Consider the following 57,671-nt stretch of genomic DNA (forward strand, 5'->3'; position numbering starts at 1 on the left):
TTATTTAAAATTATAAGACCGAGCTTGATTAAGATCGGTCTGAGTATTTATGATAAAATTATAAGTTATATATATTATTAGTACATTCGCATATGTTTAGCATTTTCTCTAAATAATTTTTTAGTTAGACGTTTAACAGCTGATGCTTTTGCTCTTTTTCTTTTTGTTGTTGGTTTTTCATAAAATTCACGTCTTCTAATTTCTGATAAGATCCCTGCTTTTTCACAAGATCTTTTAAATCTTCTTAATGCTACATCAAATGGTTCATTTTCACGAATTTTAATTATGGGCATAATTAAACCTTTAAAATATTTATATTAATATTTATATTTTATTAATTTTAAAGTAATAATATACATTATATTTTAAAAAATAAAAATATTAATTAACAAATCTATATTATTCTTTATTTTAAAAATATTTTTAATTTTTAATGATTTAATTTAAATTAATTTATTTTATTTTTTTTATATTTTTGAGATTTGACTTTTTAAATATTTCTAATTATGTATTTCATCAATATAAAATTAGAAATATAAAAATTATAGGACATTTACATGCGTATATTAGGTATAGAAACTTCTTGTGATGATACAGGAATTGCGATATATGATTTTCGATCTGGGATTTTGATAAATAGTGTATATAATCAAGATTATATTCATAATAATTATGGAGGGGTAGTTCCAGAACTAGCTGCTAGATATCATGCTAACAATATTGCTTGTTTAATAAAAGATGCTTTAAAACAATCAAATTGTTGTTTAAGTTCAATCCATGCTATTGCATATACTGCTGGTCCTGGATTAATTGGTTCATTATTAGTAGGAGCTACTGTTGGAACAGCATTGGCTTTTTCTTTAAATATACCAACAATTCCAATACATCATATGGAAGGACATTTGTTATCTCCAATGTTAAATAATCCTATTTTAAATTTTCCATTTTTAGCTTTATTGATTTCCGGTGGTAATACTCAATTAGTTTATGCTAAAAAACTAGGAGAATATAATTTATTAGGAATGTCTTTAGATTCTTCTGTAGGTAATACATTCGATAAAGTAGCCAAGTCATTAGGATTAAAATATCCTGGAGGACCTGAAATTTCTAATTTAGCTAAAAAAGGCAATATCAATAGATTTTATTTTCCTCGTCCTATGATTAAATCTCCAGGTTTAAATTTTAGTTTTTCTGGCTTGCGTACATTTACAGAAAAAACTATTAATAATAATGATAAAGATTTTCAAACTAAAGCGGATATTGCTTTAGCTTTTGAAGAAGCAGTATCTGATACTTTAACTATTAAATGTCATCGGGCGTTAAAAATGATTAATGTAAACAATTTAATTATAGCTGGAGGTGTTAGTGCTAATGATAGAATTAAAAAAAAATTAAAAAATTTAATGTCAAAACTCAATGGAAATTTTTATTATCCAAAATTAGAATTTTGTACTGACAATGGTGCTATGATAGCATATGCTGGATTATTAAGGTTTAAATCTGGAGAACATTATTCTAATTTAAATATTCATGTTTTTCCAAAATGGTTATTGTCGGATTTGAGTTTTTTAAAAAAAAAATAATTGTTTTGATATTTTTATATAAATAATAATTTTATTTAAATTCTATGAAATATATAATTAGTTAAATATTTTAATTATATAAATATTGAATTAAATCTTTTATTGTTAATACACACATATTATGTATTTTTGCAAATTGAACTACTTCATTAATACGTGCCATAGAACCGTCTTGGTTGGTTAATTCGCATAAAACACCTGTTGGTTGAAATCCTGCTAATTTTGTTAGTTCAATTGTGGCTTCAGTATGACCAGATCTAGCTAAAATACCTTCTGAATGAGCGCATAATGGAAAAACATGCCCAGGTTGATTAAGATCACTAGGTTTTGCTTGTTCTGCTATGGCAGTTTTAATGGTTGTTATTCTATCTGAAGCAGATACTCCAGTTGATATTCCTTTTGATGCTTCAATAGTAATAGTAAAAGGAGTAGTATATTTACTGGTATTTTTTTTAACCATCATAGACAATTCTAATTGTTTTCTACGTGATTCTGTAATACATAAACAAACAATTCCACTGCCATGTCTAATAGTGAAAGCCATTTGTTCTATTGTCATAGTTTCTGCTGGAAAAATTAAATCACCTTCATTTTCACGATTTTCATCGTCTAATAGTATTATTCCTTGTCCTTGTTTGAACGCTTTAATAGCATTTGTTATTCTTTGATTAGAATTTCCAAATTTAGATAAAATATTTTTCTTCATGATATTCCTAAATTGTTATTTTTATTACTCATGGTATGTAATATTAATCATATAATATTTTTAAATTTATTTTTAGTTATATTTTTCATTGATAGATATATTTTAATATAAAAATTTCATTTTGATTACAATATAAATTATTTTTTATTTTATTAATTCAAAAAATTATTTATTAATTAAAATTATTGATTATTTTAAAAAATTAAAAAAGTATATATCATAATATGATATATAATAATATTTAATATTATATGATTCAATACATATAATATATTATTTGATATGATATGTTATTTTTTTATATTTTTATATTTATTCTATAATTCTTTTTGATTTATTTTTGAATACTAATTTTAATTAGTTTATTTTTATAAAATGTTTTGATCAATGATAATATTAATTAAATGATTAAAAATTGATATAATTTTATTTTTTTATTTTTAATAGTTATATTTATATTTTTAATGAAAATATATTCAAATAGGAATAATATTTTATGGAAATATATTTAGTTGGTGGAGCTGTTCGGGATAGTTTATTAAATTTACCTATAAAAGATAAGGACTGGGTTGTTGTTGGAGCTACTATAGAGATATTATTAAAACTTAATTTTCAACAAGTAGGAAAAGAATTTCCGGTTTTTTTACATCCAGTCAGTCATGAAGAATATGCTTTGGCCAGAACTGAATATAAATCAGGTAAAGGATATTACGGATTTAAAACAAATTTTTCTCCAGAAGTAACGTTATATGATGATTTAATGCGAAGAGATTTAACTATAAATGCTATTGCTAAAAATATGTTTGGTGATTTCATAGATCCATATTTTGGTAGATTGGATTTAAAAAATAGAATTTTAAGACATGTATCACCTGCTTTTGTAGATGATCCTTTACGAGTTTTAAGAGTGGCTCGTTTTGCTGCTACTTTATCTCATCTAGGTTTTTCTATTGCAGAAGAAACGTTATTGCTAATGGAATCAATAGTAAAAAAAAGAGAATTATTATTTTTACAGTCAAATAGAATTTGGAAGGAAACAGAAAAAGCATTAATAACTAATAATCCTCATGTATATTTTCAGGTATTATATGCATGTAATGCTTTAATGATTATATTTCCAGAAATTAATCAATTATTTAATGTTGGAATGTTTCATTTTTTATCTGATATTATTGTACTAAATATTGATTTGTTTAAACATGTATCTTTAGTATCAAAAAAAACAACAGATTTAGATGTAAGATTTTCCTGTTTGTTTCAATGTATATATTTTAAAAATAATGTTATAAATTTGTTTGATGAAAATAAGAATTTATATATTTATAATTATATTTTATTAATTAAAAAATTTTTTAAACGTTTTAATATCCCTATTTATATTCGAGATTTAGTATTATTAATTATTAAATATCATTCTTTTATGATAAATATTATATATTTTAATTCTTATGATATTGTATTATTTTTAAGTAAAATTGACTCATGGAGAAAACCGATTAGAATTAAAAAATTATCTGTATTGATAAATTCATATTGCAAATTAAATGTGAATAATAGATCTAAAAATATATTACCAGGAGATTTTTTAACTATTGCATATTCTATTACATCAACTATATCTGCTAAATCAATTTTACATTTAGGATTAAAAGGCATTCAAATAAGAAACGAATTAATTCGTTTAAGATCTATAAAATTAAATTTATGGAGAAAACAGTTTTTATTAAAATGATAAAAAATATTTTTTATCATTTTTGAACATAAAAATATATTAATTAAATTTTTTTAATAAAAAATTTTATTTAATTTTAGTCCTAATCATTATTTATTGTTGATTGTTTATACACATTTAATAAATTAAATTAATTCAAGCAGTTAAATGATATTATATAATTCGTTTAACTGCTTAAAACTCTATTATTTTTTTACATACATTATAATAGTTATGCCAGCAATAACTTTTCCTTTCACTTTTTTTAATTCTATAATTTCATCCATATTTGAAATAATTACAGGTGTAATAGTTGATTTTGCATTTTTTTCTAAAAATGATAGATTGTATTTTAGTATTAAATCTCCTTTTTTTACTTTTTGTCCTTCTTCTGCAATTTGAGTAAATCCTTCACCTTTTAATTTGATTGTATCAATTCCGAAATGCACAAACATTTCAAGATCACTATTTTCAGATTCTATAGAAAATGCATGTTTAGTTTTAAAAATTTTTCCGATAGTTCCATTTATGGGTGCTAAAATTTGATCACCAGATGGTTTGATAGCTATTCCATCTCCAGCAATTTTTTCTGAAAAAACAGGATCTGGAACTGTTTCAAGATCTACAATATAACCTGATATTGGAGATATAATTTCTAATTGCTTAAAGGTATTGTTTTTTTTTTTACCAAATAAATTAGAAAATATGCCCATTTTTTTGCTCCTGGTAATAATTTTGTAGAGTTATTATATCAATAAAATTGTTAAATATAATTTGCATTAAATTGATGGATTAAATTAATAATATCTTTTGAAGTAGATAAAGATAATACTTTATTTGCTAATTCAATAGCAGAGGAATATCGGCTATTACGAATTATTTTTTTTACAATAGGTATAGAAGAAGGACTCATACTAAACTCATCTAATCCCATTCCAAATAAAATCATTGTAGCGTGAGGATCTCCTGCTAATTCTCCACACATTCCAGTCCATTTTCCTTCATTATGTGAAGCATCAATAACTTGTTTAATTAATTTTAAAACAGATGGGCTCATTGGATCATATAAATTTGAAATTAATTTATTCCCTCTATCAACTGCTAGAGTGTATTGTGTTAAATCATTTGTTCCTATACTAAAAAAATCAACTTCTTTAGCTAAATAATTAGAAATGATAGCAGAAGCAGGAGTTTCAATCATTATTCCGATTTCTATTTTTTCGTCAAATAATATATTTTCTTCATATAATTGTTGTTTTATTATATTTAATTCTTTTTTTAGAATTTGAATTTCTTCTACTGAAATAATCATAGGGAAAAGTATTTTTAATTTACCAAAAAATGAAGCTCTAAGAATAGCTTTTAATTGTGTATACAAAATTTCCTTTCTGTCCATTAATATTCTAATCGCTCTCCATCCTAAAAATGGATTTTCTTCTTTAGGAAGATTCATATATGGTAAATTTTTATCTCCTCCAATATCCATAGTACGAATTATGACTGATTTATTTTTCATTGCTTTAGCAATATTTTTATAAGCTATAAATTGTTCTTCTTCGTCAGGTAGTTTATCACGTTCCATAAATAAAAATTCAGTTCTATATAAACCAATAGATTCTGATCCGTATTTTTTAGCATTCACAATATCACGAATATCTCCGATATTAGAACTAATTTCTATTTTATGTCCATCTAAACTAATAGCTGGTAAAAATTTTATTTTTTTTAATTCATTTTTTTCTTGTAAATATTTTTTTTTAAATTTTTCACTATTTAGAATTTCTTCTTTGGACGGGTTAATGAATATTTTATTATTAATAGCATCAATTATTACAAAGTCACCATTTTTAACTTGACTGGTAATGTTACCAGTGCCTACTATAGCAGGAATTTCTAAGGAACGAGCCATAATTGATGTATGAGATGTTTTACCTCCTAAATCTGTGATGAATCCTAGTATGTATTTTAAGTTTATTTGTATTGTTTCTGAAGGTGTTAAATCTTGAGCAATTAAAATTACATTTTTGTTAATTTTATCAATCATGATATTATTTATATTAAAAATATTTTTAAGTAATTGATTTCCTAAGTCACGAATATCTGTTGCACGATTTTTTAAATATTCATCATTTAAATTTTCAATAATTTGAGCTTGTCTTTCAATAACAATATGAATGGCAGCGTCCGCTGTTTTTTTTTGTTTTTTTATTAACTGTATAATGTCTTGTTCAAATTCTGTATCTTCAATTAAAAGAATATATCCTTCAAATATATCTGATTTTTCTTTTCCTAGTTTTTTTTCTGTTGTTTGTTTGATGGTTTCTAGTTGTTTTATTGTTATTTTTTTAGCTCTTAAAAATTTTTTGATTTCTTGATCAATGGATTCATAAGAAATTTGATTTTTATTAATAATAATTTTTGGTTTGATAAACAATAAAACTTTTCCAAATGCAATACCTGGTGATGCTAAAATCCCTGAAATCATAACATTACCTTAAAATATAACAATAATTAATTAAAAAATGAAAATTATTTCATTAGTAAAATACTATATTAATTTTTATAAAAAAAATAAATTACTTTTTTTAGTAATTTTTTAAATAATATTTATTAAAATAATTATTTTAATATTGATAATAATTTTTCTAAATGTTCTACAGCTATTTTTTCATCTTTGCCTTCTGCAGATAAAATAATTTGACTTCCTTGTGTTAATCCTAATGTTTGTAGTTTAAATAAACTTTTTGCATTCACAGTCTTTCCATTAGCTTCTATATTAATTTCGGAATGAAAATTTTTAGCTTCTTTTACAAATTGCGCAGCAGGACGGATATGTAGTCCATGGGGTGATAATATTGTTATAGTTTTTTGAAACATTATTTATCCTTTTATATTCATATATTTAAAATTTATTAATACTTAATAAATTTATTAAAATTAATTTAAAATAATAAAATGAAGTAAAATATTTTTTTAAAATTATATACATTTTTTTTCAGTCTACAATATTTATATATATTAATTATTTTTTTATATTTGTATTTCTGAAAATAAATTTGTACTTAAATATCGTTCTCCAGAAGAAGGAAGAATCACAACAATTTTTTTATTCATAAATTTTTCATTTTGATTTTGTAATTTTATTGCAGCAGCAACAGCAGCTCCAGAAGAAATACCAACTAAAATACCTTCTTCTTTTATTATTTGTTTTGCAGTAGCAATTGCTTTTTCACTAGAAATACAAATTACTTTATCAATTAATGTTAAATCTAAATTTTTAGGAATAAATCCAGCTCCAATACCTTGTATTTGATGAGGTCCAGGAGTAAGTGTTTTCCCTGATAATTTTTGTGTAATGACTGGTGATTCACTAGGTTCTACTACTATACTGATTAATTCTATTTTTTTTTTATTTTTTTTTAAATATCTTGTTACACCTGTAAATGTACCTCCAGTTCCAACAGCAGAAACAAAAATATCAAATTCTCCGTTGGTATCTTTCCATATTTCTGGACCAGTAGTTTTTTCATGTATTTCTGGATTGGATGGATTGTTAAATTGTTCTAATAAAATATATTTTTTAGTATTTGTTGATGCAATTTTTTTAGCTATTTCTATTGCTCCTTTCATTCCTTGGTTGCTATCTGTTAATTCTAATTTAGCTCCTAATGCTAGTAGTAATTTTTTTCTTTCTGTTGACATATTTTCAGGCATTGCAAGAGTAATTTTATAATTTCTGGCAGCTGCTACAAATGCTAAAGCAATACCAGTATTGCCACTAGTAGCTTCAATAATTTCCATATTTTCTTTTAACAATCCATTTTTTTCTGCATTCCATACCATATTTGCTCCAATTCGACATTTTACGCTAAAACTAGGATTTTGAGATTCTATTTTTACAAAAATATTTCCATGTCCAATTTTATTAAGACGTACTAATGGTGTATTACCAATCGTTAAAGAGTTATCTGGATAAATTTGATTCATTAGATTTCCATTTTTATTTAATTATATTTATTTATATTTAGTTTTTATTAATTTATTCTTTTTAATAATTCTCTTTTTTTAAAATAATAGATATTAAAATGTAATTGCTTATTTATTAATTTTTAATAAAACATTTTTATATACAAATGAATGTCTGAATTAATTATTTTACACATAAGTTTTTATTTATACATTTATTATATTCATGTATATTATTTTTTATATATTATTTTAGAACAATATTCTAATAATAATATATAAATATTAATTATATAATTTTTATATAATTTTTTAAAATATATATTTTTATTTTTCTATTATATTTTTTTTTAAAATTAATTTTAGTTTTAATTTTCATATTTGACTAATTTTATATTGATAAGCTATTTTTATATTAATTAATATTTTTTGTATTATTCATAAATTTTAAATGACAATATTTTTATAACTATTGTATATATTATTATTTTGTATACATAAAAAATAATAATATATACAATAGTTATAAAAATATTGTCATTTAAAATTTATGAATAATACAAAAAAAAATATAGATAAATTAAAGAAAAAAATTTTTTATCATAATTATTTATATTATACATTAGATAATCCAAAAATTTCTGACTATGAATATGATTTATTAGTACAAAAATTACAATTATTAGAAAAAAAAAAATCAACTCTCATAGATCATGATTCTCCTAGTCAAATTATTGGATCTGATTTATTAATTGATTTAGGAACTATAAAACATTTTTCGCCTATGTTATCATTAAATAACATTAATGATATTAGTCAATATATTCATTTTGAAAAAAAAATTAGATCTAATTTTAATTCACAACAAGAAATTTCTTTTTGTTGTGAATTAAAATTAGATGGTATAGCTGTTAATTTAATATACAAAAATGGTTTATTATTAAAAGCAGGAACAAGAGGTAATGGTTTAATTGGAGAAAACGTAACTGATAATATTAAAACGATTAAGTCTATCCCTATGGTTTTGAATGGTAATAATATACCAGAATTATTAGAAGTACGTGGTGAAGTAATTATGTCACATCAAGATTTTTTGAATTTAAATGAAATTTCTAAAAATTCTGGTGGTAAAGTTTTTGCTAACCCTAGAAACGCAGCAGCTGGTTCTTTAAGACATATAAATAAAAATATTACCAAAGAAAGAAATTTAATGTTTTTTTGTCATGGTTTAGGTATATATAAAAGTAATATAATTAAATTTAATAGTCATTTTAATATTTTTAAGCATTTTAAAGAATGGGGTTTACCAGTACCGAATGATGTAACATTGTGTTTTAATTATGAAGAAATTTTGTCATATTACAATTATGTGAAAAAAAATCGTTTGTTATTTAATTTTGATATTGATGGTATAGTTATTAAATTGGATTCTATTATTTTACAAAATCAATTAGGGAATAATGCCCGTGCTCCACGTTGGGCTATAGCATGTAAGTTTATTTCAAAAAAAAATATAACAAAAATATTAAATATTCAATTTCAAGTGGGACGAACTGGTATAATTACTCCGGTAGCTGAATTAATTCCTGTTTTTTTATCTGGGGTCATTATAAAAAAAGTTTCATTATATAATAAAAATGAAATGTATAAACTTGGTGTTTGTATTGGAGATATTGTTACTATTACTCGATCTGGGGATGTAATTCCAAAAATATTATCTGTAGATTTATCAAATCGGAAAAAAAATCAATTGAAATTTGTTTCATTTCCTATTCATTGTCCTATTTGTTTTTCATTGTTAACAGAAACTGAAACAAAAGTGATTCGTTGCATTGCAGGTTTTTCATGCATAGCACAAAGGAAGAAAAAAATAGTTCATTTTTTTTCTAAAAAAGCATTATATATAAAAGGATTGGGTTCATTTATTATAAATCAATTAGTTGATAAAAATCATATTAATAATCCTGTTGATATATTTTTTTTAAAGAAAAATAATTTTTTGAATTTATCTAGATTAGGTAATAAATCAATTTCAAAAATTTTGAATGCTATTGAGCATTCTAAAAAAACAACTTTATATAGATTGTTATATGGATTGGGTATACAGGATATTGGTGAAAGTATAGCTAAAAAATTATCATATTATTTTAAAAATATTGATAATATTATGAATGCTAATATAAAAGATTTAATGTCTGTAAATACTATAGGTAATAAATTAGCTGTAAATATATTTAGTTTTATGCAAGAAAAAAATAATATAATTTTACTTGATAAATTAAAAAGAATTTATTTAATTTATGAAGATAATTTTTAATAAAATATAAATTTTAATGTTTTTATTGTAATTAAAAATATTTTAATTTTTTCTTTTATAAAAAAACAACGATCTTAATGTTTTATTTCAAAAATGATTTTAAAAATTTTTAATTATCTATTGATTTTATTTATTTAATTATTTTTGATTGACTTACTATAGCTAAAAATTTAAATTTTATTTTTATAATAATTTGTTTTTATGGGTTGTGCAGGATTTGAACCTGCGACCAATTGATTAAAAGTCAACTGCTCTACCAACTGAGCTAACAACCCATATGATTTTTATAGGTGATGACGGATTTGAACCGCCGACATCCTCCGTGTAAAGGAGGCGCTCTGCCAACTGAGCTAATCACCTAAATATTTTTGAAATTAAAAATATAAAATATTATTTAAATTTAACTCGGTATATTATTTTATTTTTTTAATTTTTCTATTTTTAAATAATTTTAAAATTCATTCTATATTTTTTTTAAAAAAAAATCAAATAGTTATTTATTTTTAATTTATTTATTATAATTATACTATATTAATTATATTCGTTAATTTGAATACATATGAAAATTAAAACTCGTTTTTCACCTAGTCCTACTGGTAATTTACATATTGGAAGTGTACGTACTGCTTTATATGCTTGGTTATTTGCTAAAAAAAATAAAGGTAGTTTTGTATTACGTATAGAAGATACTGATTTAGAACGATCAAATTTAAAATCAGTAAAATCAATTATTGATGGTTTAAAATGGTTAGGTTTAAATTGGGACGAAGGTCCTTATTTTCAAAGTCAACGTTTAATTCGTTATCAAAAAGTAATTGATTTTATGTTGCATGAAAAATTAGCATATCGATGTTATTGTTCTGTGAATAGATTAGATAGATTAAGATCAAAACAATTATCTAAAGGATTAAAACCTAGATATGATCATCATTGTCGAAATTTAAATAATAAAGATAATCACAAACTTCAACATGTAGTGCGATTTCGTAATCCTTTAACAGGATCAGTAACTTTTAATGATTTGATCAGAGGTAAGATTATTCATTATAATAATGAATTAGATGATTTAATAATACAACGTAGTAATGGAATGCCAACTTATAATTTTGTTGTAGTTATTGATGATGTTGATATGGATATTACACATGTTATTCGAGGAGAAGACCATGTTAGTAATACTCCTAGACAAATTAATATTTTTAATGCTTTATCAAAAAAAGAACCTGTATATGCTCATGTTTCAATGATTTTAAATCATGAAGGTAAAAAATTATCTAAACGAGATGTTAATGTTAGTAATATTATACATTTTCGTGAATTAGGATTTTTACCTGAATCTATTTTGAATTATTTAGTACGGTTAGGCTGGTCTTATGGTAATCAAGAATTGTTTACTATGAATGAAATGATAGAATTTTTTTCTTTTGATAATATTAACAATTCAGCTAGTATTTTTAATATTGATAAAATGTTATGGTATAATAATTATTACATCAATAATTTACCAAAAGAATATATTATTAATTTATTGCATAAATGTTTTGAAAAAGAAAAAATAGATACTCATTCAGGACCTAATATGATTGATTTAATAACTATAATGGGCCCTAGATGTAATACTTTAAAAAAGATTGTTGATGATTCTATATATTTTTATGTACAAGAGATTGATTATGATTTAAATCAAATTAAATTATATTTAGATAAATATTCTATCTTGATTTTAAAAATGATGTATAAAAAAATTTTTTTAATGGTAGATTGGAATTTAAATAATTTATCTGGTGTTATTAAAGAATGTACAATACAATTAAAAATATCGTTTAAAAAAGCAGCAACAATTTTAAGGTTAGCTCTTTCTGGAAAAATATATACACCTAGTATAAGTTTAGTATTATACTACATTGGAAAAAAAAGATCTTTAATTCGTATTAAAGATTTTTTGTTAAAAATTAATGATTTAAATTTTTAAATAATTTCATATTTTGATAATGAACATGTTTATTTATTAATTCTTTGTGTAAATATTTTAATAATAATTTATTAATTTAATTAAAATATTTATATTTTATATATTTTAATATTATTTTTCATCATGGGGTTGTAGCTTATTTTGGAAAAGCATTTGCATGGCATGCAAAAGATTAGCGGTTCGAATCCGCTCAACTCCACAATTTATTAGAATAATAATATTTTAAAATATATTTGTTTTTTTTTAAAATTTTTACTCAAAACTCATTTTTTAATCCAATATTTTATTATTGATAGATTTTTATCAAAAATAGATAATCTATAATTTTTTTTATTATTCATCATTTATTTATTAATAATTAAATTATTTTTTTAAATTTATGATTATTAATTTTTATGTATTATATTTTCAATTAAACATATTTAATAATTAGTATCAATGAATTTAATTATTAATAAATGATTCACTGATATTGAAATATCAGTGAATCATTTAATGAGTATATAACAGCAAGAATTTAAATGATATCAAAGATTACTTTATAATTGTAAATTCATGATATCTTGATAAGCGGAAAGGAGTTTGTTTCGAATTTGTACAGCTAATTGTATTGATAATGATGACTTTTCTATATCTAACATAATGTTATGTAGTGATTGTCCTTCATGATTTAGTAAAAATTTTTCAGCATTGTTTTGTGTTTTTTTTTGAAAATCAATTATTTTTTCTAGTTCCAATTTAAATTTAGGAAGTTTAACAGATGGTTCAGTAAGAGTAAAATTATTATTGATAATTGAGTTTTGTGAATTTATTTTATCTATATTATCGTTTATTTTTAGACCTGCAATTAACATAATTTCCTCTTTAATGTTTTGATTGATTTTTTTATTTAGATGCATAGTAACATATTTATATATAAAAAATCTTTATTTTAATATTAAAAAAAAATAAATTTTATATTAATTCATTTTTGTAAAATATATAAAAATTGATAATATATGATTTTTAAAAAAATTGGTTATAGATATTATTTTTTAATTAGTATCTTAGTAAATTTAAAATATATTGTTATTGTTATCGATAGGGAGATTTCATGAATGTTGGTCAAGTTAAAAATTCTAGTGTAAATAAATTAGGCATGAACGGTTTTTTTAGTCAATTTTTTAGTTCTTTTCGTACTTTTTTTATATTGACAATAATTTTTTTAATGATTTCAGTTTATTTTTGTTTTTTTAAAAAATCGCAATCTTATCGTTTGTTATATAATCATTTATCTAGTTTTGATGGAGGTGCTATTGTAACACAATTAAAGCAAATGCATATTCCATATCAATTTACAAAAAATTCTGGATTGTTATTGGTGCCTTCTGATCAAATCTATGAAATTAGATATCATTTAGCTGAACAAGGGTTGCCTAAAGGTAATGGAGTTGGTTTTGAACTTTTAGATAAAGATAAATTAGGTAGTAGTCAATTTTCAGAACAAATTAATTATCAAAGAGCATTAGAAGGTGAGTTAGCACGCAGTATTTTGAAAATTAATATTATTGAAGATGTCAGAGTTCATATATCTTTACCTAAAGAATCCTTGTTTCTTTATGAAAAAAAAGAGCCTTCAGCTTCTGTTGTAGTTAGCATGCACCATGGAAAAATTTTAGATATGGGTCAAATTAATGCTATTGTTCATTTAGTATCTAGTAGTATTGCTGGATTATCTACACATAATGTTACAATTATTGATGAATTAGGTCATTTATTAACTGGTTCTAATAATAATTATAGTAATTTAAATAATGAGCAGTTAAATTATACTAAATTAATTGAAGATCATTATAGTTCAAGAATAGAAAAAATTTTAACTCCATTGGTAGGTTTTGGAAATGTTCATGCTGAAGTGACAGCTAAGATTAATTTTAATATTGTAGATCGTCATGAAGATAAATATAATCCAAATTATGATAATAAAAACAAATCTATTCGTTCTGAACAAAGTATGAATAATTCTCAAACGATAACAGAAAATATGAAGCAATTTCAACAAGAACAGGTTTTTTCTAATAATCAAAATAATAAAATTATTCATAATAAACAAAAATCGCATTTAAATCATGCAAAAAAAATTGAAAAAAATATTATTAATAAAAATCAATCTTTTTTTATCCCATTTCCTTCAGATTCTAATCATAAAAAAGAAAACACTATTAATTATGAATTAGATCATATTATTTCTCATATAAAAATACATACTGGTGATATAAAACAATTGTCAGCAGCTGTAATTGTAAATTATTTTGAAAATAATAAAGGAAAAATGATTCCTTTAAATCATGATTTATTAAAAAAAATGCATAGTTTAATTCATGAAAGTATAGGTTATTCTAAAGATAGAAAAGATACAATTAAATTAGTAAATGCACCATTTGTTCAACATAAAAAAGTTTTAATTAAATATATCAAAACTCCATATATTAAAGAACCTGAGAATAATTTGTTTTTTTATTTAGTTAGTATTATAGTTTTTATGTTGTTTTTTATTTTTTATTATCAATATCAAATTTCAAAATATAAAAAAGAAAATATAAAATTTCTTTCTAAAAAAAATTTAAAAGATAATCAATTAAAATCTAATTTTGATTCTATTTTAGAGAAAAAAAATAACAATCAGATAAAAAAACATTTGTCTAATGATATTAAAAAAAATCAGTCTGATATTATTAATGAAAACAAAGATAATTCCCATATGACTGCTATAATGATTAAAAAATGGATGAGTGGTGAATAATTCATGATAAATTTAAATGGAATAGAAAAAAGTGCTTTATTATTAATGTCTATGGATTCTGATCAAGTATCTCAGGTATTGAAACATTTTACATCATCAGAAATTCAATTATTAATTAGTACTATTTTAAAAATCACTGAAAAAGAATCTCAACATGTAAATTTAGTTTTAGATGAATTTCATGGTTTTTGTAAAACAAACAATTTTTTAAATGAAAATTATTCTCAAAAATATTTGTTATCTATGTTAAAAAAAGTATTAGAAAACAAGACAGCTGATTGTTTTTTAGAAGAAGAATTAATTATACAAAATAGAAAAAAAAAATTAACTATATTAAATAGTTTTAGTGCGAAAGAATTAGCAATTTTGATACACAAAGAACATATACAAATTATTACTATTTTGTTGTCATATATTAATCGTGATCTTGCTTCTCAAACACTAGTTTTATTAGAAAAAAAAATACAAATTGAAGTGATTTTTCGTATTTCAAAATTAAATAAATTAAATCGTAAAGTTATGGTAGAATTTTTAAGATTTATTGATTATTTATTAGATTCTAAAACACATTTATTTAAAAATATTAATGGTATCAAAATTAGTTCAGAACTATTACAGAAATTAAAAGAAAAAAATAGAAAAATAATATTAGATGAAATAAAAATATCTAATAAAGATATTGTGCATCAAATTAATTATGAAAGTTTTTCATTTGATAATATTCTTGATTTAGATGATTTACATATAAAATTTTTAATAAAAAAAATAAGTCAAAATAAAATTTTTAATGTCTTAAAATATTGTCATAAGTCATTCCAAGAAAAATTTTTAAAAAATATGTCTAAAATAGATTCTGATGCATTTTATAAATTTTCTAATAAAAAAACATCTATTCCAAATGTTTTAATAGAAGAAGATAAAAAAGAGATAGTGATGTTAATTAAAAAATATTTATATGATGGAAAAATATCATTTCATACATTAGGGTAATTAAATGTCTCATACTACTGTTATAAAAAAATGGAAAAAATGGTATCCGGATAAATTAAATGAATCTAAAAATATTAAACAACAATTAGTTTCATCAAATGATGATTTAGATATCATTAATAGTAGCAATCAGAATAAATTATTTATCCCAGTTCTTGAAAAAACAGTATCAATGTCTGAAAATTTTGATCAGAATATGCTAAATGATTCAAGTAAAAAAAATGTTACTCATGCTGATGGTCAATGTAATATGACAGATGGTTTAAAATTAAAAGAAGAATTTTTAAATTTTGAAAAAGAAAAAAAAATATTTTTTATAACAATCAAAGAATTTTTACATAACTTTCAATTATCTATGAATACTTTAGATGAATTAATTTCTTCTCGTTTAGAACAATTAGTATTAAAGGTGACTGAAAAAATTATTGAATCTATTCCAATAATAGAAAAAAATATTATATTGAACAAAATAAATTTTTTTTTAAATCAAGATATTTTTTGTTTTAAAAAAATACGATTACATATTCATCCTGATAACAAATTATTAATTGAAAAAGAGTTTGGAAAAATTTTTAATGATTATGGATGGATAATATTTTCTGATTCTGAAATAGATAAAAATGGTTGTAAATTTTCATCATTAGTTGATGGTAGTGAATTTGATTGTAATTTATCGTCTCGTTTTAAAGCATTATCTCGAATAACTTTCTTAGAGGAATGAAAGTGATAAATTTGCAAATTGAACGGTGGTTGAAAAAGATTAATTTAATGGAATCTAAGTTAAATAAAATTCCTAATTTGATTTGTTCTGGTTCTTTAGTGGGATTAAATGGTATAGTATTTGAAGTTAGTGGATTAATATTACCTATTGGTGCAATTTGTATTATTGAAACACATTTGTCTTCTAAATACCAGTGTTATAAGAAATGTGAAGTAATAGGTTTTAAAGACAATATTATATTCATTATACCATTAGATGGTATTGTAGATGGTGTTAGTTATGGAGATCGTGTTTTTAGTAATATTAATTTGAGTTGTTTGGATTCAAATTTCGAGTTTAATAATGTACCATTAGGTAATGATTTATTAGGTCGAGTACTAGATAGTCAAGGTGTTCCTTTAGATAAATTAGAATCTATTAAACCAGAATTTTATGGACCATTGTTTACGCCATTAATTAATCCTTTAGATCGTCAACCTATTAAAAAAATTTTAGATTTAGGAATTCGTTCAATAAACTCGTTATTAACTATTGGTGTAGGGCAAAGAATAGGGTTATTTTCTAGTTCAGGATTAGGTAAAAGTGTGTTATTAGGCATGATTGCAAAATATAGTTCTGCTGATGTGATTGTTTTAGGTTTAATTGGTGAAAGAGGAAGAGAAGTTAAAGAATTTATCGATAATATTTTAGGAAAGGAAGGTTTATCTCGTTCAGTAATTGTTGCAGTTCCAGCTGATGTTTCTGCATTATCTAGAATTAAAGGTACTATTTATGCAACTAGAATAGCTGAATATTTTAGAGAACAAAAAAAACATGTATTATTAATTATTGATTCTTTAACTCGTTATGCTATGTCATTACGTGAAGTATCTTTATCTTTAGGTGAATTACCAGTTACTAAAGGTTATCCATCCTCTGTTTTTTCTAAGTTACCAATGTTAATCGAACGAGCTGGTAATTCAAATAACCATTCTGGATCCATTAGTGCAATATATACAATATTAACAGAACAAGATACAGAAAATGATCCTATTTCAGATATTGCTAAATCTGTGTTAGATGGTCATATAGTGTTATCGAAAAATTTAGCTGAAAGTGGTAGATATCCTGCTATTGATGTTTCTGTTTCGATTAGTAGATTAATGACTAATTTGATTAGTGATAGTCAATATAATCAAGTTATTTTTTTAAAGCAATTAATTTCTATATATAATAAAAATGAAGATTTAATTAATATAGGGGCATATGTAGCTGGTAGTAATAAATTACTTGATAAAGCTATTTTGTTTAAACCTAAATTAGATGCTTTTTTACAACAGGATATGCATCAACGTATTAATTATGGTGATTCTTGTTTGGAATTAGAAAAATTATTTAATGAAGTTCATTTAAGTAATTAAATATTTTTATTTTTATATGGTAAAATTATGTTAACAATTAAAAAAATGAAATTATTAAAGATAAAAGAACAATTCAAAATAAAATTAATCATGGGTCATTTTAAAAATATTTTTTTTAAAAAAAAATGTATTTTAAATCAATTTAATCAACTTGATCAATACCATAAAGAATATTATAAGTCTTTACATTTGGATCTTTTATCTGGTATTAATAGTATTAGTATAAAATGTTATTTAGATTTTTTAAATCTTTTAGAAAATAATATAAAATTACAAATTGAACAATTATCAAAATGTAATAAAAAATTAGAATTAATTTCAATTGATTTAAAAAGTATGCAAGAAAAAATTAATATTTATAAAAATTTAGAATTGAAAATTCATCAAAATAAAATTTTAAAAGAAGAAACTAATCAACAAAAATATAATGATGAATTTTCTTCTTTATTGTTCTTAAAAAAGGTATAACATTATTATGTTATTAAAAGTTAGTGGTGAATTATTTAATAATATGATGATTAATCATCATATTATTAAAAATATATTTTTTAATATTTTTAAAAAAAAATTAAGTTTTTTGATTTTTAAAAAACAAAATCATTTTAATAATGTGAAACGCATTCCTAAAAAGATTATATATCGTAAATTAGATAAAAAAGACAATATTATTAATACATCTTTTCATAATTTTTTTTTAAATTATTTTCATCAATCTTATAATAATATTATTATTTCTAAAAATAATTTTTCAAAACATAAATGTATTAGTTCATCTATTTTAAAAAAACATATTTTTAAAAATACTATTATTTTTGCAGTTCCTCATAATGCAATGAATAATATTAATATAAAAAAACAAAATATTAATAATACAATATCTAAAATCACAAATAACATTAAATTAAATTTTAAAAACATATTATTGAATTTTAACTATTTTATAAAAAAATTTTTTAGTGTATCATTTAATTTTAATTATATTAAAAATTTTTATAACCAACGGATTAATAATGATTTTTTGTCAAATAAAAATTGTTTTTTTAATTTTTTAAAGATATCACTATTTGATATCAGTTGGATTCAACAAAATGCATTATTAAGTTATTTTAATAATATCTTTTGTATCAATAATTTAAAAATTTTAGATAATAATCAAAAATTATATCAAAATATTTCACTTAATGATTGTAATTTGCAAACATTTTATAATGTAAAAAATAGTAATTTGTTTTTAAATAAATTTTTATTAATAGAAGAATTAAGAAATAAGATAGCACAACAAATATTAATATTAAAATTCAATCAAATGAATCAAGTTAAATTATATCTTTATCCAAAAAACAAGGGATTATTGTGTATTGAGTTGAATATGAGTAACAATAAAAATGTTTTAAATTTTATATCTCAAGATAGTCGAATTTGTTTTGCATTAAATGCTGCTGTTCATGATTTAAGAAAAAAAATGAAAAAAAATGGTATAATATTAGATTCAATCACTATTTATGATCATAGTTTGTTTTTACAAAAGGATCATAATGCTAATTATATTAAATATTATAATCGTAATAAAAATTATAATTATAACAAATATTCTAGCAATAGAACCAAACCATTATTAAAAGGTTATAAAAATTGTATTTTAAATGATAATTTTATTCATGTTTATGTTTAAATATAATTTTTATTAATATAATTTATAATATTAAAAATAAAATTTTTTAAATTAATTTTTAATATTATAAATTATTATTGTATTTTATAATTATATATTGATAACTATTTTAATTATTAAGGTATTTTGAATGGATAAAAAAATAATTTCCGATATTAACTTAAAAAATTTTTTTTTGGATACTCAAAAAGATAAATATAAAAATATTATAGATGTTAATGAAAATATAAATTGTCTCAACAAAAATATCATAGATACAGAACAATACAACAGTATTTTAAATGATGTAAATCAATTATTTTTGCATCATTTTCAGAAAAATTTATCTAAATTTATTAATATAGAAGATATGATTTTTCGTTGTACAAATATAAAAAATATATCTTATCAAGACTATATAAAAAATTTTAACATGCCTATTAAATTTAATATTTTAGAATCTTTTTCTAATAATAATATTGCTTTTATTGGTTTTTCCTCTCAATTTATTTTTTTTGTAATAGATTTGTTATTTGGGAATACAGGTTTATTACCACCATTTGTTCTTAAAAAAAATGAATTTACATCATATGAATATAATTTGATAAAAAAAATATATTTAATTATTATTCAATCATATGTTTTTTCTTGGAAAAAAATTTATTCAATAGATTTAAAATATAGTTCTATTGATAATATGTATGTAAATACTGATATTGTTGGCTGTAAAGATAATAATAATTTGTTTTTTTCAGAATTTTCTGTTAATTCTAATAATAGTGATATAAAATTTAATATTTGTATTTCATCATCTATAATTCAGACTTGGAATAATAAATTATTTAATCACAAAAAATTATCTGATGATTTGAATGGTGATATTAATTATGATTTGTTAAATATAATAAATAAAATTGAATTAGATATTAAAATTCAATTTTTAGAATTTATGATACCTTTATCTAATATTTTGAAATTAAAAATTGGTGATGTTTTTAATATTTCACAACCCGATCAAGTTATAGCTCATATAGATGATATGTTTTTATTTTCTGGAAAATATGGATCATGTGAAGGTAAACATGCATTGTCTATCATTAATATAAAACAATCTAATATTGAAAATAGTATTATAAAAGGATAATTTAATTATGGTAAATGATAATCAGGATAGTCAAAAAAATAATATTTTAAAAGATAATATCGAATTATTAGATAAAAAATCTTTAATTAAAGATATTAATTTAAAACATGACAATGTATTATCTGAATATAATATTGATTTTATTGGACAAATTCCTGTAAAAGTATTAGTAGAATTAGGTAGAATTAAAATTACGATTAAAGAATTTTTAAAATTATCTGTGGGATCTATATTGTCTTTAGAAAATGATCTGAATCAACCTTTAAATATTTTTGTGAATAATTTTTTAATTGCTCAGGGTGAAATAGTCGTTATTGAAAATAAATATGGAATTCGAATTACTAAGATAATAGAAAAATCTGAATTTATTAATACTGTTCATAATTAATTTTTGCACGGAATTAATTTTTTTAAATTTTTTTTTGATTAATTGATAATTTATTTTAAATTTATTTTATATGTATTGTTTTTTTATATATTTTTTTTTAATATAATATATAATAATAAAATGATTTCTATTTGTATTTATAGATAGCATATGAAAAATTTTACTTAAAGATTTTGGAAAAAACGATGGTTAATCAGATATTATTATTTTTATCTTTATTTTTATTTTCTCCAGAAATTTATGCATCAATACCTGGATTAACTACTCATTATTTGAGTGATGGAGGTCAAAGTTGGTCTCTTCCCATTCAAACTTTAGTATTCTTGACTTCATTGACTTTTCTTCCAGCTATTCTATTGATGATGACTAGTTTTACAAGAATTATTATTGTTTTTGGTTTATTGAGAAATGCCATTGGAACTCCTTACGCTCCACCAAATCAAGTATTACTTGGTCTGGCGTTATTTTTAACTTTTTTTATTATGAGTCCAGTATTAGATAAAGTATATACAGAAGCATATTTACCTTTTTCTCAGGATAAAATATCTATGGATGTAGCTTTGAAAAAAGGAGCTGAACCATTAAAACAATTTATGATAAAACAAATTAGAAAACCTGATTTAGAATTATTTTCTAAATTAGCACATATTTCTTCATTTTCTAATTTGAAAGATGTTCCAATGAGAGTAATATTACCTGCTTTTATTACAAGTGAATTAAAAACTGCTTTTCAAATAGGATTTACTATATTTATTCCTTTTTTAATTATTGATTTAGTGGTTTCAAGTGTTTTAATGGCATTAGGAATGATGATGGTTCCACCTTCTAGTATTTCATTGCCTTTTAAATTAATGTTATTTGTTTTAGTTGATGGTTGGAAATTGTTAGTAAATTCATTAGCTCAAAGTTTCTATTTTTAATAATTTATTTTTAATTATGAAAATATTTATTTTTTAAAATATTTTATTTCAAAAAATGAGGTTTTATGACTCCAGAATTAGTAATGACTATGTTTCATGAAGCGATTAAAGTTTCATTACTTTTATCATTTCCTTTATTATTATCTGCTTTGATAACAGGATTAGTAATCAGTTTATTACAAGCTTCAACTCAAATTAATGAACAAACTTTATCTTTTATTCCTAAAATAATATCTGTTTTTAGTTCAATTGTGTTTTTTGGTCCATGGATGTTAAACGTTTTAATTGATTATGTACAAAATTTATTTAATAATTTACCTTTAATAATACACTAATGTTAACGGTTAATAGTATTGATTTTTTTTATTTTTTAAATAATATTTTACTTCCTTCTATACGGATTTTATCATTATTTTATACTGCTCCTATATTTAGTGAAAATTGTATTTCATATAAGATAAAAATATTTTTATCTATTATAATTAGTTTTTTAATTTTTCCTTTTTTACCTGAATCACATATAAATTTTTTTTCTTATCATTATTGTTTAATTTTTATTCAACAAATTATTATTGGGGGTTTTTTAGGATTTATCATCAAAATTGTTTTTTCATCTGTTAATATGGCAGGAGAAATTATTTCGGCTTTAATAGGTTTATCTTTTTCTAATTATTTTGATATCAATAGTCGTAATAATTTATCTTCTATTTCTAGGTTTTTAAATATATTAATATTATTTATATTTTTAACTTTTAATGGTCATCTTTGGTTAATTTCTATTTTATCTGATAGTTTCCATCAGATACCTATAGATCATTCTGTTTTTAATGTAAAAATATTTTTTATATTAGTTCAATTTTCTAGTCTATTATTTTTGAATAGTTTAAAGTTAGCTTTGCCTGTTATTATTTTATTATTGATATTAAATTGTATTATGGCTTTTTTAAATCGAATTTCTCCTCAGATTTCAATTTTTTCTGTTGGTTTTCCTATTACTTTAGTTGTAGGTATATTTACTTTAAATGCATTAATTCCAATTTCTATATCTTTTTTTAAAGATATTTTTATTAATGTTCAAAATTTTTTATTTTATATTACGTGATTGATTTTTTTAGATATTTTATAATAATAATGTTTTATTTTAAAAATATAATTTTTTGTTTTTATTAATATAATTAATTAATTATTAAATATAATTAATTAATTATATTAATTGTTTATAATAATGTTATTTTATTTTTTTTTCTTTATATAAAATATGTTTTTGAATAATAGGATCGTATTTTTTTAATTCTAATTTTGTTGATTTGTTTTTTTTATTTTTAGTAGTCGTGTAATAATGTTTACTTCCTGAAGTAGAAAATAATTTTATTTTTTCTCTAGAACTTTTTGCCATTTTTGTCTCTTATAGTAATTTGTTTTTTTTATTTTTAATAAAAGATTTTTTTAATGTTTCTTGGATTCCATTTTTATCTATGATTCTCATACCTTTAGCTGAAATATTTAATTTGATAAATTTTTTTTCTTCAGGTATCCAAAATTTATGATTATGTAAATTTAAGAAAAAACGTCTTTTAGTTGCGTTCATAGCATGTGATCTATGGTTTCCTACCATGGGTTTTTTAAAAGTTATATCACATATTTTAGCCATTTTTATATTTTCCTACATGAATTAATTTTTTATATAAAATTTTTTATTGTTAAATAATATCATTATAAATAAAAATATTTTTATAATTTGAAATCATATATCATATAATGAATATTGTTAATTATTTATATCATCTTAAAATAAATATATTTTTTTATAATTTCAAAATATTTTTGATCTTATTTTTTTTAAAAATATTAAAATAAATATTTTATATATATATAATATTTTTGAATTAAAAAAAATTAATATATATATTATATTTTTAATATAAAGATAAAAATATTAATTTTTTTATAATTATTTTTTAGATATTTGAATTATTTTACAGTGATTTTATTTATATAGCTATGTTATAAAAAATTATATTTAATTGATTACAATTAATAAAAATATTTTATTAAAAAATAATTTTAAATTAAAAATAATTATGAACTTTAAAAATTTTTTTTAGTATTATTAGTATAAAATATTATTGTTATTTAAATATGAATATTATTATTTTTTTATTTTTTCATATCTTTTTATTGAATTTTTTATTTCCAAAATTGCATTTTTTTTATTTTGCCATTCAATAATTTTAACCCATTTATTTTTTTCTAAATTTTTATAATTTTCAAAAAAATTTTGAATTTGATTTTTTAATAATATAGGAAAATCTATTATGTCTTGTATAGAATTATATTCTTGGGAAATATTATTATGAGGAACTGCTATAATTTTAGAATCGTCACCAGATTCATCTTGCATCATTAATATCCCTACAGGACGACATTGAATAACGGATGGGGCTAATAATGGATATGGAGTAGGAATTAATATATCTAGTGGGTCTCCATCTAAAGATTGTGTATTATTAATATAACCGTAATTACATGGATAGATCATAGCACTAGATATAAATCTATCTACAAATAATTCGTTATAAGTTTTGTTCATTTCATATTTAATTGGATTAGAAAATGCTGATATTTCAATAATAGCATATATATCTTCAGGAAAATTATTTCCAACAGGTATTTTTTTAAAAGACATAATTAGTCCATGGTTTGAATTTATTAAAATATATATTATGTTAATGTTTTTGTAAATATAATTTTTATGATTGTTGCTAAAGTAATATTATTTTTTTATTAAAATGAATACAAATAAAATATTTTTATATTTATTTAATTATTTTTATTGATTTATGATACAATTATTCATAATATTAACTAATTTAAATAAAATTAAATTTAATATTTAATTTATTTTTATTATTTATTAATAGATTTTATAAAATAATACTAAGAATTATGTTTTATTTTCATATTTTTAAAAATAATATATTTTAAAAATTAATCTAGGAATAATATATGGAAATATATAGAAATAATATTTTATCAGAAACTATATTAAAGGAATTAGTTTCATATGCTTTAGAATTAATAAAAAGTTATAATAAAAATTATTTATGTTTTGTTTCTATTCATCAGAATAATGGAATTAATATTACAGTGAGATCCGGTTTATTAGAATATTTAGAATTTAATAATGATTTAATTTTATCTATTACAGTATATCATAATTATAAAAAAAGTACTGTTTCTTCTAGTGATCTTAGTTTGCATTCAGTAAAATTAACTATTGAAAAAGCGGTAGAATTAGTAAAATATACTTCTGAAGATGATTGTCATATTTTACCAGATATAAATCTAATAGCTACCGATCATCATGATTTACAATTATATTATCCATGTACAATCAATATAGCAGATGTTATTTTTTATACTAAAAATTTAGAAAAAATAGCTTTAAAACAAGATAATCGTATTATAAATTCTGAAGGTGCTTCTTTTTGTAGTCATATTCATACAATAGTTTTAGGAAATAATTATGGATTATTCAATTCTTATAAACATAGTATACATTCTCTATCTGTTTCTGTCATTGCACAAGATAAAAAAAATACAAATGTAATGGAAAGAGATTATTGTTATACGACTGCAAGAGAATTTAATGATTTAAAAGATATTAAAATTGTAGGAAAGATGGCATCAGAACGAGCAATATCTCGATTAAATGCACAAAAAATATTAACTAAAAAAGTTCCTATTTTATTTTCTTCAGAATTATCTTCTAGTTTTTTTTCACATTTTATTTATTCCATTACAGGTTCTAATATACATCGTCAAAATACTTGTTTATTAAATTGTTTGGGTAAAAAAATCTTTCCTTCTTGGTTAAATATTGTTGATAATCCTCATATTAATAAAGGTCTCGGTTCTAAACCGTTTGATTTTGAAGGAGTAAAAACTAAAAAATATAATATTATCAAAGATGGAATATTAAAAACTTGGTTGCTGGATACTTATTTTTCTAAGAAATTGAATCTTTATAGTACAGGACATTCTGGAGGGATTCATAATTGGATTATATCAGGTGCTCGTCAATCAATATTTTCTTTAAAAGCATTGTTAAAATTCATGTATCGCGGTGTATATATTACAGAACTGATGGGTGATGGAGTGAATTTAATTACAGGAGATTATTCTAGAGGAGCTGTTGGTTTTTGGGTTGAAAATGGAAGTATTCAATATCCTATTAGTGAAATTACTATCTCTAGTAATTTAAAAGATATGTGGAAAAATATTATTGCAATTGGTACTGATAGTGATCTTGATAAACAAATAAGATGTGGATCTATTTTATTATCAGAAATACAGGTTTCTGGTAAATAACAATTGTTATTAATTTATAATTAAATAAAATAGTAAAAAATATCATATATATTCAGTTAACTTATAAGCCGGGTTCTGTATTTGATAGTCATTTATCTAGATTAATAATCACTTATTAATTCAAGCGGCCTACCCAGATTTAGTGCGGGATACACAATATATTAATCTTTATTTGGCTTTGCTCCAGGTGGAGTTTACCTTGCCGAATACTATTACTAGATTCGCGGTGTGCTTTTACCACGCCTTTTCACCCTTACCAATTTTTTATATATAAAATATTTTTATTGGCGGTATTTTTTCTGTGGCACTAGTCGTAAAATATTTCCCAGATGTTATCTGGCACCTTACCCTATGGAGCCCGGACTTTCCTCTACTGTTATTAATAACACAGCAGCGACTATCTAGTTAACTGATTATTTATAAATATATATCATTATTATTTATTTTTGTCATCTATTAATTTATTTATTGCATATTTATATAATAATTTGTTTTTTATATTGTGTATTTTTGAAGTTAATAATACTGCTTGTTTAAGTGGTAATATTTTTTTTAATAGAATTAAAGTATTAATATGTTTTTCTTTAATATTATCTAATTTTGTTTTTTTATAACCGTTAATTAAAATAACCATTTCTCCTTTACAACTATTTTTATTTTCTTTTAAAAAATTTAATATATTTAATGATGTATTATAATAAATTGATTCCCAATATTTAGTTAATTCTCTAGCAATGGTAATATTTCTATTTTCTCCTATTTCATCTACAATATCTGTTACAGATTCAATAATTCTATGAGATGATTCAAAAAAAATTGTAGTTCTTAATTCTTTTGAAGTTTTTTTTAATAAAGTTTTTCTAGCATTTTTTTTTGAAGGAAGAAATCCTTCAAAACAAAATTTATTTGCTGGTAATCCTGAAGCAATAAGAGCAGTAATTATTGCACATGCTCCAGGTAATGGTATTACTTGAATATTTTGTTTGTGACATTGTTGTACTAAATAAAAACCTGGATCATTTATAATAGGTGTTCCAGCATTAGAAACTAAAGCGATATTTTGACCTTGTTTGATTTTTTCTATTAAATATATTGTTTTTTTGATTTCATTGTGTTGATGCAGAGATGTTAAAGAATTTTTTATATTAAATTTTTTAAGTAATTGGTAAGTATGTATGGTGTTTTCTGATGCAATAATGTCTACTTGATTTAATATTTTTAAAGCACGATGAGTAATATCTAATAAATTTCCAATAGGTGTTGGTATAATATATAAACATCCAATTTTTTTTTTATATTTAAAATATGCATTTTTTTATTTTTTCTTTTTATATGTTATTTATATAAAATATTTATATAAAATTTTTTTATTATATTGCATTTTATCCAAATTATAACAAAAAAAATAATTATTTTTTTTATTTTTATTAGTACAAAAATATTTTTTTATTTATATATTATGAATAAAATAATTTTATATTGAATATATATCTTTAATGATACATATCATAAAATTCTTATAGATATAAAATATTAAAGATTATTATCAAATATTTTTATTTTAAATATAATTATTTTTATTATCAAGAGGTATTTGTGAAGCGTGTTGTAATTACAGGAATAGGTATCATATCTAGTATCGGCAATAATAAAAATGAAGTTTTAAAATCACTGAAATTAGGTCAATCCGGTGTTGTATTATTGAATGAAATGCGATTAGCAGGAATGCGTAGTCATGTATGTGGTAAGGTATTTTTAAATGATACAATTGATTTAGATAGAAAAATTATAAGATTTATGAATCAATCATCTATATATGCATATTCAGCTGTTATGCAAGCTATTAAAGATTCTTTAATGACTCAAAATATATATGAATACAACCCCCGTGTAGGTATTATAGTTGGTTCTAGTATTAGTCCTCCCAAAATACATGTTCTTGCATTAGATGCGTTAAGAAAAAAAAAACGAGTGCAATCTATTAGTCCTTATTCTGTAATTAAGTCAATGTCTTCAAGTATTTCTGCTTGTTTATCAACAATATTAAAAATTTATGGAGTTAGTTATTCTATTAGTTCAGCATGTGCAACATCTGCGCATTGTATTGGAAATGCTGTAGAATTAATACAATTAGGCAAGCAAGATATTATTTTTGCTGGAGGTGCTGAAGAATTTAGTTGGGAGTTAGCATGTGAATTTGATGCAATGGGAGTTTTATCAACTAAATATAATTTTTGTCCAACAAGAGCATCTCGTCCATTTGATGTATGTCGAGATGGTTTTGTGATATCTGAAGGAGCAGGTATATTAGTTTTAGAAGAATTAAATCATGCAAGATTACGTGAAGTGCCTATTTATGCTGAGATAATTGGTTATGGTGCTACTTCGAATGGATATAATATAGTTGATTCTAAAGAACTAGGTGTTGTTAGAGCAATGTATGAATCATTAAAGTTTATTAATATTAACAAGATAGATTATTTAAATGTACATGCAACTTCTACAAGAAATGGTGATATTCAAGAATTAAATGCTATTTGTAGGATTTTTGCAAATGATCATATGCCTTATATTTCTGCTACTAAATCTATAACTGGACATGCATTAGGTGCTGCAGGAGCATTAGAAGCTATTTATACTTTATTAATGTTAAAAAATAATTTTATAGCTCCTAGTATAAATATTAATAATTTAGATTTTTTCAATAAAAAATTAAAAATTGTAACTAAAATGATAAAAAAAAATATTTCTATTGCTATGTCAAATAGTTTAGGTTTTGGTGGTGTAAATGTTAGTTTAGTTTTTAAGAAATTTTAATTTTTATTTTTAATAAAAAGTATTTTGTATATAAAAATTAATTTTTTAAAATATTTATTGCAATATATTATTTTATATAAATTGGATTTATATAAAAATATTTTTATTGATTATATATATTTATTTTAGTTTTTATTTTTTTTTAAAAAATAAATTTTTTGATATAGTTTGAGTGATTTTTAAATGACATAGTTTATATATTTTAAATTATTATTAATATTTTTAAATATATAAATATTTTAATTTTAATTTTTATATGGTAATAGATATGAATCAATTAGAATCTTTAAAAAAATTTTCGAAAATAGTTGTTGATAGTGGTGATATGGAATATATAGAAAAATATCTTCCAGAAGATGTAACAACTAATCCTTCGTTAATTTTAAAGTATTGGAATTTAGACATTTATAATAATGTATTTAAAAATGCGATTATTTATTCCAAAAAAAAAGGAGGAAATATTCAAAATAAAATTAATAATGCCACTAACAAAATTGCTGTTGGAATGGGTGTTCAAATATTAAAAAAAATTTCTGGTTTTGTTTCTACAGAAATTAATGTTAAACATTCATTTAATTCAATGAATTGTATTATCGAAGCAAAAAAAATAATCAAAATGTATGAAGAAGAAGGTATTGATAGATCAAGAGTGTTAATTAAGTTAGCTTCTACTTGGGAATGTATTAAAGCTGCAGAAGAATTAGAAAAAATTGGTATTAAATGTAATTTAACATTATTATTTTCTTTAGTTCAAGCTCAAGCTTGTGCAGAAGCTGATGTATTTTTAATTTCACCTTTTATCGGCAGAATTTATGATTGGTATCAAGTACATTATCCTAGTCAAAATTATAATGTGAATACTGATCCAGGAGTCTTATCTGTTAAAAAAATTTTTAATTATTTAAAAACATATGGTTACAAAACTATAATTATGGGTGCTAGTTTTCGTAATATACAACAAATTATAGCATTATCAGGTTGTGATCAGTTAACTATTTCTCCTATTTTATTAGAAGAATTAAAATTTTATACAGGATCTATAGATAAAAAATTAATAGCTCCTGTTAATATAAAACAAAATAAACCAGAAAAATTATCTGAATCAGAATTCCGTTGGAAATACAATTTAGATAGAATGGCAGTTGAAACTTTATCAGATGGTATTCGAAAGTTTGGATGTGATCAAGATAATTTAGAAAAACTAATTTCCCCTTATTTAATATAACAAAAATCATTATTTTTAATAAAAATAGCATGTATTGAAAACTATTAAATAAATATATTAATTATAACTAATGCAGTTATATTACAATATTATTGGAGCAAATATGTTATCACGAAGAGATTTAGCTAATGCCATTCGTGTTCTCAGTATAGATTCAGTAGAAAAAGCTAATTCTGGTCATCCAGGAGCACCTATGGGAATGGCAGATATAGCAGAAGTTTTATGGAGAGATTTTTATCGGCATAACCCAAATAATCCAAATTGGATAAATCGTGATAGATTTGTGTTGTCTAATGGTCATAGTTCTATTCTATTATATAGTATTTTGCATTTAACTGGTTATGATTTATCAATTAAAGATTTAAAGCAGTTTCGCCAGTTAAATTCAAAAACACCAGGACATCCAGAAAATATTTGTACAAATGGAGTAGATACAACCACTGGTCCTTTAGGACAAGGGTTAGGTGCTGCAGTTGGAATGGCTATTGCTGAACGTACATTAGGATCTATTTTTAATCGATTAAATTATAATATTATTGATCATTATACTTGGGTTTTTGTTGGAGATGGATGTTTAATGGAGGGGATTTCTCATGAAGTTTGTTCTTTAGCTGGTACTTTAGGTTTAGGAAAATTAATTGTTTTTTATGATAAAAATAATATATCTATTGATGGAAATACTAAAAACTGGTTTACAGATAATACTGAAATGCGGTTTCAATCTTATAATTGGCATGTAGTTAATAATGTTGATGGACATAATTCAGAATCTATTATACAAGCGATAGAAGAATCAAAAAAAATATCTAATAAACCATCATTAATTATTTGTCATACAATAATCGGTTTTGGTTCTCCAAATAAATCTGGAACTTGTCATGTTCATGGTTCTCCATTAGGTCAAAGCGAAGTAATTTTAACTAAAAAACAATTAAATTGTAATAGTGCTCCTTTTCAAATTGATAAAAAAATATATGATCAATGGGATGCTAGAAAAAGAGGTGAAAGAATAGAATTTGAATGGAATAAAAAATTTATTTCTTATTCAAAAAAATATCCTAAATTAGCACTGGAATATCAACGACGTATTCATAAATTATTACCTGAAAATTTTTCTTCTGAAATTGATAATTTTATTAATTCAATTATCAATCGTCCTGAAAATATAGCTACAAGAAAATCTTCTCAAAATACATTAGAAAGACTTGGCAGTTTATTACCAGAATTAATGGGAGGGTCAGCCGATTTAACTCCAAGCAATTTAACGAATTGGTCTGGTTCTCAATCAATAAACAAAAATTTTTCAGGTAATTATATTCATTATGGTGTACGTGAATTTGGAATGACTGCTATTGCCAATGGTATTGCTAACCATGGTGGGTTTATTCCTTATACTTCTACTTTTTTAATGTTTGTAGAATATGCTAAGAATGCAGTTAGAATGGCTGCTTTAATGAAAATAAGACATATTTTTATCTATACTCATGATTCTATTGGTTTAGGAGAAGATGGACCAACTCATCAACCTATTGAACAATTAGCAAGTTTACGTTTAACTCCTAATTTAAGTGTATGGAGACCATGCGATTCAGTAGAAACTGTTATTGCCTGGAAATATGCTTTGGAAAGAGAGAATGGTCCTACAGCATTAATTTTGTCTCGTCAAAATTTAAAGCAATTAAATTATTCTAATATTAATATCAAAAATATTTTTCGTGGAGGTTATATAGTAAAAAAATCTATTGATCCTATTAATATAATTTTAATTTCAACTGGATCAGAATTAGAACTATCTCTAAAAGTATTTGATAAATTAGAAATTTTAAAATATTCAGTTCAATTAATATCTATGCCATCTTGTGATGTATTTGATAAACAAGATGTATATTATAAAGATTTAGTTTTACCAAAAATTATTAAAAAACGTGTTGTTATTGAAGCTGGAGTAACCAATGGTTGGTATAAATATATTGGTTTAAATGGTATTGCAATTGGTGTAAATAATTTTGGCGAATCTGCACCAGCTGAAAAATTATTTTTAAAATTTGGATTTACAGTTGATTCTATAGTAAATAAAATACAAAAATTATTTTTTGATAAAAAATAATAATTATTATTAAAGATATTTGTTTTAAATTTAAATTAAAATTCTTTGGGGTATTTTATACCCCGATTATTTTAATTTAAATTAATATTTTTATATTTGATTTCTATTAATTATTATTTAAAAATTATTATTTGTATTTTTATATTGATAAAAAATATTTTTTTGACAAATTATATTTGTTGTTTTTAATTTAAATTATATTTCTATATATAATATTTATTTGTTATTCATACAAATTGTAAAAGGAATATTTTTATATGTTATGTCCAGTATTGGATTTAACTAAAAATTTAGTTAAAATCCCTTCTATTAGTCCTTTAGATTTAGGTTGTCAAAAGATTATTAGTCAGAGATTAAATGCATTAGGTTTTAGAATTGAAAATGTAAAAATTAATAATACTACAAATATTTGGGCTGAGAGGGGTATTGGAAAGACATTAACTTTTTTAGGACATACAGATGTGGTTTCCCCTGGTAATTTAAATCAATGGAATACTGATCCTTTTTCCCCAGTAGTTATTGATAAAAAATTATTTGGGAGAGGGGTGGCTGATATGAAAGGTGCTATAGCAGCTATGATTGTAGCGGTAGAGCGTTTTTTATTTAATTATCCTAATCATCAAGGAAGATTATCATTTATTATTACTTCTGATGAAGAATCTAGTGCTTTAGATGGTACTGTAAAAGTAGTAAATATGTTACATAATAGAGGAGAAAAAATTGATTATTGTTTAGTAGGAGAACCTTCTAGTATGAATATTTTAGGTGATACGATTAAAAATGGACGAAGAGGTTCGATCAGTGCACGTTTATTAATAAATGGAATTCAAGGACATATTGCTTATCCACAATTAGCAAAAAATCCTATTCATTTGTCTTTGCCTTTTTTATCTCATTTAAATAATTTTGTTTGGGATTGTGGTAATTGTTTTTTCCCTTCTACTAGCATGCAAATATATAAAATACAGGCAGGTACAGGATTTAATAATATTATTCCTGGTGAATTATTGATTGAATTTAATTTTCGTTTTAGTACTGAAATTACAGTAGAGAAAATTAAAAGTGAAGTCAAAAAAATGTTAAAAATTTATAATTTAAATTATTCAATTGAATGGTTTTTATCAGCTAGACCATTTTTAACTAAACAATCAAAATTAATTGATCAAACCATTAATGCAATTCAATCTCATATAGATATTGTTCCTGTTTTATCTACAGATGGAGGTACTTCTGACGGTAGATTTTTATCAGAAATAGGTGTAGAAGTAGTAGAATTAGGTTTGGTAAATTCTACTATTCATCAGGTCAATGAATGTGTTAATATTGATGATTTAAAAAAATTAAGTATTATATATGAAGATATTATGAATAAATTATTTGTTTAAATTATTTTAATAAGATTTATTTTAACGTGAATTGATTTAAATGAAATTTATTTTTATTGATAAATGTTTTTAATATGCATTTAATAATATAAATATTTTATGATTTTAAAACTATTTAGCTCAGAGTATCATGCAGATACTCTGGATGAAATTTTTAAAAAACAATTAGTTGATTTTATAAAAAAATATATTTTGAAATTTAAAATTAATTATTTATGATTTTCTATGAAATTTTTATATTTAATTAATATTAACTTGTTTAAATGAATGAATTTTGATTTTTCAATAATATTAATAATTAAAATATTATTTATAATATTTTTAATGTTGGATTTAATAATTTTGATATTTTATTTTAATTTATTGAAAAACATTTTTTATTGTTTATATATAATTGATTTTTTAAATATTTTTTCTAATTTTTTTCTATTTGAATATGATACTGGTGTCATAGGGAGTCTTAAAGAATTGTATTGAATTAAATTAAGTTTTTTGGCAATCCATTTTACAGGAATAGGATTGGATTCAATGAATAAATGTTGATGTAATGGCATTAATTTTTGATTAATTTTTTGCGCTTCAGTAAAATTACCATTTAATGCTAATTGGCACATATCTTGCATTTCTTTTGCTGCTATATTTGCAGTTACTGATATAACTCCTTTTCCTCCTAAATTTATAAAATCTAATGCTGTAGCATCGTCACCACTAATAAGAACAAAATTTTTATTTACTTTTAATTTAATTTGATTAACTCTTGATAAATCACCAGTTGCTTCTTTTATTCCAATAATATTTTTTAATTTTGACAATTTTATAACAGTTTTTGGAAGTAAATCACAACCAGTTCTAGATGGTACATTGTATAATATTTGAGGTAATGATGTATTTTCTGAAATCGCTTTAAAGTGTTGATATAGCCCTTCTTGAGTTGGACGATTGTAATAAGGAGTTACAGTTAAGCACCCTATGATTCCTGTATTTTCAAATTTTTTTGTCAATAAAATACTTTCTGTGGTAGCATTAGCTCCTGTTCCAGCAATTATTGGAATTTTCCCATCAGCTATTTCTAATGTAAGCATAATTACATATTGATGTTCATGTTGGTTTAATGTAGCAGATTCTCCTGTAGTACCTACAGAAATAATTGCTGATGTGCCATTTTTAATATGATAATTAATTAATTTTTTTAAACTAGATTTACAAATTTGTCCTTTTTCGTTCATTGGTGTAATTAATGCAACCATGCTGCCTGTAAACATTATATATTCCATCCTAAAAGTTTTACGGTATATTTAATAAATACAAACAAGATATTATATATTATGATAAAAATCATGTTTGATCTGTAATAAAAAGTTTTAATATATAAAGATATAAAATTATAATTTTTATATTGTTTAAATTATATATTTTATAAAAAATTAACATTTAATATTTTTAAATTTTTTATATTTTTAAAAAATATTATTTTTGATAGAATTTATTTTTGATTGAAGTAATAATTATTAATATTTTAAACAAATAATTAAATAAATAATTAAATATAATTTATTCAACAGTATTTTTCATTAATTTTTATTTGATTAAATATACATTCATTTAATTTATTTTTATATTAATATAAAATAATAAAAATATATTTTTTTGTTTTTTTATATTTAATGTTGTATTGAATATGAAAATATTTAATAATAAATATTATTTATAAAAAAATAAAATAATGGTATAATATCATCCAAATTGTTTGTTTTGTATTATGATATTTTACTATTATATTTTTAGATAAAAAATAATTAATTTATTTTTTATTTGTAATGAATAATCCTTATTTTTAAATTTTATAATGTAATTAATTGGATTCAATGGATAATTTTTTTATTTTATTGAATTTGAATTATAATAATTGTTACAGTTCTATTTTAAAAATTATTTTTTTTTTAGAATTTAAATATCATATTAAATTTTATTTTTAAAATTATTCATTAATGAAAATTTTTATAATATTTATTTATAAAATATATAAAAACATTACTAGAATAATTTTTATGAATTATATTCTATAAAAAAATAAAAAGGTTTATTATTTGTTGAATATATAATTATTATATGATTTGCAATTATTAAAAATAAATAAATTTAAAATCAGTATGGATAGCATGGTAGCTCTATAGTTATTTTAAAATTATTTTATATATAACAATAATATAAAATTTTATAAATATATTAAATTATCTATTATTTAATTTTTATTTTTAAATATAATTCAACGTTTTAATAAAAATGAATAATTTATTTTGTTTAATCTTGACATTGTGCTCGATGTCTCAATATATGATCCATTATAACTATGGCCATCATTGATTCTACAATAGGTACAGCTCTAATACCTACACAAGGATCATGTCTTCCATGAGTAATGATACTTTGGTTTTTTTGGTTATGATCAATAGTATCTCCTGGTATTTTTATACTAGAAGTTGGTTTAAATGCAGTTCTTGCAATAATATTTTCTCCATTACTAATACCACCTAAAATACCTCCTGAATGATTACTTTTAAATTTATTATCTTTCATTAAATCTCGATGGTAGCTACCCAATTGATTAATTACTGCAAATCCATCTCCTATTTCTACTCCTTTTACAGCATTAATACTCATGAGAGCATGTGCTATATCTGCATCTAATCGATCGAATACCGGTTCTCCTAACCCAACTGGTACATTTTCAGCGATAACTGTAATTTGAGCTCCTATAGAATCACCTTTTTTTATAATATTTTTTATTAATGTTTTTAATAATGGTATTTTTTCTGGATCCGGTGAAAAAAATGGATTCGTTTCTACATTTTCCCATGATTTTAATTGACAAATAATATCACCTAATTGTGATAAATAAGCACGAATTAGAATTCCATATTTAAGATTTAAATATTTTTTAGCTATAGCACCAGCTGCTACTCTCATTGTAGTTTCTCTAGCAGATGCTCTACCTCCTCCTCGGTAATCTCTAATACCATATTTTTTTTGATATGTATAATCTGCATGTCCAGGACGATATATGTATTGAATTTTTTTGTAATCTTGAGAACGATGATCATGATTATTAATAGTTAACCCAATACTAGTACCTGTTGTTTTTCCATTGAAGATTCCTGATAGAATTGTAACTTTGTCTAATTCACGTCTTGCTGTAGTATATTTTGAAGTCCCTGGTTTTCTTCTATTTAGTTCATTTTGTAAATCTGTATTTGATAGTTCTAAACCTGGAGGTACTCCATCTATAATACATCCTAATGCTTTCCCATGAGATTCACCAAAAGTAGTAACACGAAACATTTTTCCAATACTATTTCCAGGCATTATTTATTCCTTAATTTATTTTAATAAAAAAATTAATATAATATAGGATTTTAAAAAAATATTTTATAAATGTTTATTGATATATTAATATTAATTGTTTTTTGTTTTGACGTTTTTTCAAAAATAAAAATTATGATATATTTTATATGTTTTAAAAAATATATTCTATCATTTATAAATATATATATTAATTATAAAATATATATAATTATGTATTTTATTTTTATAAAATTATTTTTTTAAATTTATAATAAATTATTGTTTTTAATAATATCGTAATTTGTTTTAAAAAAAATTAAGATATTATTATATAGAATATCTTTTTATATTTTTTAAAATAAATTATTTTTTTTAGAACATCTCCTTATTTTTAACATTTTATATTGAATTATTTCATAAAAATTGATTATTTTATTAAATAATTTTTTATTATTTTTGGATTATTATGAATAAAAAAACTATGGTTTCATTAGATGAAAATTTAATTTTCCGACAGTGGTTAGGAGAAACACGTAAAATTAAACAAGATAAAATTTTTCAAGGGAAAATTTTAAAAAAACATCAAAATAAATTATTTAAAAAAAAATTATCAGAACAATCGGCACATAGCCATTATTTTTCTTGTTTTAATGCATCTTGTTTGTTTGTAGAAAATCCTATTTGTTATGTTCGTCATGATGTTAATTTTAATGAATTAAAAAAATTAAAATTGGGTAAATATATTCCAGAAATGGTATTAGATTTACATGGTTTAACACAAAATCAAGCAAAAAAAGAATTAGGTAATTTATTTTTAATTTGTCAAAAAGAAAATTTTTCTTGTATTTGTATCATTCATGGTCATGGGAAAAATATATTAAAAAAACAAATTCCTTTTTGGTTGTTACAACATCCTTGGATTAAAGCATTTCATGTAGCACCTAAAAGATTTGGTAGTAATGCGGCAATTGTTGTATTAATCGAAATGAATTAAAAAATAATTTTTATTATTATCTTTGTTATGAGAATTTTTTACTATATGCATTCATTTTAATGAATATAGATAAAAATATTTTTATATTTTAAAAAAAAATATTATATATTACTATAATAAATACAAATTTTATATCAGAATAATATTGATAAAAATTTAATCATGGTTTTCATAATTTTTTAAAATTAATTTTTAAAAAATATTTCAATATTTATGTTTTATATAATTTTTCAATATTTTTATATTTTTATAAATAAAATTAAATAATTATTTATTTTTTTATTTTTTTTATTTTTGATTATTATTTAATCAAATTATTATAATTTTTAATATTAAATTTATATTAAAAATTATCAATGATAATCATCCAATTATTAATTATATATATAGGTTTATAAAATGGTTCATAATAATCGGTTACGAATAGCTATACAGAAATCAGGTCGTTTAAGTGATGATTCAAAAACATTATTAAAGTGTTGTGGAATTAAAATTAATTTAGATCAACAAGGTTTAATTGCTTGTTCTGAAAATATGTTTATTGATGTTATGAGAGTACGTGATGATGATATTCCAGGATTAGTTATGGATGGTGTAGTAGAATTAGGAATTGTTGGAAAAAATGTTTTAGAAGAATGTGTTTTATTTCGCCAATCACAAAATAAAGAATCATTATATAATATTTTATGTCAATTAGATTTTGGTATTTGTCGTTTGTCATTAGCAGTTCCAGTAGATAAACAATATATAAGTTTACAATGTTTGAATAATACTCGTATAGCTACTTCTTATCCTTATTTATTGAAAAAATATTTAGATAAAAAAAATATTATTTTTAAATCTTTTTTATTGAATGGATCAGTAGAAGTAGCTCCTCGTGCAGGTTTAGCAGATGTAATCTGTGATTTAGTATCTACAGGTGGAACATTAGAAGCTAATGGTTTAAGAGAAGTTGAAGTAATTTATAATTCTAATGCCTGTTTAATTTGTAGAACTGGCCATATTTCAGAATTTAAAAAAAATATTATTAATAAATTAATAATACGTATACAAGGAGTAATTACCGCCAGAGAATCGAAATATATTATGTTACATGCACCTAGTAATAAGTTAGATGATGTGATGTCTTTATTACATGGTGCAGAACGCCCTACTATATTAAAATTAGTAGGTGATGAATCTCGAGTAGTTATGCATATGGTTAGTAGAGAAAGTATTTTTTGGGAGACTATGGAAAAATTAAAATCTTTAGGTGCTAGTTCAATTTTAGTTTTACCAATAGAAAAAATGATGGAGTAATATTTTTATGTTAGATAATATTTTTTTTTGGAATAAGATTGATGCAATAACAAGAAAAAAAATTTTATTGCGTCCTGTCGCACGTGATCAAAAATTAATTCGTACTACTGTAAAAAAAATTATTAGTGATGTTATCAATTTTGGAGATGATGCATTATTAAAATATACTGAATTATTTGACAAAAAGAAAATAATTTCATTTAAAGTTAGTGAAAAAAAAATCTTTCAATCTTTTAAAAAAATGAGTATCAATTTTAAAAATGCTGTTCTTCATGCAAAAAGAAATATTGAAATTTTTCATAAAGCTCAAGTTAATCCCTTTATAGACATAGAAACTCAGTCTGGTGTGAATTGTAAACAAATTATTGTACCTATTAATTCTGTAGGATTATATATACCAGGTGGTTCTGCTTCTTTGTTTTCTACGGTTTTAATGTTAAGTATTCCAGCTATTATTGCTGGTTGTAAAAAAATTATATTATGTTCACCTCCTCCTATTTCAGATGAAATATTATCTGTTGCATACATTTGTAATATATTTGATATATATCAGATAGGAGGTTCTCAAGCTATAGCAGCTATGGCTTTTGGAACTGATAGTATTCCTAAAGTGAATAAAATTTTTGGTCCAGGTAATGCATATGTAACTGAAGCTAAATTACAAGTGAGTCAAATGTTATCAGGGGCTGGAATTGATATGCTTGCTGGTCCTTCAGAAATTTTAATTATTGCAGATGATTTTGCTAATCCTGATTTTATTGCTTCTGATTTATTATCACAAGCTGAACATGGAGCTGATTCACAGGTAATTTTATTAACTCCGAGTTTAAAAATAGTAAAATCAGTGATTAAATCTATTCAAAAACAATTAAATAAACTATCTCGAATAAATATTTTATTAGAATCATTAAAGAATAGTATTTTTATTATTACTAAAGATTTATTGGAATGTGTTTTTATATCTAATTTATATGGACCTGAACATTTAATTATTCAAACAAATAATTTTAAAGATTTAATTGCTCATATAAATAATGCAGGATCAATATTTTTAGGTCCTTGGTCACCAGAATCAGTTGGTGATTATGCATCTGGAACTAATCATGTTTTACCAACATATGGTTATACTTCTAGATGTTCTGGATTAGGATTAATAGATTTTCAAAAACGTATTACAGTCCAAGAATTAACTTCTTCTGGTTTATTAAATTTATCTTCAACTGTAACATTATTAGCAGAATTTGAAAAAATGGAAGCACATAAAAATGCTGTTTTAATACGTTTAAAAAAATTACAGGAATAAATAATGAATTTTGACATTAAATGTTTAGTACGTGAAAGAATTTTAAAAATGATACCTTATCAATCAGCAAGACGTTTAGGAGGACATGGAAATATATGGTTAAATGCTAATGAATTACCTATTAGTACTGAATTAAAACTAAAACATCATAATTTAAATCGTTATCCTGATTTTCAACCTTGTGATGTTATTGTTAAATATGCCGATTATGTAAATTGTCAAACTGATCAGATTTTAGTTTTACGTGGTGCTGATGAAGGAATTGAATTATTAATTCGAGCTTTTTGTGAACCAGGATTAGACGCTATAATTTCTTGCCCACCTACATATGATATGTATGGTATTTGCGCAGAAATTTTTGGTGTTAAAAATAAACAATGTAATACTAAAACGAATTGGAATTTAAATTTATTACAAATATTATCCAATTTAAATCAGGTAAAATTAATTTATATTTGTAATCCTAATAATCCTACCGGTAATATTATTGATATTTCTGATATAAAATACTTATTAAAAATGACATTGAATAAAGCTTTAGTGGTGATAGATGAAGCTTATATTGAATTTTCAAATCAATATACTGCAGTATCTTTGCTTTCTATTTTTCCTAATATAGTTATTCTAAGAACTTTATCTAAAGCATTTGGTTTGGCGGGATTAAGGTGTGGATTTATTATCGCTCATCCTGAAGTTATCAAAGTTTTATCTAAAATATTAGCACCTTATCCTTTATCTAGTCCAGTAATTGAAATTGCATCGATAGCTTTGCAAAAGAATAATATTCAATTAATGAAAAACCGTGTTTTAGAATTAATTGAAAATAAAAATTGGTTATCTCATGAATTAAAAAAAATTAAAATTATTGAACATGTTTTTAAAAGTTTTGCAAATTATATTTTAGTAAAATTTTTTTATCCTGAATTAGTATTTAATTTTTTAATTAAAAAAGGGATTGTATTAAGAAATCAAAATACAAAATTATATTTATCAGGTTGTATTAGAATTTCTATAGGAACTCGTTTCGAATGTTTAGAATTGTTGAAATCTTTGAAAGAATTATCTTACATGGAAATAGATAAATATGATAAATCATAATAACAAAAAAAAATTTTTATTTATTGATCGTGATGGAACTTTGGTAAAAGAGCCTCAATTAGATTTTCAAATTGATTCAATAGAAAAAATTAGTTTTGAATTAGATGTTTTTTCATCTTTAATAAAATTGAAAAAACTGGGTTATAGATTTATTATGGTTACTAATCAAGATGGTTTAGGTACATTGAATTTTTCATTTGAATCTTTTATGATACCTCATAATTTTATATTGAAAATTTTTAAATCACAAGAAATATTTTTTGATCAAATATTCATTTGTCCACATTATTTAAAAGACAATTGTCAATGTAGAAAACCTAAATTAGGTTTATTAATGCCTTGGTTAAATATGATTGAATGGGATAAAGATAATAGTTATGTAATCGGTGATCGAAAAACAGATATGCAGTTGGCAGATAATTTAGGAATTGATGGTTTACAATATGAAAAACATCATTTAGGCTGGAAGCAAATTATCTCTACTATTATTACAAATAATAGACATGCAAAAATTTCTAGAGTAACACAAGAAACTAATATTACGGTTGAAGTTTGGTTGAATAAGCAAGGTCAAAGTAATATTCAAACTGGTATTAACTTTTTTAATCATATGCTTGATCAAATATCAACGCATGGTGGTTTTTCTATGCATATTTTAGCAAAAGGAGATCTTCATATTGACGATCATCATACTATTGAAGATATTGGAATTGTATTAGGAGAAGCGTTATTAAAAGCTTTAGGTGATAAAATAGGTATTAATAGATTTGGATTTACATTACCGATGGATGAAAGTCTCAGTAGTTGCATTTTAGATATTTCCAATCGTCCATATTTTAAATTTATTGGAAAATTTAATTATCAAAAAGTAGGTGATTTTAGTACATCTATGGTGGAACATTTTTTCAGATCATTGTGTTATTCTATGCGTTGTACTATACATTTAACAGCTGATGGTTCTAATGATCATCATATAATAGAAAGTTTGTTTAAAGTGTTTGGAAGAACATTAAGACAAGCCATTCAACTTAATGGAAATATATTACCAAGTTCTAAAGGAATATTATAGATGAAAATTGTGATATTAAATACAGGATGTTCTAATTTGCTATCGGTTAAATTAGCTATTCATCGATTAGGTTATGATGTTAAAATTAGTTGTGATAAAAAACAAATTTATAATTCTGATAAAGTTATTTTCCCTGGTGTAGGTAGTATTGCTTCTGTTATGTATCAATTAAATCGTAAATTTTTATTTAATGTTATCAAAAAAATTCAACAACCTTTTTTAGGAATTTGTCTTGGCATGCAAGCATTGAGCATGTTTAGTGAAGAATCAGGTGGTGTAAATGCATTAAATATTATTCCTGAAAATGTATTATTACTAAAAGATAATCGCTTAGTCTTGCCCCATTCAGGATGGAATAAAGTTAATTTTTCTATTGATAATCCTTTATTTAAGAATATTACCAATGGTGATTATTTTTATTTTTTACATAGTTATGCAATGCCATTAAATGATTATACTATTGCTAGTTCTGTATATGGTATAAATTTCTCATCAGCAATTCAAAAAGATAATTTTTTTGGTGTACAATTCCATCCAGAAAAATCAGGTATTGCTGGTCAAAAAATATTAAAAAATTTTTTATGTATTTAAGAGATATAAACATATGATTATTCCATCTTTAGATTTAATTCAAGGTCAGATAGTTCGTTTGTATCAAGGTAATTATGATAAACAACTTAATTATCCTTATTCTATTGAAGAATGTTTATACAAATATAGTGATGCAGGAGTTAATACAGTTCATATAGTTGATTTAGATGGAGCTCAAGATCCTAATAATAAACAATATCATTTATTACAAAGAATATTATCTAAAATTGATCTTAATATTCAATTTGGAGGTGGTGTTCGGACAGATCAAGATATTGAAAATTTATTATCATATGGTGTAAAAAAAATTGTCATTGGATCGTTAGCAATAAATAATAAAAAACTAGTTTCAAAGTGGTTATCTAAATATGGTTCAGAATCAATTATAATTGCATTAGATATTAAAGTAACAAGAAAAAAAGAAATTTTTATTAATGGCTGGAAGAAAAACACTGGTTTGTTTTTAGAAGATATTTTGGAATATTATATTTCGAAGGGTTTAAAACAAGTTTTATGTACTGATATATCTAAAGATGGTACATTAAAAGGTAGTAATATTCAATTATATCAAGAAATATGTAACATATTTTCAAATATTTGTTTTCAATCCTCTGGAGGTATAGGATCATTAAATGATATTTATCATTTAAAAAAGACAGGTGTTAAAGATATAATTATTGGACGAGCTTTATTAGAAAAAAATTTTACTATTTCGGAGGCTTTAACATGTTGGCAAAAAGAATTATACCTTGTTTAGATGTTAAAGATGGAATAGTAGTAAAAGGCATTCAATTCAAAAATCATGAGATTATTGGTAGTATTTTACCATTAGTAAAACGTTATTTAACAGAAGGAGCTGATGAATTAGTATTTTATGATATTGCTGCATCAGTAAAAAATGAATTAGTAGATAAACAATGGATTTCTGATATAGCTGAATTTATTGATATTCCTTTTTGTGTGTCCGGTGGTATTAAGACAATAGATGATGTAAAAATGATACTTTCTTTTGGTGCAGATAAAATTTCTATTAATTCTCCAGCTCTTTCTGATCCTAATTTAATTTCTCGAATTGCAGATAAATTTGGTGTTCAATGTTTAGTCGTTGGTATTGATTCGTGGTTTGATAAGTATGATAATACTTACAAAGTTTATCAATATACTGGAGATAGCAAAAAAATATTAAAAACTTCTTGGAATACAATGGAATGGGTCACACAAGTACAAAAACTTGGAGCTGGTGAAATTGTTTTAAATGTTATGAATCATGATGGTTTATGTAGTGGTTATGATTTATTACAATTAAAAAAAATTAGAAAAATATGTAAAATACCTTTAATTGCTTCCGGTGGAGCTGGTTCTATGTCTGATTTTTATGATGTTTTTCATACTGCTGGTGTAGATGGAGCTTTAGCAGCAACAGTCTTTCATAAAGAAATTATTAATATAAAAAAATTAAAAAGTTTTTTAATTAATAATGGATTGGAGATTAGAAAATGTTATTAGATGTTGCTATATCTAAATTAGATTGGGATAAAACTAGTGGGTTAATACCTGTTATAGTACAAAATTATATTTCCGGTGAAGTGTTAATGCATGGTTATATGAATTTATTGGCTTTGCGACAAACTATAAAAGAAAAATTAGTTACTTTTTACTCTAGAACTAAAAAACGTTTATGGACTAAAGGAGAAAAATCTAATAATACTTTATTAGTAATAGATATTAAAATAGATTGTGATCATGATACTATATTGTTGTTAGTAAATCCAAAAGGTAATACATGTCATTTAGATCAAAATAGTTGTTTTTCAGATTCTCATAAATTACCGTTTTTATTTTTATTTTATTTAGAAAAATTAATTAATGAAAAAAAAATTTTAAGAAATATCAATTCTTATACTAGTCAATTATTTACTAGTGGTACAAAACGTATTGCTCAAAAAGTATCTGAAGAAGCTATTGAGTTATCTTTGGCTTCAGTAACAAATAATAAAAATGAGTTAATTGATGAAGCATCTGATTTAATTTATCATATGTTAGTTTTATTAAATGATCACAATATAAATTTTCATACTATTATTAACAATTTAAAACAACGTCATTTAAAAAAAATCATTGATAATTAAAATATTTTTAATTAACTATATGTAAGAGTTTATTATTGCAATAAGACAATTGATTCATAGACATGATTAATTGTTTTTAAATATGTGTTTATTTTTATTTTTATATGTTTTTTATATAATAGTTTTATTTGATATAATTAAAATTGATTTTTTATATAATTAATCATATTAGTTATTATTGGTTTTTGTTTTTAATTATTAATAAATATTAACTAGATATTGAATTATATAATTAATATAATATATATTAATATAAATTATAAGAATTATTTCATATATAATTATATTTATTAATAATAACATGATCTTTTTTTTAATAAAATATTTTTTAAAATAGTTTTTTATAATTCAAAAAATAGATAATTTTTTATCTATTTTGGGAGAGATTTAAATGATTGAAAAGCAACAAATTGGTGTAGTAGGTATGGCTGTTATGGGACGTAATTTAGCATTAAATATTTCTAATTGTAATTATCAAGTTTCTATTTTTAATCGTTCTAGAAAAAAAACAGAAGAAGTAATATCTAAATATTCTAAAAAAAAATTATTCCCATATTTTACCATTAAAGATTTTATCAATTCTTTAGAAAAACCTAGACTAATTTTATTAATGATTCAAGCTGGCGAATCAACTGATCAAATGATTTCATCAATTATTCCTTATTTAAGTAGAGGTGATGTTTTAATTGATGGTGGTAATGCATTTTATAAAGATACTATTCGTCGTTATCATGAATTATATAAATATGGATTTTATTTTATTGGAACAGGTGTATCTGGTGGTGAAGAAGGTGCTTTAAAAGGTCCAGCTATCATGCCTAGTGGATCTCAAGAATCATATAATCTTATTGCTCCTATTTTTAATCGTATTGCAGCAAAGGCTGAAGGGGAGCCATGTGTAAGTTATATTGGTCCTGATGGATCTGGACATTATGTTAAAATGGTTCATAATGGTATAGAATATAGTGATATGCAATTAATATCTGAATCATATGTATTATTAAAATATATTATGAATATGAATAATCAAGATTTATCTCATATTTTTTCAGAATGGAATAAAGGTGAATTAAATAGTTATTTAATTGAAATTACAAAAAATATTTTTATGTTTAAAGACGACAATGGAAAATATTTAATTGATTTGATTTCAGATGAAGCGGATAACAAGGGTACAGGAACATGGACTAGTCAAAGTGCGTTAGAATTAAATGAACCATTATCTTTAATTACGGAATCAGTGTTTTTTCGTTATCTTTCTTCTTTGCAGTCTCAACGGATTAAAGCTTCTAATTTATTATCTGGGCCAAAATTTTCATCTAATTTTATAAATAATACAGATTTTATTGAAAACATTAGAAGAGCACTTTATTTAGGGAAAATTATTTCTTATGCACAAGGTTTTTCCCAATTAACTGCAGCATCAAATAAATATAATTGGAATTTAAAATATCATGAAATAGCTAAAATATTTCGATCTGGATGTATTATTAGAGCAAAATTTTTATATAAAATTATTGAATCTTATTTATTAGATTATAAAATTGATAATTTATTATTAACGCCTTATTTTCAAAAAATTGCTAATGAATATCATAGTTCTTTAAGATTAGTTGTATCCCAAGCAGTATTACATGGTATTCCTGTTCCAACTTTATCAGCTGCGATTGCTTATTATGATAGTTATCGAAATGCTTTTTTATCTACAAATTTAATTCAAGCTCAAAGAGATTATTTTGGTGCACATACTTATAAAAGAATTGACATGCCAGGTAATCATCATACTAATTGGAATGTTAAAAAATAGTATATAATTTATTTTTTAATTCTATTTTTGAATATATTTATATATTCACTCATATTTTTAATTAATGATAATTTTATAAATGATATATTTTATATATTAATACTAATAGAGATGCTGTTTGGCATCTCTTTTTTTTTGATAATTCATTTTGATATTATCATATGTTACAAATTTTATTTATGTATTTTTTTAGAATGGAATTGAAAAATAATATATTTTAATTTTTAATTTATAGTATATAACATACAAATTTAATTATTTAAATTTATTTTTATGTTATATATATGCAATTAGTATATTTTTTTTTTATATTTTATATTATATTTAAAATATATTTAATATATATAATATAATCTTTATTATATATAGTTCTATATAATTAAATTATTGATTTAGGTATAATATATGCGTTTATCCGATAAAGATATCGAAAAATGGTTAGATAGTGGATTATTAAAAATACATCCTGAACCAGAAAAAAAATTGATTAATGGAGCAACAGTAGATATTAAATTAGGTAATAAATTTAGAATTTTTCAAAAAAATAAAATTAATTTTATTGATTTAAGTAGTACAAAGGAAGTAATGAATAATATTTTAGACACAGTAATGAGTCCTGAAATAATTTTATCTAAAAATGATTATTTTTTTTTAAAACCGAGCAGTTTTGCGCTTGCAGTAACAGAAGAAAAAATTATTTTACCAAATAATTTAATTGGTTGGTTGGATGGACGATCTTCTTTAGCACGTTTAGGATTAATGGTTCATGCTACATCTCATAGAATTGACCCAGGTTGGGTAGGTAAAATAGTATTAGAATTTTTTAATTCAGGTAAAATTACATTAGCATTAAAACCTGGAATGTTAATTGGTGCTATTAGTTTTGAAATACTTTCTAGTTTTTCTATTCGTCCTTACAATATTCGATCAGGAACAAAATATTTAAATCAAAGTAGTGTTATTCAAATTAAAAATTAGTCAAGATAATTAATATTTTTATTATTTATAATAATTTTGATGCCATTTTTATAGCATCTATAATGTATTATTAATATATATCATTTAATAAAATATTTTATTAAAAAAAGATTTTCTAAGAGTTTTTTAGCATTTTATATTATCATTTTTTATTTTTAATTGAATTGAATAATGCACTTTTTTGATATCATATATAGGAATTATAATATGTCTTTTTCAAAAAAAAAAATGTTAGTTACTTGTGCTTTTCCTTATGCGAATGGTTCGATTCACATAGGTCATTTATTAGAACAAATTCAAGCAGATATTTGGGTTCGTTATCAAAGATTAAGAGGACATATTGTTTGGTTTATATGTGCAGATGATGCTCATGGTACAGCTATTATGATTAAAGCAAAGAATTCTGGATTATCATCTGAAAACATAATTAATGCAACATTACTAGAGCATATTAATGATTTTAAATCTTTTAATATTTCTCATGATAATTATCATACGACACATTCTTCTGAAAATTTATATTTTTTAAAAAAATTTTTCAAAATTCTAAATAAAAAAAAATTAATTAATGAAAAAAATATTATTCAATTATATGATCCTGTCGAAAAAATGTTTTTACCTGATCGGTTAATTCAAGGTCAATGTCCGATATGTAATAAACATGATCAATATGGAGATAATTGTGAACAATGTGGATCTATTTATGATTCTTTGGAGTTAATTAATCCTATTTCTATGTTATCTAAAACTAAACCTGTTTTGCGTAATTCAAACCATTTGTTTTTTAATTTACCTTATTTTCAAGATCAATTAAAAAATTGGATTGATTCTGGTGTTTTGCAAAAACCAGTGATGAATAAATCTAAAGAATGGTTTAAAAAAGGATTAAAAAAATGGAATATTTCTCGTGATGCTCCTTATTTTGGATTTAAAATACCAAGTTACGAAGATAAATTTTTTTATGTTTGGCTAGATGCTCCAATTGGTTATATTAGTACATTTAAAAATCTTTGTGTTAAAAATAAAAATATATGTTTTGATGATTTTTGGAAAAAAGACACAGAGACTTTACTCTATCATTTTATTGGTAAAGATATAATTTATTTTCATTGTTTATTTTGGCCAGCCATACTAGATGCTTTAGAATTTAGGAAACCAACAAAAATATTTGTTCATGGTTATGTGACTATGAAAGGATTAAAATTATCTAAATCAAAAAATTCTACTATTTTAGCTAAAGATTGGATAAGATATTTGGATTCTGATACTTTAAGATATTATTATGCATCTAAATTATCGAATAAAATAGATGATATTGAGATCAATTTAGAAGAAGTTGTTATTAAAGTTAATTCTGATATTGTCAATAAAGTTATAAACCTAGCATCTAGAACAGCTAAAATAATTAATAAATATTTTAGTAATAAATTATCAGATGTTTTAGATGATGATAATTTACATTCATTTTTTTTAAATTGTTCGATTGAAATTGAATTATTTTTAGAAAATAGAGAATATAGTGAAGCTATTCGTAAAATTATGAATTTAGCTGACATAGGTAATAAATATATTAATTCTCGTGCTCCTTGGATGATTTTAAAGCGTAAAGGTATAGTCAAAGAAGTTCAAGATGTTTGTTCTATGGGTATTCATCTATTTAGAATATTAATGATTTGGCTAAAACCTATTGTACCAGTTTTAGCAATTAAAACAGAGTTATTGCTTCGAAGTAAGTTATCTTGGCATATGATGCATTCTCCTTTATTATCACATGAAATAAATACATTTAAAAAATTATTTAAAAGATTAGATATTAATTTAATTAAAAATTTATTAATTTAATATTTTTATTTCAAGATATTGGAAAAAGGTTTAGTAATATTTGTATATGATTAATGATTCTATTATTTTTTAATGTAGTTTTCCCAAGATATATTCCATGTTTGTCTTTTTTTTAAATTGTGATCTTGATTAATGAAATATCCTAAAGCTGTAATAAAAAAATTATTATAATATATTAATGGAATTTTTTTTCTTTCCCAAATAGGTATTCCTATGTTTTGCCATAATTTTTTTATCATTTTTGTTTTATTATTGATTTTAATTTTTGTTTTAGATTCTATTTTAAAACGAATATTAATAATCTCTTTTAAATTTGGTTTAGGTAAGTTATTGCCATATTTATTTTTTCTCAACATTCCTATTTTATTGGGTAAAATTAAAGGTTTATGGTGATTTTTCCAAAATAAAATTAAATTATTTATTTTATTTTGAATAATAATGAGGTAAAGATGGTTTCTATAACGACGAATTTCATATTTTTGAAATTGTATACAAGCGTTATCATGATTATTGATTGAAATAATTTTTTTATATATGTTATTAGTATTTTGATAAGATGGTACTTCTTGTTTATGGAATTTGATCCAATGTCTTAAAATTAAGTTAATCATGGTTGTATTATATTGATTTAAATTATTAATACTTAATGAACCGTTTGAACTTAAACAATTATTGAACTTTTTGATTGTAAATTCGTTAAGTATTTTTTTTTCATTATTACATAATTGAATACTACGGTTTAAATTTTTTATAAAAAATGGCCATTTTTTTTCTATTTTTGGTATAATTATTTCTCTTAAAAAATTTCTATCAAATTTTATATTTTTATTATTTGGATCAGATAACCAATTTAATTTATTTTCATATGCCCAATGAAGTATGGCTTGTTTATTGATCATTAATAATGGTCTACAATGTATATTATTTCCAATATTTTTTTTATATGGCATGCAAGATAGTCCTGTTGGTCCACTACCTCTTTTTAGAGCTAAAAAAAAAGTTTCACATTGGTCATTTAAATGATGTGCTGTTAACAAAATTTCTTTTTGTTTTAAGTGTTTTTTAATTATTGTATAACGAGCATTTCTTAAATCGGCTTCAATTCCATAAATATTTTTTTTTAAATATGGAATATTATCAATCACGATATCAATATCATAATTTTTACAAATTTTTTGACAAAAAATACTCCATTGGTCGGATTTAGGATGCATATTGTGATTGATGTGTATAGTGCGGAATTCTATTGATGTATATTCGTTTTTTAATTTAATTAGCTGATGAAATAGTACAGTAGAATCTAATCCTCCACTATATGCTAACATAAATTTAGCTGTTTTACTGAATAAGTGGATCAGATTTTTAATCAATTTTTATACCATTTAATATTTGTTAACAATTAAATTTCAAAGATTTATTGAAGTACATAAGTATTTTTTAAAATTATATTTATTTTTTTACGTTCGAGTGGACTTGAACCACTGACCTCCATCATGTCATGATGGGACTCTAACCATCTGAGCTACGAACGTTTATATATAGAGATGATTTATATTATAATATATTATTTTTTTTTTTATCAACAATTATTTTTTAATTTTTATAAAAATAATAATTTATTTTTTTTTGATTGTATATTTTTAATAAAAAATATTATTTAAGTATTTATTTACATATCTTTTTATAAAAAAAAATATTTTTATTAATCATTGTGATATGATTAAAAATAAAATTATATTTTTATTTATAATTAAAAATATTTTTATAATTAGATAAGGATTGTAAATTTATATTTTAATATATTCATTATAACTTTAATTTTAAATTAGGAACTTCGATTGTTTACAGGTATTATAGATGGAATTGCGAAAGTAGTTTTGATAAAACGTAAAAATAATTTTTTATCTTTTGTGATACAAATTCCATGTAATTTATTATTAAATTTAAAATTAGGAGCTTCAGTATCAAATAATGGATGTTGTTTAAGTATAACATCTATTTCTGGGGATTATATTGGTTTTGATGTTATCTCTGAGACTTTGCGTTGTTCTAATTTAAGTTTTTTAAAGTTAGGAGATTTTGTTAATATAGAAAGGTCAAAAAAATTTTCAGATGAAATAGGAGGTCATATACTGTCTGGACATATATCTACAGTTGCTGAATGTTTAGATATTGTAGATTTAGATTTTAATAGTCAATTAGTTTATTGTAAGTTAAGAGATTTGTATTTAATGAAATATATATTTCATAAAGGTTTTATTAGTATTGATGGAATTAGTTTAACAGTAGGAAATATAAATAAAGATGTTTTTTGTTTTTATTTAATTCCTGATACTTTATTAAAAACAACTATGAAACAAAAAACAAAAGGTAGTATTTTTAATATTGAAATTGATTATTCCACTCAAGTAATAGTAGATACTGTAGAAAAAATTATGCATCATCAATCATATAGTAAATTAATTTAAATAAATAATTTTATTAAAAATATTATTAATTATAATAATCATTCAATTAAATTATTATTTAAATATATAAATATATTAATCATATAATCAGAAATCAAAATTTTATTTTTGAATAAAATAATATTAAAAAATTATTATATATGTAATAATTTTTAAAAAAATTATTTTAACTTAAATCATCTCTAACAATTAGAATTGAATTCATTTATGAATTCAATTCTAATTGTTAGAGATGATTTATTCAATTTTTTATAGATTTTTAGTTTTTTTGTACAAATTATTTTATTAATTTATGTTATTAATGATATTATAATTATATTAGTTTTTAAATATAATTATCCAATAATTGATTTTAAAATTTTTATTTTTTATTACATCAACGGAAATTAAATAAAATTATATGAAGTAATATCAAAATGTTAAATTATTTTTATTTATTTATAATCAATGTTTTAGTTGATAATTTTATTTTAGTACAATTTCTTGGAATTTGTCCTTTGATGGGTGTGTCTCAGAAATTAAATACAGCTGTAGGTATGAGTGTAACTACTACAATTGTAATTACTGTTACTTCAATATTATCTTGGATTATTAATTATTTTATTTTAATTCCATATCAATTATGTTTTTTACGTGTAATGGTATATATTTTAATTATTGCTGTTAGTGTACAATGTATAGAAATATTTTTAAAAAAAACATATCCTATATTATATAAATCACTTGGTATTTTTTTACCATTGATTACAACTAATTGTTCGGTTTTGGCTATTCCATTATTAAGTGTTAAATTTAATTACAATTTTTTAGAATCTGTTATTTATGGATTTAGTTCTGCTATTGGTTTCTCCATTGTAATTATTATTTTTTCTAGTATACGTGAACGTATTAAATTATCTAATATACCTATTGTTTTTAAAGGGGTTCCGATTGCATTAATTACAGTCAGTTTAATGTCAATTAGTTTTATGGGTTTTGATGGATTAGTCAAATTGTGATTATATTAATTGCAAAAACAATGTTTTTTTTTTCATTTTTATCTATTTTTTTAGGTGTAATACTGACTATTATTGCAGAAATATATAGAATAGAACAAGATCCTATTATAGAAGAAATTAATAATTTATTACCACAAAGTCAGTGTGGACAATGTGGATATACTAATTGTTATTTGTATGCTCAAGCTGTAGTTAATAATAGAGAAAAAATTAATAAATGTTTACCTGGAGGTGATGATACTATAAAAACATTATCTGATATTTTAAATATTAATAATTTAAAATATAATAATTTAAGTAATAATTGTATAATTGATTATCGTTATGTAGCATGGATTAATGAAGAAAATTGTGTAGGTTGTCATAAATGTTTTATTATTTGTCCCGTTGATGCAATTATTGGATCAAATAATTTAGCTCATACAGTTTTAAAAAAATTTTGCACGGGTTGCAATTTATGTATTGAACATTGTCCTACTAATTGTATTAAATTACGAAAAACAGAATTATGATTTTTAATGTTAGGAATTAATATATTGATTTTTTTTTCTTTTTTTTATTTTTTAAAAAAAATAATTTTTTTTTATATGAATAAATTATTCCAAAAATATCAATTTTATGGAGGATTGTCTATACCTTCACATAAACAAAATAATATTATTTTCCCTTTAAAAAATATGCCTTGTCCTGAATTAATACGTATTCCGGTAAAAAATTATTTAATTAGACAAAATAAATTATGTATATCACAAGGTGATCATGTTTCTATAGGTGATCCATTAATTATCGGAGATAATATAAATCCTACAATGCATGCATCTATTTCTGGTGTTATTGGAATGATAAATATTGATTATAATGATTTTTATTTTGATGAAAAAGAAACGGAAATTTTAATTATTTCTGACCATGATTATGATAATAAACATCATTCAGTTAAAATAGATTATAAAAAATTAAAAAAATCAGATATAATAAAAAAAATTTGTCAATTCGGAATTGTAGGTTTAGGAGGAAGTGGTTTTTCTTGTTCTAAAAAATTACAAACGTTTGTAAAATCAAAATATAATATATTAATTGTGAATGCTGTAGAATGTGAACCTTATGTTGTTGCTGATGAATGTTTAATACAAAATTATGCAGGTGATGTTTTTTTAGGTTGTGAAATTATATCATGGGTTTTAGATATCAAAACTGTTATTGTTGCTGTTTCTCAAAATAAATTGAAAACTATTGAAATTATTATTCAAGAATTAGTGCATTTTATTAACTTTGAATTACGTATTATTCCTGAAATTTATCCCTCTGGAAGTAGTAAACAGTTAATAAAAATATTATTAAATCAAGAAATTCCACATGAAAAACATGCTAATGATATGGGTATATTAATACATAATGTTGGAACTTTGTTTGCAATTAAGAGGGCTGTTATTAATAATATACCTTTATTTGAAAGGATTGTGACTATAGCTGGTAATAATGTTTTTGATGTAGAAAATTATTGGGTAAAGATTGGAACTCCTGTTTCTCATATATTAAATTGTATATCAATGAAATCTTTACACAATAATAAAATTATGCTTGGTGGTGTTTTTTTAAATGATGATAAACCATTAAAATTAGATCCAATAGTATTAAAGACTACTAATTATATTTTGTTATTTAATAAAAATAATATTAATGATAATTTCTTCAAATCAAATAATTCTAGAGAATGTATTCGTTGTGCAGCATGTTCCAATGTATGTCCAATTAGATTGTTACCACAACAATTATATTGGTATAGTAAAAATCATGATCATGATAAAAGTAAGTTGTATAATATTAAGGATTGTATTGAATGCGGATTATGTGAACGAGTTTGTCCAAGTAAAATACATTTAGTATCGTATTACAAAAAAGAAAAAAAAATAATTGATAATATTGAAAAAAACAAAAATAGAATAAAAATATCTAAAATAAGATTTCAACAACACGAAAAAAGATTAAATTTACAAAAAATATTTCATAAAAATTCTAATTTTAGAATGGATAATGTAATTAATTTTAATAAGATAGATTTTTTAAAAAATCAATCAAATTTAATTAAACATAATAATTTAATAAAAAAAATAGATATAAAAAATCAAATTAAAAATTCAATTTTAAGAATAAAAAATAAAAAAAATAAATTTTTATAAAAATAATATTTATATATATAGATTGATGTATATAATATTTATTATTAATATGTATAGACTATAATTAACTTAATTTTGTTACTTTTTATAAAAAAATAAAAATGAATGATCATAATTATACTATTAATAAGATAATGTTTTTAACGATTATATCATTAATACCCGGGATTATAATTCAAAGTATTTTTTTTGGATATGGTGTTTTAATACAAATATTTATTGCAATAATAGTTTCGGTATGTACTGAATTTATTTGTTTATATCTTCGTGGAGTAGATTATTGGTATCATATAAGTGATAATTCAGTATTAGTATCAGCTATTTTATTTGGACTTTGTTTGCCAATATTAATACCTTGGTGGGTTATTGTCATTGGTTCTATTTTTATGATTGTTTTAGGTAAACAATTATATGGTGGTATAGGTCAAAATATATTTAATCCAGCTATGGTTGGATATGTAATTATTTTGATTTCTTTTCCTGTAATAATGACTAATTTTAATTTTTTTGGTGTTTCTATTGCTCATTTATTTAATTTTATTGATAGTTTAAATTTAATATTTTTTTGTGATAACAATTTTCATGATTCCAATAACATTTTTATTACTCAAGCTACTCCTTTAAATAATATTAAGTTGAATCAACATATATTAATTGATTCTATCATTAACGTCTCTAAAAATAATATTCAAAATTTATCTTTTTATTCTAATTTTTTTTGGATTAATTTTTGTTTTTTATTAGGAGGTATTTATTTATTATTTAAAAAAATAATTTGTTGGAGGATACCAATGAGTTTTTTATTATCTTTATTTACATTATCTTTTTTTAGTTCAGTATATTTACCTAATGTTTTTTTATCACCAAAAATTAATTTATTTTCTGGTTCTACTATGTTAGGTGCTTTTTTTGTTTTAACTGATCCAGTAACGTCATCTACAACTAATTTAGGAAAAATAATCTTTGGTGTTTTAATAGGATTTTTTGTATGGATTATACGTAGTTTTGGTAATTATCCAGATGCTATTGCTTTTTCAGTTTTGTTGGGTAATTCTTTAGTACCATTGATAGATATTTTTACTAAACCAAAAGTATATGGAGATAGGAAAAATATATAATAATATGTTTTTTAAAAATTTTAAAAATGCGATAATCATAGGATTATTTGCTATACTTTTTTCTTCTTCAACAGCATTAGTTTATATATTAACTAAAAAAATTATTTTTCAGCATGATCAAATTCATTCTATTTATTTATTACATGAATTGATTCATTTAGAAGAATATGAATTATCTTCTATTAATAATTGTTATTTGATTAAAAATGATAAATTAGGAGATGATCAGTATCATCGTTTTTGGTTATTAAAAAAAAAAGGTCTTTATTGTGCTTTTATTATTGAAACAACTGCCCCAG

Annotated in this window: 52 protein-coding genes, 4 tRNA genes and 1 other RNA gene (1 of these 57 only partly in view); 39 read left to right on the top strand and 18 right to left on the bottom strand. The window is 22.1% G+C overall.

Features of this window, described 5'->3' with window-relative positions; all coding sequences use genetic code 11:
* Window positions 1–77: 77 nt before the first annotated feature.
* Window positions 78–293: a 30S ribosomal protein S21 gene (gene rpsU, locus AB4W51_RS00250; RefSeq protein ID WP_367676625.1), complete on the bottom strand. Its 216-nt coding sequence runs from the start codon at window positions 291–293 to the stop codon at window positions 78–80.
* Window positions 294–557: 264 nt separating this feature from the next.
* Here rpsU and tsaD point away from each other — a divergent pair, with 264 nt between their 5' ends.
* Window positions 558–1,583, top strand: a complete 1,026-nt coding sequence (gene tsaD / locus AB4W51_RS00255; RefSeq protein ID WP_367676626.1) for a tRNA (adenosine(37)-N6)-threonylcarbamoyltransferase complex transferase subunit TsaD — start codon at window positions 558–560, stop codon at window positions 1,581–1,583.
* Between the two features lie 70 nt (window positions 1,584–1,653).
* Here the strand turns inward: tsaD and ribB are convergent, their stop codons facing one another.
* On the bottom strand, window positions 1,654–2,289 hold the full coding sequence (gene ribB, locus AB4W51_RS00260; protein ID WP_367676627.1) for a 3,4-dihydroxy-2-butanone-4-phosphate synthase: 636 nt from the start codon (window positions 2,287–2,289) through the stop codon (window positions 1,654–1,656).
* Between the two features lie 496 nt (window positions 2,290–2,785).
* Here ribB and AB4W51_RS00265 point away from each other — a divergent pair, with 496 nt between their 5' ends.
* The gene (locus AB4W51_RS00265; protein WP_367676628.1) at window positions 2,786–4,021 is read left to right on the top strand and encodes a tRNA CCA-pyrophosphorylase; all 1,236 of its coding nucleotides are present in this window, start codon (window positions 2,786–2,788) and stop codon (window positions 4,019–4,021) included.
* A gap of 185 nt (window positions 4,022–4,206) precedes the next feature.
* Here AB4W51_RS00265 and crr read toward each other — a convergent pair whose 3' ends face one another.
* The 4 genes from crr to cysK all read right to left on the bottom strand — a co-directional run bounded on the left by crr (window position 4,207) and on the right by cysK (window position 7,987).
* Entirely contained in the window at window positions 4,207–4,713 is a 507-nt protein-coding gene (gene crr / locus AB4W51_RS00270) for a PTS glucose transporter subunit IIA (protein WP_367676629.1), read from the bottom strand.
* 50 nt (window positions 4,714–4,763) lie between these two features.
* A complete protein-coding gene (gene ptsI / locus AB4W51_RS00275) occupies window positions 4,764–6,485 on the bottom strand; it encodes a phosphoenolpyruvate-protein phosphotransferase PtsI (RefSeq protein WP_367676630.1) in 1,722 nt (573 codons plus the stop codon).
* A 134-nt stretch (window positions 6,486–6,619) separates the two neighbouring features.
* Window positions 6,620–6,877, bottom strand: coding sequence for an HPr family phosphocarrier protein (locus AB4W51_RS00280; RefSeq protein WP_367676631.1), 258 nt, complete (start codon window positions 6,875–6,877; stop codon window positions 6,620–6,622).
* 153 nt (window positions 6,878–7,030) lie between these two features.
* A complete protein-coding gene (cysK, locus tag AB4W51_RS00285; RefSeq protein WP_367676632.1) occupies window positions 7,031–7,987 on the bottom strand; it encodes a cysteine synthase A in 957 nt (318 codons plus the stop codon).
* A gap of 529 nt (window positions 7,988–8,516) precedes the next feature.
* Between cysK and ligA the strand changes: the two genes are divergently transcribed.
* On the top strand, window positions 8,517–10,283 hold the full coding sequence (ligA, locus tag AB4W51_RS00290) for an NAD-dependent DNA ligase LigA (RefSeq protein WP_367676633.1): 1,767 nt from the start codon (window positions 8,517–8,519) through the stop codon (window positions 10,281–10,283).
* Window positions 10,284–10,485: 202 nt separating this feature from the next.
* Here the strand turns inward: ligA and AB4W51_RS00295 are convergent.
* Window positions 10,486–10,558: transfer RNA gene (locus tag AB4W51_RS00295), tRNA-Lys, on the bottom strand.
* Window positions 10,559–10,570: 12 nt separating this feature from the next.
* Window positions 10,571–10,643 (bottom strand) — tRNA-Val (locus AB4W51_RS00300).
* A 199-nt stretch (window positions 10,644–10,842) separates the two neighbouring features.
* Here AB4W51_RS00300 and gltX point away from each other — a divergent pair.
* Complete coding sequence (gene gltX / locus AB4W51_RS00305; RefSeq protein WP_367676634.1) at window positions 10,843–12,255, top strand: glutamate--tRNA ligase; 1,413 nt, start codon at window positions 10,843–10,845, stop codon at window positions 12,253–12,255.
* A gap of 125 nt (window positions 12,256–12,380) precedes the next feature.
* Window positions 12,381–12,454, top strand: a tRNA-Ala gene (locus AB4W51_RS00310).
* Between the two features lie 340 nt (window positions 12,455–12,794).
* Here AB4W51_RS00310 and fliE read toward each other — a convergent pair.
* Window positions 12,795–13,109 (bottom strand): flagellar hook-basal body complex protein FliE, encoded by a 315-nt coding sequence (gene fliE, locus AB4W51_RS00315; protein WP_367676635.1) that lies wholly within the window; start codon window positions 13,107–13,109, stop codon window positions 12,795–12,797.
* A 239-nt stretch (window positions 13,110–13,348) separates the two neighbouring features.
* Here fliE and fliF point away from each other — a divergent pair, with 239 nt between their 5' ends.
* The 11 genes from fliF to fliR all read left to right on the top strand — a co-directional run bounded on the left by fliF (window position 13,349) and on the right by fliR (window position 23,353).
* Entirely contained in the window at window positions 13,349–15,037 is a 1,689-nt protein-coding gene (gene fliF / locus AB4W51_RS00320; protein ID WP_367676636.1) for a flagellar basal-body MS-ring/collar protein FliF, read from the top strand.
* 3 nt (window positions 15,038–15,040) lie between these two features.
* Window positions 15,041–16,027, top strand: coding sequence for a FliG C-terminal domain-containing protein (locus AB4W51_RS00325; protein WP_367676637.1), 987 nt, complete (start codon window positions 15,041–15,043; stop codon window positions 16,025–16,027).
* A gap of 4 nt (window positions 16,028–16,031) precedes the next feature.
* Window positions 16,032–16,748: a FliH/SctL family protein gene (locus AB4W51_RS00330; RefSeq protein WP_367676638.1), complete on the top strand. Its 717-nt coding sequence runs from the start codon at window positions 16,032–16,034 to the stop codon at window positions 16,746–16,748.
* Window positions 16,745–18,148: a FliI/YscN family ATPase gene (locus AB4W51_RS00335; protein WP_367676639.1), complete on the top strand. Its 1,404-nt coding sequence runs from the start codon at window positions 16,745–16,747 to the stop codon at window positions 18,146–18,148. Before AB4W51_RS00330 ends, AB4W51_RS00335 begins: the two co-directional genes overlap by 4 nt.
* A gap of 27 nt (window positions 18,149–18,175) precedes the next feature.
* Window positions 18,176–18,616, top strand: a complete 441-nt coding sequence (locus tag AB4W51_RS00340) for a flagellar export protein FliJ (protein WP_367676640.1) — start codon at window positions 18,176–18,178, stop codon at window positions 18,614–18,616.
* A 7-nt stretch (window positions 18,617–18,623) separates the two neighbouring features.
* A complete protein-coding gene (locus AB4W51_RS00345; RefSeq protein ID WP_367676641.1) occupies window positions 18,624–19,820 on the top strand; it encodes a hypothetical protein in 1,197 nt (398 codons plus the stop codon).
* Window positions 19,821–19,950: 130 nt separating this feature from the next.
* A complete protein-coding gene (locus tag AB4W51_RS00350) occupies window positions 19,951–20,943 on the top strand; it encodes a FliM/FliN family flagellar motor switch protein (RefSeq protein ID WP_367676642.1) in 993 nt (330 codons plus the stop codon).
* 7 nt (window positions 20,944–20,950) lie between these two features.
* On the top strand, window positions 20,951–21,331 hold the full coding sequence (gene fliN / locus AB4W51_RS00355; RefSeq protein ID WP_367676643.1) for a flagellar motor switch protein FliN: 381 nt from the start codon (window positions 20,951–20,953) through the stop codon (window positions 21,329–21,331).
* A 185-nt stretch (window positions 21,332–21,516) separates the two neighbouring features.
* Window positions 21,517–22,251: a flagellar type III secretion system pore protein FliP gene (gene fliP, locus AB4W51_RS00360; protein ID WP_367676644.1), complete on the top strand. Its 735-nt coding sequence runs from the start codon at window positions 21,517–21,519 to the stop codon at window positions 22,249–22,251.
* Between the two features lie 65 nt (window positions 22,252–22,316).
* A complete protein-coding gene (gene fliQ, locus AB4W51_RS00365; RefSeq protein ID WP_367676645.1) occupies window positions 22,317–22,586 on the top strand; it encodes a flagellar biosynthesis protein FliQ in 270 nt (89 codons plus the stop codon).
* Window positions 22,586–23,353 carry a flagellar biosynthetic protein FliR gene (gene fliR / locus AB4W51_RS00370; RefSeq protein WP_367676646.1) on the top strand — a complete coding sequence of 256 codons (768 nt, stop codon included), beginning with the start codon at window positions 22,586–22,588 and terminating at the stop codon, window positions 23,351–23,353. The genes fliQ and fliR overlap by 1 nt, the downstream gene beginning before the upstream one ends.
* Before the next feature lie 126 nt (window positions 23,354–23,479).
* Here fliR and rpmG read toward each other — a convergent pair whose 3' ends face one another.
* The 3 genes from rpmG to ppa form a co-directional block, all read right to left on the bottom strand.
* A complete protein-coding gene (rpmG, locus tag AB4W51_RS00375; RefSeq protein ID WP_367676647.1) occupies window positions 23,480–23,647 on the bottom strand; it encodes a 50S ribosomal protein L33 in 168 nt (55 codons plus the stop codon).
* Between the two features lie 9 nt (window positions 23,648–23,656).
* Window positions 23,657–23,902 carry a 50S ribosomal protein L28 gene (gene rpmB / locus AB4W51_RS00380; RefSeq protein WP_367676648.1) on the bottom strand — a complete coding sequence of 82 codons (246 nt, stop codon included), beginning with the start codon at window positions 23,900–23,902 and terminating at the stop codon, window positions 23,657–23,659.
* A 498-nt stretch (window positions 23,903–24,400) separates the two neighbouring features.
* Window positions 24,401–24,937, bottom strand: coding sequence for an inorganic diphosphatase (ppa, locus tag AB4W51_RS00385; protein WP_367676649.1), 537 nt, complete (start codon window positions 24,935–24,937; stop codon window positions 24,401–24,403).
* A gap of 320 nt (window positions 24,938–25,257) precedes the next feature.
* Here ppa and pmbA point away from each other — a divergent pair, with 320 nt between their 5' ends.
* Window positions 25,258–26,622: a metalloprotease PmbA gene (gene pmbA, locus AB4W51_RS00390; RefSeq protein WP_367676650.1), complete on the top strand. Its 1,365-nt coding sequence runs from the start codon at window positions 25,258–25,260 to the stop codon at window positions 26,620–26,622.
* Between the two features lie 48 nt (window positions 26,623–26,670).
* On the opposite strand, the gene rnpB is transcribed toward pmbA, so the two are convergent.
* Both rnpB and rsmI read right to left on the bottom strand, forming a co-directional pair.
* An RNA gene (gene rnpB, locus AB4W51_RS00395) (RNase P RNA component class A) lies at window positions 26,671–27,035 on the bottom strand.
* A gap of 23 nt (window positions 27,036–27,058) precedes the next feature.
* On the bottom strand, window positions 27,059–27,907 hold the full coding sequence (rsmI, locus tag AB4W51_RS00400) for a 16S rRNA (cytidine(1402)-2'-O)-methyltransferase (protein ID WP_367676808.1): 849 nt from the start codon (window positions 27,905–27,907) through the stop codon (window positions 27,059–27,061).
* A 311-nt stretch (window positions 27,908–28,218) separates the two neighbouring features.
* Here rsmI and AB4W51_RS00405 point away from each other — a divergent pair, with 311 nt between their 5' ends.
* From AB4W51_RS00405 to dapE, 4 genes are all read left to right on the top strand, one after another.
* Entirely contained in the window at window positions 28,219–29,439 is a 1,221-nt protein-coding gene (locus AB4W51_RS00405) for a beta-ketoacyl synthase N-terminal-like domain-containing protein (protein ID WP_367676651.1), read from the top strand.
* Between the two features lie 268 nt (window positions 29,440–29,707).
* Complete coding sequence (gene tal / locus AB4W51_RS00410; protein ID WP_367676652.1) at window positions 29,708–30,664, top strand: transaldolase; 957 nt, start codon at window positions 29,708–29,710, stop codon at window positions 30,662–30,664.
* A gap of 103 nt (window positions 30,665–30,767) precedes the next feature.
* Entirely contained in the window at window positions 30,768–32,771 is a 2,004-nt protein-coding gene (gene tkt / locus AB4W51_RS00415) for a transketolase (RefSeq protein ID WP_367676653.1), read from the top strand.
* Between the two features lie 257 nt (window positions 32,772–33,028).
* Window positions 33,029–34,156 (top strand): succinyl-diaminopimelate desuccinylase, encoded by a 1,128-nt coding sequence (gene dapE, locus AB4W51_RS00420; protein ID WP_367676654.1) that lies wholly within the window; start codon window positions 33,029–33,031, stop codon window positions 34,154–34,156.
* 377 nt (window positions 34,157–34,533) lie between these two features.
* On the opposite strand, the gene dapA is transcribed toward dapE, so the two are convergent.
* Window positions 34,534–35,418: a 4-hydroxy-tetrahydrodipicolinate synthase gene (dapA, locus tag AB4W51_RS00425; protein ID WP_367676655.1), complete on the bottom strand. Its 885-nt coding sequence runs from the start codon at window positions 35,416–35,418 to the stop codon at window positions 34,534–34,536.
* 1,039 nt (window positions 35,419–36,457) lie between these two features.
* The gene (aroC, locus tag AB4W51_RS00430; RefSeq protein WP_367676656.1) at window positions 36,458–37,519 is read right to left on the bottom strand and encodes a chorismate synthase; all 1,062 of its coding nucleotides are present in this window, start codon (window positions 37,517–37,519) and stop codon (window positions 36,458–36,460) included.
* A 445-nt stretch (window positions 37,520–37,964) separates the two neighbouring features.
* Here aroC and smrB point away from each other — a divergent pair, with 445 nt between their 5' ends.
* The 12 genes from smrB (at window position 37,965) to metG (ending at window position 50,608) form a co-directional block, all read left to right on the top strand.
* Window positions 37,965–38,492: an endonuclease SmrB gene (smrB, locus tag AB4W51_RS00435; RefSeq protein WP_367676657.1), complete on the top strand. Its 528-nt coding sequence runs from the start codon at window positions 37,965–37,967 to the stop codon at window positions 38,490–38,492.
* Between the two features lie 399 nt (window positions 38,493–38,891).
* Window positions 38,892–39,791 (top strand): ATP phosphoribosyltransferase, encoded by a 900-nt coding sequence (hisG, locus tag AB4W51_RS00440; protein WP_367676658.1) that lies wholly within the window; start codon window positions 38,892–38,894, stop codon window positions 39,789–39,791.
* A 7-nt stretch (window positions 39,792–39,798) separates the two neighbouring features.
* Window positions 39,799–41,094 (top strand): histidinol dehydrogenase, encoded by a 1,296-nt coding sequence (hisD, locus tag AB4W51_RS00445; RefSeq protein WP_367676659.1) that lies wholly within the window; start codon window positions 39,799–39,801, stop codon window positions 41,092–41,094.
* Between the two features lie 3 nt (window positions 41,095–41,097).
* Window positions 41,098–42,192 (top strand): histidinol-phosphate transaminase, encoded by a 1,095-nt coding sequence (hisC, locus tag AB4W51_RS00450; RefSeq protein ID WP_367676660.1) that lies wholly within the window; start codon window positions 41,098–41,100, stop codon window positions 42,190–42,192.
* A complete protein-coding gene (hisB, locus tag AB4W51_RS00455; protein ID WP_367676661.1) occupies window positions 42,179–43,261 on the top strand; it encodes a bifunctional histidinol-phosphatase/imidazoleglycerol-phosphate dehydratase HisB in 1,083 nt (360 codons plus the stop codon). Before hisC ends, hisB begins: the two co-directional genes overlap by 14 nt.
* Window positions 43,262–43,852 (top strand): imidazole glycerol phosphate synthase subunit HisH, encoded by a 591-nt coding sequence (gene hisH / locus AB4W51_RS00460; RefSeq protein ID WP_367676662.1) that lies wholly within the window; start codon window positions 43,262–43,264, stop codon window positions 43,850–43,852.
* 13 nt (window positions 43,853–43,865) lie between these two features.
* Entirely contained in the window at window positions 43,866–44,609 is a 744-nt protein-coding gene (hisA, locus tag AB4W51_RS00465; RefSeq protein ID WP_367676663.1) for a 1-(5-phosphoribosyl)-5-[(5-phosphoribosylamino)methylideneamino]imidazole-4-carboxamide isomerase, read from the top strand.
* Window positions 44,579–45,358, top strand: coding sequence for an imidazole glycerol phosphate synthase subunit HisF (gene hisF, locus AB4W51_RS00470; RefSeq protein WP_367676664.1), 780 nt, complete (start codon window positions 44,579–44,581; stop codon window positions 45,356–45,358). The genes hisA and hisF overlap by 31 nt, the downstream gene beginning before the upstream one ends.
* Window positions 45,349–45,981 carry a bifunctional phosphoribosyl-AMP cyclohydrolase/phosphoribosyl-ATP diphosphatase HisIE gene (gene hisIE / locus AB4W51_RS00475; protein WP_367676665.1) on the top strand — a complete coding sequence of 211 codons (633 nt, stop codon included), beginning with the start codon at window positions 45,349–45,351 and terminating at the stop codon, window positions 45,979–45,981. Before hisF ends, hisIE begins: the two co-directional genes overlap by 10 nt.
* A 394-nt stretch (window positions 45,982–46,375) precedes the next feature.
* Window positions 46,376–47,788 carry an NADP-dependent phosphogluconate dehydrogenase gene (gndA, locus tag AB4W51_RS00480; protein WP_367676809.1) on the top strand — a complete coding sequence of 471 codons (1,413 nt, stop codon included), beginning with the start codon at window positions 46,376–46,378 and terminating at the stop codon, window positions 47,786–47,788.
* 405 nt (window positions 47,789–48,193) lie between these two features.
* On the top strand, window positions 48,194–48,766 hold the full coding sequence (gene dcd / locus AB4W51_RS00485; RefSeq protein WP_367676666.1) for a dCTP deaminase: 573 nt from the start codon (window positions 48,194–48,196) through the stop codon (window positions 48,764–48,766).
* A 207-nt stretch (window positions 48,767–48,973) separates the two neighbouring features.
* Window positions 48,974–50,608, top strand: a complete 1,635-nt coding sequence (metG, locus tag AB4W51_RS00490; RefSeq protein WP_367676667.1) for a methionine--tRNA ligase — start codon at window positions 48,974–48,976, stop codon at window positions 50,606–50,608.
* Between the two features lie 62 nt (window positions 50,609–50,670).
* Here metG and tilS read toward each other — a convergent pair whose 3' ends face one another.
* Both tilS and AB4W51_RS00500 read right to left on the bottom strand, forming a co-directional pair.
* Entirely contained in the window at window positions 50,671–51,933 is a 1,263-nt protein-coding gene (gene tilS / locus AB4W51_RS00495) for a tRNA lysidine(34) synthetase TilS (RefSeq protein WP_367676668.1), read from the bottom strand.
* A 133-nt stretch (window positions 51,934–52,066) separates the two neighbouring features.
* A tRNA-Val gene (locus AB4W51_RS00500) sits at window positions 52,067–52,140 on the bottom strand.
* A gap of 306 nt (window positions 52,141–52,446) precedes the next feature.
* Here AB4W51_RS00500 and AB4W51_RS00505 point away from each other — a divergent pair.
* From AB4W51_RS00505 to rsxG, 6 genes are all read left to right on the top strand, one after another.
* On the top strand, window positions 52,447–53,076 hold the full coding sequence (locus tag AB4W51_RS00505) for a riboflavin synthase subunit alpha (RefSeq protein ID WP_367676669.1): 630 nt from the start codon (window positions 52,447–52,449) through the stop codon (window positions 53,074–53,076).
* Window positions 53,077–53,492: 416 nt separating this feature from the next.
* Window positions 53,493–54,074 carry an electron transport complex subunit RsxA gene (gene rsxA, locus AB4W51_RS00510; protein ID WP_367676670.1) on the top strand — a complete coding sequence of 194 codons (582 nt, stop codon included), beginning with the start codon at window positions 53,493–53,495 and terminating at the stop codon, window positions 54,072–54,074.
* A 20-nt stretch (window positions 54,075–54,094) separates the two neighbouring features.
* The gene (locus tag AB4W51_RS00515; protein ID WP_367676810.1) at window positions 54,095–54,586 is read left to right on the top strand and encodes an RnfABCDGE type electron transport complex subunit B; all 492 of its coding nucleotides are present in this window, start codon (window positions 54,095–54,097) and stop codon (window positions 54,584–54,586) included.
* Window positions 54,587–54,661: 75 nt separating this feature from the next.
* The gene (gene rsxC, locus AB4W51_RS00520) at window positions 54,662–56,254 is read left to right on the top strand and encodes an electron transport complex subunit RsxC (RefSeq protein WP_367676671.1); all 1,593 of its coding nucleotides are present in this window, start codon (window positions 54,662–54,664) and stop codon (window positions 56,252–56,254) included.
* Window positions 56,255–56,355: 101 nt separating this feature from the next.
* Window positions 56,356–57,372, top strand: a complete 1,017-nt coding sequence (locus AB4W51_RS00525) for an RnfABCDGE type electron transport complex subunit D (RefSeq protein WP_367676672.1) — start codon at window positions 56,356–56,358, stop codon at window positions 57,370–57,372.
* Window positions 57,373–57,376: 4 nt separating this feature from the next.
* Window positions 57,377–57,671 carry the 5' portion of an electron transport complex subunit RsxG gene (gene rsxG, locus AB4W51_RS00530; protein ID WP_367676673.1) on the top strand. 350 nt of this gene lie beyond the right edge of the window, so only the first 295 of its 645 coding nucleotides appear in the window; the start codon lies at window positions 57,377–57,379; its stop codon lies beyond the right edge, outside the window.

This window comes from Buchnera aphidicola (Eriosoma grossulariae) (assembly GCF_964059045.1).
Classification (GTDB): domain Bacteria; phylum Pseudomonadota; class Gammaproteobacteria; order Enterobacterales; family Enterobacteriaceae; genus Buchnera_D; species Buchnera_D aphidicola_A.

Coding starts and splice junctions, on each gene's coding strand:
- fliN (WP_367676643.1), top strand. CDS start 20,951: ATGGTAAATGATAATCAGGATAGTCAAAAAAATAATATTTTAAAAGAT.
- ligA (WP_367676633.1), top strand. CDS start 8,517: ATGAATAATACAAAAAAAAATATAGATAAATTAAAGAAAAAAATTTTT.
- rsxC (WP_367676671.1), top strand. CDS start 54,662: ATGAATAAATTATTCCAAAAATATCAATTTTATGGAGGATTGTCTATA.
- fliR (WP_367676646.1), top strand. CDS start 22,586: ATGTTAACGGTTAATAGTATTGATTTTTTTTATTTTTTAAATAATATT.
- fliP (WP_367676644.1), top strand. CDS start 21,517: ATGGTTAATCAGATATTATTATTTTTATCTTTATTTTTATTTTCTCCA.
- hisF (WP_367676664.1), top strand. CDS start 44,579: ATGTTGGCAAAAAGAATTATACCTTGTTTAGATGTTAAAGATGGAATA.
- dapA (WP_367676655.1), bottom strand. CDS start 35,418: ATGTTTACAGGCAGCATGGTTGCATTAATTACACCAATGAACGAAAAA.
- metG (WP_367676667.1), top strand. CDS start 48,974: ATGTCTTTTTCAAAAAAAAAAATGTTAGTTACTTGTGCTTTTCCTTAT.
- smrB (WP_367676657.1), top strand. CDS start 37,965: ATGAATAAAAAAACTATGGTTTCATTAGATGAAAATTTAATTTTCCGA.
- fliQ (WP_367676645.1), top strand. CDS start 22,317: ATGACTCCAGAATTAGTAATGACTATGTTTCATGAAGCGATTAAAGTT.
- AB4W51_RS00330 (WP_367676638.1), top strand. CDS start 16,032: ATGTCTCATACTACTGTTATAAAAAAATGGAAAAAATGGTATCCGGAT.
- rsxA (WP_367676670.1), top strand. CDS start 53,493: ATGTTAAATTATTTTTATTTATTTATAATCAATGTTTTAGTTGATAAT.
- rpsU (WP_367676625.1), bottom strand. CDS start 293: ATGCCCATAATTAAAATTCGTGAAAATGAACCATTTGATGTAGCATTA.
- dcd (WP_367676666.1), top strand. CDS start 48,194: ATGCGTTTATCCGATAAAGATATCGAAAAATGGTTAGATAGTGGATTA.
- ppa (WP_367676649.1), bottom strand. CDS start 24,937: ATGTCTTTTAAAAAAATACCTGTTGGAAATAATTTTCCTGAAGATATA.
- AB4W51_RS00265 (WP_367676628.1), top strand. CDS start 2,786: ATGGAAATATATTTAGTTGGTGGAGCTGTTCGGGATAGTTTATTAAAT.
- hisIE (WP_367676665.1), top strand. CDS start 45,349: ATGTTATTAGATGTTGCTATATCTAAATTAGATTGGGATAAAACTAGT.
- fliE (WP_367676635.1), bottom strand. CDS start 13,109: ATGTTAATTGCAGGTCTAAAAATAAACGATAATATAGATAAAATAAAT.
- hisA (WP_367676663.1), top strand. CDS start 43,866: ATGATTATTCCATCTTTAGATTTAATTCAAGGTCAGATAGTTCGTTTG.
- AB4W51_RS00335 (WP_367676639.1), top strand. CDS start 16,745: ATGAAAGTGATAAATTTGCAAATTGAACGGTGGTTGAAAAAGATTAAT.
- dapE (WP_367676654.1), top strand. CDS start 33,029: ATGTTATGTCCAGTATTGGATTTAACTAAAAATTTAGTTAAAATCCCT.
- AB4W51_RS00340 (WP_367676640.1), top strand. CDS start 18,176: ATGTTAACAATTAAAAAAATGAAATTATTAAAGATAAAAGAACAATTC.
- rpmG (WP_367676647.1), bottom strand. CDS start 23,647: ATGGCAAAAAGTTCTAGAGAAAAAATAAAATTATTTTCTACTTCAGGA.
- pmbA (WP_367676650.1), top strand. CDS start 25,258: ATGGAAATATATAGAAATAATATTTTATCAGAAACTATATTAAAGGAA.
- fliF (WP_367676636.1), top strand. CDS start 13,349: ATGAATGTTGGTCAAGTTAAAAATTCTAGTGTAAATAAATTAGGCATG.
- ribB (WP_367676627.1), bottom strand. CDS start 2,289: ATGAAGAAAAATATTTTATCTAAATTTGGAAATTCTAATCAAAGAATA.
- AB4W51_RS00345 (WP_367676641.1), top strand. CDS start 18,624: ATGTTATTAAAAGTTAGTGGTGAATTATTTAATAATATGATGATTAAT.
- tkt (WP_367676653.1), top strand. CDS start 30,768: ATGTTATCACGAAGAGATTTAGCTAATGCCATTCGTGTTCTCAGTATA.
- aroC (WP_367676656.1), bottom strand. CDS start 37,519: ATGCCTGGAAATAGTATTGGAAAAATGTTTCGTGTTACTACTTTTGGT.
- gltX (WP_367676634.1), top strand. CDS start 10,843: ATGAAAATTAAAACTCGTTTTTCACCTAGTCCTACTGGTAATTTACAT.
- AB4W51_RS00515 (WP_367676810.1), top strand. CDS start 54,095: ATGTTTTTTTTTTCATTTTTATCTATTTTTTTAGGTGTAATACTGACT.
- tal (WP_367676652.1), top strand. CDS start 29,708: ATGAATCAATTAGAATCTTTAAAAAAATTTTCGAAAATAGTTGTTGAT.
- ptsI (WP_367676630.1), bottom strand. CDS start 6,485: ATGATTTCAGGGATTTTAGCATCACCAGGTATTGCATTTGGAAAAGTT.
- AB4W51_RS00280 (WP_367676631.1), bottom strand. CDS start 6,877: ATGTTTCAAAAAACTATAACAATATTATCACCCCATGGACTACATATC.
- rpmB (WP_367676648.1), bottom strand. CDS start 23,902: ATGGCTAAAATATGTGATATAACTTTTAAAAAACCCATGGTAGGAAAC.
- hisD (WP_367676659.1), top strand. CDS start 39,799: ATGTTAGATAATATTTTTTTTTGGAATAAGATTGATGCAATAACAAGA.
- tilS (WP_367676668.1), bottom strand. CDS start 51,933: ATGTTAGCATATAGTGGAGGATTAGATTCTACTGTACTATTTCATCAG.
- cysK (WP_367676632.1), bottom strand. CDS start 7,987: ATGAATCAAATTTATCCAGATAACTCTTTAACGATTGGTAATACACCA.
- AB4W51_RS00525 (WP_367676672.1), top strand. CDS start 56,356: ATGAATGATCATAATTATACTATTAATAAGATAATGTTTTTAACGATT.
- hisB (WP_367676661.1), top strand. CDS start 42,179: ATGATAAATCATAATAACAAAAAAAAATTTTTATTTATTGATCGTGAT.
- AB4W51_RS00350 (WP_367676642.1), top strand. CDS start 19,951: ATGGATAAAAAAATAATTTCCGATATTAACTTAAAAAATTTTTTTTTG.
- AB4W51_RS00325 (WP_367676637.1), top strand. CDS start 15,041: ATGATAAATTTAAATGGAATAGAAAAAAGTGCTTTATTATTAATGTCT.
- hisH (WP_367676662.1), top strand. CDS start 43,262: ATGAAAATTGTGATATTAAATACAGGATGTTCTAATTTGCTATCGGTT.
- crr (WP_367676629.1), bottom strand. CDS start 4,713: ATGGGCATATTTTCTAATTTATTTGGTAAAAAAAAAAACAATACCTTT.
- hisG (WP_367676658.1), top strand. CDS start 38,892: ATGGTTCATAATAATCGGTTACGAATAGCTATACAGAAATCAGGTCGT.
- tsaD (WP_367676626.1), top strand. CDS start 558: ATGCGTATATTAGGTATAGAAACTTCTTGTGATGATACAGGAATTGCG.
- hisC (WP_367676660.1), top strand. CDS start 41,098: ATGAATTTTGACATTAAATGTTTAGTACGTGAAAGAATTTTAAAAATG.